The 57,176-nt window shown below is 68.4% G+C and carries 49 protein-coding genes and 1 pseudogene (2 of these 50 only partly in view); 35 read left to right on the top strand and 15 right to left on the bottom strand.

Translation table 11 applies throughout. The features are described from left to right. The 3 genes in view from AC07NG_RS03515 to AC07NG_RS03505 are tightly spaced (at most 52 nt apart) and all read right to left on the bottom strand, a layout consistent with a single transcriptional unit that may run on beyond the window. A protein-coding gene (locus AC07NG_RS03515; RefSeq protein ID WP_494592219.1) for a GDP-L-fucose synthase family protein crosses the window boundary here: on the bottom strand, positions 1-109 show its 5' portion. It extends 842 nt beyond the left edge of the window; 109 of the gene's 951 nt are visible here — the first part of the coding sequence; it begins with the start codon at positions 107-109; the stop codon falls past the left edge of the window. Between the two features lie 23 nt (positions 110-132). Then, positions 133-1,206, bottom strand: coding sequence for a GDP-mannose 4,6-dehydratase (gene gmd, locus AC07NG_RS03510; RefSeq protein ID WP_492854215.1), 1,074 nt, complete (start codon positions 1,204-1,206; stop codon positions 133-135). A 52-nt stretch (positions 1,207-1,258) separates the two neighbouring features. Beyond that, positions 1,259-2,884, bottom strand: a complete 1,626-nt coding sequence (locus tag AC07NG_RS03505) for a glycosyltransferase family protein (protein ID WP_494592217.1) — start codon at positions 2,882-2,884, stop codon at positions 1,259-1,261. On the opposite strand from AC07NG_RS03505, the gene AC07NG_RS03500 reads away from it, so the two are divergent. From AC07NG_RS03500 to AC07NG_RS03460, 9 genes are all read left to right on the top strand, one after another. Continuing rightward, positions 2,876-3,331, top strand: coding sequence for a hypothetical protein (locus AC07NG_RS03500; protein ID WP_494592215.1), 456 nt, complete (start codon positions 2,876-2,878; stop codon positions 3,329-3,331). The two genes, AC07NG_RS03505 and AC07NG_RS03500, sit on opposite strands and share 9 nt — an antisense overlap. Positions 3,332-3,495: 164 nt before the next feature. Then, positions 3,496-4,266, top strand: a complete 771-nt coding sequence (gene rfbF / locus AC07NG_RS03495) for a glucose-1-phosphate cytidylyltransferase (protein WP_492854212.1) — start codon at positions 3,496-3,498, stop codon at positions 4,264-4,266. Beyond that, positions 4,251-5,348, top strand: a complete 1,098-nt coding sequence (gene rfbG / locus AC07NG_RS03490) for a CDP-glucose 4,6-dehydratase (RefSeq protein WP_492854211.1) — start codon at positions 4,251-4,253, stop codon at positions 5,346-5,348. Before rfbF ends, rfbG begins: the two co-directional genes overlap by 16 nt. 11 nt (positions 5,349-5,359) lie before the next feature. Continuing rightward, entirely contained in the window at positions 5,360-6,691 is a 1,332-nt protein-coding gene (rfbH, locus tag AC07NG_RS03485; protein ID WP_492854210.1) for a lipopolysaccharide biosynthesis protein RfbH, read from the top strand. A 5-nt stretch (positions 6,692-6,696) separates the two neighbouring features. Further along, positions 6,697-7,635: an NAD-dependent epimerase/dehydratase family protein gene (locus tag AC07NG_RS03480; protein ID WP_494592213.1), complete on the top strand. Its 939-nt coding sequence runs from the start codon at positions 6,697-6,699 to the stop codon at positions 7,633-7,635. After that, positions 7,632-8,660, top strand: a complete 1,029-nt coding sequence (locus AC07NG_RS03475; protein WP_492854208.1) for a GDP-mannose 4,6-dehydratase — start codon at positions 7,632-7,634, stop codon at positions 8,658-8,660. Before AC07NG_RS03480 ends, AC07NG_RS03475 begins: the two co-directional genes overlap by 4 nt. Before the next feature lie 12 nt (positions 8,661-8,672). Next, positions 8,673-9,404, top strand: a complete 732-nt coding sequence (locus AC07NG_RS03470; RefSeq protein WP_492854207.1) for a hypothetical protein — start codon at positions 8,673-8,675, stop codon at positions 9,402-9,404. After that, on the top strand, positions 9,401-10,504 hold the full coding sequence (locus AC07NG_RS03465; RefSeq protein WP_494592212.1) for a hypothetical protein: 1,104 nt from the start codon (positions 9,401-9,403) through the stop codon (positions 10,502-10,504). The genes AC07NG_RS03470 and AC07NG_RS03465 overlap by 4 nt, the downstream gene beginning before the upstream one ends. A 1-nt stretch (position 10,505) precedes the next feature. Continuing rightward, the gene (locus tag AC07NG_RS03460) at positions 10,506-12,470 is read left to right on the top strand and encodes a glycosyltransferase family 61 protein (RefSeq protein WP_494592210.1); all 1,965 of its coding nucleotides are present in this window, start codon (positions 10,506-10,508) and stop codon (positions 12,468-12,470) included. A gap of 80 nt (positions 12,471-12,550) precedes the next feature. Here the strand turns inward: AC07NG_RS03460 and AC07NG_RS03455 are convergent, their stop codons facing one another. Together AC07NG_RS03455 and AC07NG_RS03450 are read right to left on the bottom strand one after the other, a co-directional pair. After that, positions 12,551-13,297: an ABC transporter ATP-binding protein gene (locus AC07NG_RS03455; RefSeq protein ID WP_492854204.1), complete on the bottom strand. Its 747-nt coding sequence runs from the start codon at positions 13,295-13,297 to the stop codon at positions 12,551-12,553. A 17-nt stretch (positions 13,298-13,314) separates the two neighbouring features. Then, positions 13,315-14,124, bottom strand: coding sequence for an ABC transporter permease (locus tag AC07NG_RS03450; protein ID WP_492854203.1), 810 nt, complete (start codon positions 14,122-14,124; stop codon positions 13,315-13,317). Between the two features lie 275 nt (positions 14,125-14,399). Between AC07NG_RS03450 and AC07NG_RS03445 the strand changes: the two genes are divergently transcribed. Beyond that, a complete protein-coding gene (locus AC07NG_RS03445; RefSeq protein ID WP_494592208.1) occupies positions 14,400-17,207 on the top strand; it encodes a glycosyltransferase in 2,808 nt (935 codons plus the stop codon). Between the two features lie 37 nt (positions 17,208-17,244). On the opposite strand, the gene tkt is transcribed toward AC07NG_RS03445, so the two are convergent. Further along, positions 17,245-19,203 carry a transketolase gene (gene tkt, locus AC07NG_RS03440; protein WP_494592206.1) on the bottom strand — a complete coding sequence of 653 codons (1,959 nt, stop codon included), beginning with the start codon at positions 19,201-19,203 and terminating at the stop codon, positions 17,245-17,247. A gap of 203 nt (positions 19,204-19,406) precedes the next feature. On the opposite strand from tkt, the gene AC07NG_RS03435 reads away from it, so the two are divergent. Next, on the top strand, positions 19,407-21,443 hold the full coding sequence (locus AC07NG_RS03435; RefSeq protein ID WP_494592204.1) for an NAD(+) synthase: 2,037 nt from the start codon (positions 19,407-19,409) through the stop codon (positions 21,441-21,443). A gap of 105 nt (positions 21,444-21,548) precedes the next feature. Next, entirely contained in the window at positions 21,549-22,868 is a 1,320-nt protein-coding gene (locus tag AC07NG_RS03430) for a mannose-1-phosphate guanylyltransferase/mannose-6-phosphate isomerase (RefSeq protein ID WP_492854199.1), read from the top strand. Here the strand turns inward: AC07NG_RS03430 and AC07NG_RS03425 are convergent. Further along, the gene (locus AC07NG_RS03425; protein ID WP_494592201.1) at positions 22,852-24,006 is read right to left on the bottom strand and encodes an AGE family epimerase/isomerase; all 1,155 of its coding nucleotides are present in this window, start codon (positions 24,004-24,006) and stop codon (positions 22,852-22,854) included. The two genes, AC07NG_RS03430 and AC07NG_RS03425, sit on opposite strands and share 17 nt — an antisense overlap. Before the next feature lie 99 nt (positions 24,007-24,105). Between AC07NG_RS03425 and AC07NG_RS03420 the strand changes: the two genes are divergently transcribed. The 7 genes from AC07NG_RS03420 (at position 24,106) to AC07NG_RS03390 (ending at position 30,114) form a co-directional block, all read left to right on the top strand. Beyond that, positions 24,106-24,654, top strand: a complete 549-nt coding sequence (locus AC07NG_RS03420) for a D-glycero-alpha-D-manno-heptose-1,7-bisphosphate 7-phosphatase (protein ID WP_494592199.1) — start codon at positions 24,106-24,108, stop codon at positions 24,652-24,654. Next, positions 24,651-25,700 (top strand): dTDP-glucose 4,6-dehydratase, encoded by a 1,050-nt coding sequence (rfbB, locus tag AC07NG_RS03415; RefSeq protein WP_494592197.1) that lies wholly within the window; start codon positions 24,651-24,653, stop codon positions 25,698-25,700. Before AC07NG_RS03420 ends, rfbB begins: the two co-directional genes overlap by 4 nt. Continuing rightward, positions 25,697-26,581: a dTDP-4-dehydrorhamnose reductase gene (rfbD, locus tag AC07NG_RS03410; protein ID WP_494592195.1), complete on the top strand. Its 885-nt coding sequence runs from the start codon at positions 25,697-25,699 to the stop codon at positions 26,579-26,581. The genes rfbB and rfbD overlap by 4 nt, the downstream gene beginning before the upstream one ends. Then, complete coding sequence (rfbA, locus tag AC07NG_RS03405; RefSeq protein WP_492854194.1) at positions 26,578-27,453, top strand: glucose-1-phosphate thymidylyltransferase RfbA; 876 nt, start codon at positions 26,578-26,580, stop codon at positions 27,451-27,453. The genes rfbD and rfbA overlap by 4 nt, the downstream gene beginning before the upstream one ends. A gap of 72 nt (positions 27,454-27,525) precedes the next feature. Then, on the top strand, positions 27,526-28,179 hold the full coding sequence (gene fsa, locus AC07NG_RS03400; RefSeq protein ID WP_110118941.1) for a fructose-6-phosphate aldolase: 654 nt from the start codon (positions 27,526-27,528) through the stop codon (positions 28,177-28,179). 183 nt (positions 28,180-28,362) lie between these two features. Then, positions 28,363-28,596: a hypothetical protein gene (locus tag AC07NG_RS03395; protein WP_492854193.1), complete on the top strand. Its 234-nt coding sequence runs from the start codon at positions 28,363-28,365 to the stop codon at positions 28,594-28,596. Positions 28,597-28,713: 117 nt separating this feature from the next. Further along, on the top strand, positions 28,714-30,114 hold the full coding sequence (locus tag AC07NG_RS03390) for a pyridoxal-phosphate dependent enzyme (RefSeq protein ID WP_494592192.1): 1,401 nt from the start codon (positions 28,714-28,716) through the stop codon (positions 30,112-30,114). An 18-nt stretch (positions 30,115-30,132) separates the two neighbouring features. On the opposite strand, the gene AC07NG_RS03385 is transcribed toward AC07NG_RS03390, so the two are convergent. Next, complete coding sequence (locus AC07NG_RS03385; RefSeq protein WP_494592190.1) at positions 30,133-31,227, bottom strand: glycosyltransferase; 1,095 nt, start codon at positions 31,225-31,227, stop codon at positions 30,133-30,135. Between AC07NG_RS03385 and AC07NG_RS03380 the strand changes: the two genes are divergently transcribed. Continuing rightward, positions 31,220-32,596: a polysaccharide pyruvyl transferase family protein gene (locus tag AC07NG_RS03380; RefSeq protein WP_494592188.1), complete on the top strand. Its 1,377-nt coding sequence runs from the start codon at positions 31,220-31,222 to the stop codon at positions 32,594-32,596. The genes AC07NG_RS03385 and AC07NG_RS03380 overlap by 8 nt on opposite strands. Continuing rightward, a complete protein-coding gene (locus tag AC07NG_RS03375; protein WP_492854189.1) occupies positions 32,505-33,815 on the top strand; it encodes a Rieske 2Fe-2S domain-containing protein in 1,311 nt (436 codons plus the stop codon). Before AC07NG_RS03380 ends, AC07NG_RS03375 begins: the two co-directional genes overlap by 92 nt. A 185-nt stretch (positions 33,816-34,000) precedes the next feature. Here the strand turns inward: AC07NG_RS03375 and AC07NG_RS03370 are convergent. After that, positions 34,001-34,609 (bottom strand): annotated as a pseudogene (locus AC07NG_RS03370) (sulfotransferase family protein); the annotation flags it as partial. 200 nt (positions 34,610-34,809) lie between these two features. Here AC07NG_RS03370 and AC07NG_RS03365 point away from each other — a divergent pair. Next, the gene (locus AC07NG_RS03365) at positions 34,810-35,751 is read left to right on the top strand and encodes a right-handed parallel beta-helix repeat-containing protein (RefSeq protein ID WP_492854188.1); all 942 of its coding nucleotides are present in this window, start codon (positions 34,810-34,812) and stop codon (positions 35,749-35,751) included. Between the two features lie 161 nt (positions 35,752-35,912). Continuing rightward, a complete protein-coding gene (locus AC07NG_RS03360; RefSeq protein WP_492854187.1) occupies positions 35,913-37,088 on the top strand; it encodes a trans-sulfuration enzyme family protein in 1,176 nt (391 codons plus the stop codon). Here AC07NG_RS03360 and AC07NG_RS03355 read toward each other — a convergent pair. Then, the gene (locus AC07NG_RS03355; protein ID WP_487288893.1) at positions 37,015-37,998 is read right to left on the bottom strand and encodes a mechanosensitive ion channel family protein; all 984 of its coding nucleotides are present in this window, start codon (positions 37,996-37,998) and stop codon (positions 37,015-37,017) included. The genes AC07NG_RS03360 and AC07NG_RS03355 overlap by 74 nt on opposite strands. Before the next feature lie 313 nt (positions 37,999-38,311). On the opposite strand from AC07NG_RS03355, the gene AC07NG_RS03350 reads away from it, so the two are divergent. From AC07NG_RS03350 to AC07NG_RS03330, 5 genes are all read left to right on the top strand, one after another. Further along, entirely contained in the window at positions 38,312-39,472 is a 1,161-nt protein-coding gene (locus AC07NG_RS03350; RefSeq protein WP_494592185.1) for a DegT/DnrJ/EryC1/StrS family aminotransferase, read from the top strand. A gap of 195 nt (positions 39,473-39,667) precedes the next feature. After that, positions 39,668-41,353, top strand: a complete 1,686-nt coding sequence (locus AC07NG_RS03345; protein WP_492854185.1) for a hypothetical protein — start codon at positions 39,668-39,670, stop codon at positions 41,351-41,353. 99 nt (positions 41,354-41,452) lie between these two features. After that, positions 41,453-42,232: a hypothetical protein gene (locus tag AC07NG_RS03340; RefSeq protein WP_494592183.1), complete on the top strand. Its 780-nt coding sequence runs from the start codon at positions 41,453-41,455 to the stop codon at positions 42,230-42,232. Then, on the top strand, positions 42,232-43,116 hold the full coding sequence (locus AC07NG_RS03335; protein ID WP_494592181.1) for a hypothetical protein: 885 nt from the start codon (positions 42,232-42,234) through the stop codon (positions 43,114-43,116). Before AC07NG_RS03340 ends, AC07NG_RS03335 begins: the two co-directional genes overlap by 1 nt. A gap of 167 nt (positions 43,117-43,283) precedes the next feature. Continuing rightward, the gene (locus AC07NG_RS03330) at positions 43,284-44,501 is read left to right on the top strand and encodes a multidrug effflux MFS transporter (RefSeq protein ID WP_494592335.1); all 1,218 of its coding nucleotides are present in this window, start codon (positions 43,284-43,286) and stop codon (positions 44,499-44,501) included. Positions 44,502-44,514: 13 nt separating this feature from the next. On the opposite strand, the gene AC07NG_RS03325 is transcribed toward AC07NG_RS03330, so the two are convergent. After that, positions 44,515-46,260 carry an ATP-binding protein gene (locus AC07NG_RS03325; RefSeq protein ID WP_494592179.1) on the bottom strand — a complete coding sequence of 582 codons (1,746 nt, stop codon included), beginning with the start codon at positions 46,258-46,260 and terminating at the stop codon, positions 44,515-44,517. A 50-nt stretch (positions 46,261-46,310) separates the two neighbouring features. Further along, the gene (locus AC07NG_RS03320) at positions 46,311-47,915 is read right to left on the bottom strand and encodes a cisplatin damage response ATP-dependent DNA ligase (RefSeq protein ID WP_494592177.1); all 1,605 of its coding nucleotides are present in this window, start codon (positions 47,913-47,915) and stop codon (positions 46,311-46,313) included. Positions 47,916-48,021: 106 nt separating this feature from the next. On the opposite strand from AC07NG_RS03320, the gene AC07NG_RS03315 reads away from it, so the two are divergent. Next, positions 48,022-48,438: a PaaI family thioesterase gene (locus tag AC07NG_RS03315; RefSeq protein WP_110118963.1), complete on the top strand. Its 417-nt coding sequence runs from the start codon at positions 48,022-48,024 to the stop codon at positions 48,436-48,438. Between the two features lie 3 nt (positions 48,439-48,441). Here AC07NG_RS03315 and AC07NG_RS03310 read toward each other — a convergent pair whose 3' ends face one another. After that, a complete protein-coding gene (locus AC07NG_RS03310) occupies positions 48,442-49,155 on the bottom strand; it encodes a hypothetical protein (RefSeq protein ID WP_487288886.1) in 714 nt (237 codons plus the stop codon). A gap of 74 nt (positions 49,156-49,229) precedes the next feature. Here AC07NG_RS03310 and AC07NG_RS03305 point away from each other — a divergent pair, with 74 nt between their 5' ends. Then, positions 49,230-50,207 (top strand): DUF2167 domain-containing protein, encoded by a 978-nt coding sequence (locus AC07NG_RS03305; RefSeq protein ID WP_494592174.1) that lies wholly within the window; start codon positions 49,230-49,232, stop codon positions 50,205-50,207. Between the two features lie 10 nt (positions 50,208-50,217). Here the strand turns inward: AC07NG_RS03305 and AC07NG_RS03300 are convergent, their stop codons facing one another. Further along, on the bottom strand, positions 50,218-51,249 hold the full coding sequence (locus tag AC07NG_RS03300) for a ligase-associated DNA damage response exonuclease (RefSeq protein ID WP_494592172.1): 1,032 nt from the start codon (positions 51,247-51,249) through the stop codon (positions 50,218-50,220). A gap of 43 nt (positions 51,250-51,292) precedes the next feature. Between AC07NG_RS03300 and AC07NG_RS03295 the strand changes: the two genes are divergently transcribed. From AC07NG_RS03295 to AC07NG_RS03280, 4 genes are all read left to right on the top strand, one after another. Further along, entirely contained in the window at positions 51,293-51,808 is a 516-nt protein-coding gene (locus AC07NG_RS03295; protein WP_492854176.1) for a PaaI family thioesterase, read from the top strand. Next, positions 51,805-52,224: a PaaI family thioesterase gene (locus AC07NG_RS03290; RefSeq protein ID WP_110118957.1), complete on the top strand. Its 420-nt coding sequence runs from the start codon at positions 51,805-51,807 to the stop codon at positions 52,222-52,224. Before AC07NG_RS03295 ends, AC07NG_RS03290 begins: the two co-directional genes overlap by 4 nt. 248 nt (positions 52,225-52,472) lie before the next feature. After that, positions 52,473-52,571 (top strand): hypothetical protein, encoded by a 99-nt coding sequence (locus AC07NG_RS03285; protein WP_233245198.1) that lies wholly within the window; start codon positions 52,473-52,475, stop codon positions 52,569-52,571. A gap of 279 nt (positions 52,572-52,850) precedes the next feature. After that, positions 52,851-55,331 (top strand): TonB-dependent receptor, encoded by a 2,481-nt coding sequence (locus AC07NG_RS03280; RefSeq protein WP_494592169.1) that lies wholly within the window; start codon positions 52,851-52,853, stop codon positions 55,329-55,331. A gap of 12 nt (positions 55,332-55,343) precedes the next feature. Here the strand turns inward: AC07NG_RS03280 and AC07NG_RS03275 are convergent, their stop codons facing one another. Then, positions 55,344-56,297, bottom strand: a complete 954-nt coding sequence (locus AC07NG_RS03275) for a histone deacetylase family protein (RefSeq protein ID WP_494592167.1) — start codon at positions 56,295-56,297, stop codon at positions 55,344-55,346. Between the two features lie 92 nt (positions 56,298-56,389). Here AC07NG_RS03275 and AC07NG_RS03270 point away from each other — a divergent pair, with 92 nt between their 5' ends. Next, on the top strand, positions 56,390-57,176 hold the 5' portion of the coding sequence (locus AC07NG_RS03270) for an acyl-CoA thioesterase (protein ID WP_487288878.1). It continues 68 nt past the right edge of the window; the window shows 787 of its 855 coding nt (coding positions 1-787); its start codon is at positions 56,390-56,392; its stop codon lies beyond the right edge, outside the window.

Below are 57,176 nucleotides of genomic sequence, written 5' to 3'. Positions count from 1 at the left end.
GCGCGCCGACCCGGCCGTCCAGGGCGGACAGGAGCGCCGTTCCCAGCACTCCGCCCGCGCCCGTCACCAGTACGCGCTCAGCGCTCAAATCAATCTGCTGATCGCTCATGACTTACACGTATCCGCTGGTCGTTAGCCGACGATGCCTTGGTGGTTCCAGTGCAGCGAGCCGTCACGATAGCGGGCGCGATCGGCCTCGACCATCTCGGTGACCAGTTCCTGCAGGCTGGTGGTGGCCGTCCAGCCGAGCTTTTCCTTGGCCTTGGTCGCGTCGCCGATCAGCAGCTCGACCTCGGCCGGGCGGAACAGCTTGGTCGAGACCTGGGTCAGCAGCTTGCCGGTCTTGGCGCAGCGGCCGATCTCGTCGACGCCCTCGCCTTCCCAGACCACGTCGATGCCCGCCGCCTGGAAGGCCAGGGTGACGAAGTGACGGACCGAGTGGGTTTCGCCGGTGGCCAGGACGAAGTCGTCGGCCTCGTTGTGCTGCAGGATGCGCCACATGCCCTCGACGAAGTCGCGGGCGTGGCCCCAGTCACGGCGAGCGTCGAGGTTGCCCAGGGTCAGGACGGTGTCGACGCCTTCGGCGATCAGGGCCACCGAGCGGGTGATCTTGCGGGTGACGAAGGTCTCGCCGCGCACCGGGCTCTCGTGGTTGAACAGGATGCCGTTCGACCCGAAAATGTTGAAGCCCTCGCGGTAGTTCACCGTCAGCCAGTAGGCGTAGAGCTTGGCCACGGCGTAGGGGCTGCGCGGATAGAACGGGGTCTTTTCCGTCTGCGGCACCTGCTGGACCAGACCGTACAGCTCCGAGGTCGAGGCCTGGTAGAAGCGGGTCTTGTTCTCCAGCTTCATGGTGCGGATGGCTTCGAGGAAGCGCAGGGCGCCGACGCCGTCGGCGTTGGCGGTGTATTCCGGGGTCTCGAAGCTGACCGACACGTGGCTCTGGGCGGCCAGGTTATAGATCTCGTCGGGCTGCACATCGGCCACCAGACGCATGATCGACGAGGAGTCGGTCAGGTCGCCGTAGTGCAGGATGAAGCGGTCGTTGTACTCGGGATTGTTGCGCAGCTTCTCGATGCGGAACTCGTTGTACCACGAGCTGCGACGACGGAAGCCGTGAACCGTGTACCCCTTTTGCAGCAGAAGTTCGGCCAGGAACGTACCGTCTTGGCCGGTCACGCCGGAAATGATCGCTGAACGAGCCATGTATATGCCTGATTAGAGATTGGGTCGAATAGGTCGGCTTTCAGGGCCGGGCTTAACGCTTGGGTCGACGGATGCCCATGACCAAACGGATGATCTTGCCGCCGCCTCTGATGATCCAAGGCGGGAGCGGCAACGTCTTGAGCAGGCTGACGATGATGTCGCGACGCTCCTGCTCCGGAAGCGCGGCGATCGCCGCCGCGGTGATCGGCATGCCGGCCGGCGCCGCCTCGGCCAGGGCCTTGACGGTCGGCGTGGTGTAGCGGCCCAGCACGGCCACGGCCTTGCCGGCCTCGTAGGGCTGCTGGCCGATCGAACGCAGACGCTCGTAAAGCTTGAGATCCGCCGAGCACAGCGGGGCGTCAACGACGGCCGGCTTGGCGAACTTTTCTTGCAGGTAGGCCTGCATGCCCGACCAGGCCATGAACTGGAACGCGCCGCTGGCCTTGATCAGGGCCTTACGCCGGAACATGAAGTTGGCCAGGGTGAGCAGCGGAACCGGCCGCTTGCCCACGGGGCGGGCATAGTCGGCGTATTCGGAGCCCTCGAACAGGCGCTGGGCCGGGTCGTAGTGGCGAATGACCACGCCCGTGCGGACCGCGTCCGCGTCGCCTTCAGCCAGGGCTTGCGTGAGCCGCAGGCCATAGTCGGCGAACACCCGCTCGTGGCCCAGGAAGACGCTCACATAGTCGCCCTCGAGGCCTTCGAGGACCTCGGCGAGCACGAAGCCGATGGCGTTGGGGCTGTCGCCGATAGCCATCGGCGCCGACACCAGTTCGATCGCGCCTTCAGGTAGGAAATCGAAGGCGCGGGGGCCAGCCGGCGAGGCGCGCGTGACCAGGGTGACCTTGGTGCGCACGCCCTTCAGCGCGACCAGATCCGTCAGCAGGTCCTGCGGCAGCGGCGCGTTTTCGTCGAGCGCCAGCACGACGGCGTCGAGCGTCGGCGTCGTCTCGACGCTGAGCGCGGCGATCTTCTCGGCCTTGGCGTCGCGAGCCGTCTTGTAGGCGGCGAAGGCGCCAAGCAGCTGCCGATGCAGCGCGTAGAACTCGACGAACTTGTTCTGCAGCGCCGAGGCCTTGGCGAAGGCCGCCTCGGGATTGGCGTTGAAGTCGGCCAGCGCGGACGCCAGGAAGCCCGCGTCCAGCTGGCCGTCGGCGCCGAGCGGAACCTCGACCACCTCGTCCTTGAAGTAGCGCGACACGAACGGGTTCTGGTCGGCGAACACCAGGGCGCCGGCGGCGGCGCCTTCGAACAGGCGGTTGGACATGATGCCCGAGCGGATGTGCGCCTGAGACGAGAAGGCCAGCACCGCGCCGCTGCGGCTCAGTTCCTCGATCAGGGTCTTGCCGTCGAAGGGCACGGAATACTTGTAGCCCTTGAAGCCTTCCCAGACCCGCACGCCGCGGACTTCCTCGGGGCCGAAGATGTCGAGCACGCCGCGCTCGTCGAGCCGGGTGAGGAGCGCGTCGAACCGTCCCTTCGACTTGGAAAGCCGTTCCCAGTTGATGCCGCAGTAGGCGAACCGGCGATCGTCGCGCAGCCGCGCCGGCACGATCGGCCCCGACAGCGTGTGATTGACCTGCACGAAGGGCGTGCCCTCGTAGCTGTCGCCCAGCTCGCCCCGCATCATCCGCTCGACAGCCGGCGATCCGCACACGAAGTAGCCGTCGTGGCTCAACTGATTGTCGAGATAGGGACTCAGCCCCCACTCGACGTAGAAATCGACAGGATTCCACAGCGCGCCCCACGAGAAGCAATCGTAGGTCTTCGCTGTTTCATAATGAAGAGAGATGACGAAATCGACGTCATCTTGTGCAATCTTCCTGCGCGGACCATTCAGTATAAAGCCCAAGCGGTCAACTTCGACGACATCGACGCCGATAAGGCTACAGGCTGCGCGAAATCTCTCTATGCTTTCGTGTTCAGCGGCAGCTTGATCAGGCCACAACCTGATGATCGCGACCTTCTTCTTGAATTGACCAATGCGATCAAGCTCTTCGGCCATAGAAACGGGCCAATGGGCCGCGCCTCGAACATCCGAATACCCTTGAACAGCCATCCCGAGATCTCCACCGAACTTCCGTCCGCCGCCTCTCCGGTCGCGACGGAGGCTTTCGTCCGCTAACATAGCGGCGCATTCGCGCAAACACCTATCGACGCCAAAGTCGCAAAGATTGGTCGAGAACGTGAAAGTGGCGTGAAACCTCGGAAACGACGCTTGATTGCGCTATCGACGGTCTGGTAGGACCCGGCCTGATTTGCCAACCGGTCCGATAGGGGCGTGCGCTTATGAAGGCTATCATTCTGGCAGGTGGCTTGGGGTCTCGCCTCGGCGAGGAGACCGACACCAAGCCAAAGCCAATGGTGAGCGTGGGTGAGCGCCCTATTCTTTGGCACATCATGAAGATCTATAGCCAACACGGCATCAACGACTTTATCGTCTGCCTCGGCTACAAGGGTTATGTAATCAAAGAGTTCTTCGCGAACTACTTTCTGCATACCTCGGACGTGACCTTCGACGTCGCCAAGAACAGCATGGAAGTGCACCGCAACGCGGCCGAGCCGTGGCGGGTGACCCTGATCGAAACCGGCGCAGAGTCGATGACCGGCGGCCGCCTGAAGCGCGTCCGCGAACACGTCGCCGACGAAGAGGCCTTCTGCCTCACCTACGGCGACGGCGTGGCCGACATCGACGTCACCGCCCTGGTCGACTTCCACCGCAAGCACGGCAAGCTGGCCACCCTGACGGGCGTGCGCCCGCCCGGCCGCTTCGGCGCCCTGACGCTCGACGGCACGACGGTCGAGTCCTTCGAGGAAAAGCCGGTCGGCGACGGCGCCTGGATCAATGGCGGCTTCTTCGTGCTGTCGCCCAAGGTCATCGACTACGTCGACGGCGACGACACCGTCTGGGAACAGGGCCCGATGCGCGGCCTGGCCGCGGAGCGCCAGCTGGAGACCTTCTTCCACGACGGCTTCTGGCAGTGCATGGACACCCTGCGCGACCGCCGCACCCTCGAAGACCTGTGGGCGTCCGGAAAGGCGCCGTGGAAATCGTGGTAGAAACCTACGAGAACGCGTCGTTCTGGCAGGGTAAACGCGTCTTCCTGACGGGCCACACCGGCTTCAAGGGTTCCTGGCTCAGCCTGATGCTGCAGCGCCGCGGCGCCCTGGTGCATGGCTTCGCCCTGCCGCCGCTGGAAGGCTCCCAGCTGTTCGCGGCGGTCGAGAACGCCGGCGCCCTGCAGTCGTCGACCATCGGCGACATCCGCGACCAGGCCGCCCTCGAGGCCGCGCTCAAGCGCAGCGAGGCTGACGTGGTGCTGCACCTGGCCGCCCAGCCGCTGGTGCGCCTGTCCTACGCCGACCCGGTCGGCACCTACGCCACCAACGTCATGGGCACCGTCCACCTGCTCGACGCGACCCGTCGCCAGGAGACGGTCCAGGCCACCGTCGTGGTCACCAGCGACAAGTGCTACGAGAACCGCGAATGGTTCTGGGGCTATCGCGAAGACGAGGCGATGGGGGGCTACGACCCCTACAGCAACAGCAAGGGCTGCTCGGAGCTGGTCGCCAGCGCCTTCCGCCGCTCGTACTTCGGGCCCAAGTCGCGCAACAACGTCGGCTCGGGCCGGGCTGGCAACGTGATCGGCGGCGGCGACTGGTCGGCCGACCGCCTGCTGCCGGACCTGATCCGCAACTGCCTCGACGGCGCCCCGACACCGATCCGCAACCCGGTGGCCGTGCGTCCCTGGCAGCACGTCCTCGAACCGCTGTCGGGCTATCTGCGCCTGGCCGAGGAACTGGCCGGCGACAAGGGCGAGACCTTCGCCAACGGCTGGAACTTCGGTCCCGACGCCAGCTCCGAGCGGACGGTCAAGGACGTGGTGGAAGCCACCTGCCTGGCCTGGGGCGACGGCGCCCGCTGGGCGGTCGACGCCGGCGAGCATCCGCACGAGGCTGGGTACCTGAAGCTCGACTCGTCCAAGGCCCGCCGCCTGCTGAACTGGGCGCCGACCTGGGACTTCGACCAGACGATCGCCAAGACCGTCGAGTGGTACAAGGCCGAAGCCCGCGGAGACGACCTCGTCGCGGTGTCGCAACGCCAGATTTCGGAATATTTCGCCGCCATCGCGGCGCGCTAGGAACTTACTTGATGGCCGACGCCCCCAAATCCGCCGAAGAGCTCCGCAAGCAGATCCTCGAGCTGACCGCCGAGTACGCGCGCGTCGCGCATGCGCCCAAGCCCTTCGTGGCCGGCGAGTCGGCCGTGGCCGTGGCCGGCAAGGTCTACGACCACACCGACATGGTCTCGCTGGTCGATTCCTCGCTGGACTTCTGGCTGACCACCGGCCGCTTCAACACCGCCTTCGAGGCCAAGCTCAGCAAGTTCCTGGGCATCCGCCGCGGCGTGCAGACGGTGAACTCGGGCTCGTCGGCCAACCTGGTGGCCCTGACGGGCCTGACCTCGCACATGCACGGCGAGCGGGCGCTGAAGCCGGGCGACGAGGTCATCACCTGCGCCACCGGCTTCCCGACCACGGTCAATCCCAGCCTGCAGAACGGCCTGGTGCCGGTGTTCCTCGACATCGACATCCCGACCTACAACATGGACATGAGCAAGCTCGAGGAAGCGATCTCGCCCAAGACCAAGGCCATCATGCTGGCCCACACCCTGGGCAATCCCTTCGACCTCGACGCGGTCATGAAGGTGGCCGAGAAGCACAACCTGTGGGTCGTCGAGGATTGCTGCGACGCCCTGGGCGCCACCTACAACGGCAAGCTCGTCGGCACCTTCGGCGACGTCGGCACCGTCAGCTTCTACCCCGCCCACCACATCACCATGGGTGAAGGCGGCGCGGTGTTCACCTCGGATCCGGCCGTGCGCCGGGCGATGGAAGCCGTCCGCGACTGGGGCCGCGACTGCTGGTGCGAACCGGGCATGGACAACACCTGCAAGCGCCGCTTCGACTGGCAGCTGGGCGACCTGCCCTACGGCTACGACCACAAGTACACCTACTCGCACCTGGGCTATAACCTGAAGATCACCGACATGCAGGCGGCGGTCGGTCTGGCCCAGATGGATCACCTCGAAGACTTCATCAAGGCGCGCCGCGACAACTTCGACTACCTGAAGGCCGGCCTGAAGCAGTTCGAGGAATTCCTCATCCTGCCGGAAGCCACCCCCAACAGCGACCCGTCGTGGTTCGGCTTCCTGCTGACCGTGCGCAAGGGCGCGCCGTTCACCCGCGACGAGCTGGTCAAGCACCTCAACAGCGTCAAGGTGGCCACCCGCCTGCTGTTCGGCGGCAACCTGATCCGCCAGCCCTACATGAAGGACCGCGAGTACCGCGTGGTCGGCGACCTGACCAACGCCAACATCATCGTCGACGACACCTTCTGGATCGGCGTCTATCCGGGCCTGACCACCGGCCACCTCGACTACATGATCGATCAGATCGGCAGCCTCATCCGGCAGAAGGCCTAAGGCCGATGGGCCGCGGCGTTCTCGTCACCGGGACCTCCGGCTTCCTAGGCGCGCACGTCTGCGGCGCCCTGGCCGCCGCCGGGTGGCGAGTTCACGCCGCAGCACGCTCGACCAGCGTGCTGGACCGTCTGCAGGCGCTCTGCCCGAGCGCCTCGCCGATCGACCTCGATTTCGGCAGCGACCGCGACGCCCTCCGGAAGGTGATCGGCGATCTGGACGTTCAGGCGGTCATCCACTGCGCCGCCTACGGCGTGGACTATCGCCAGAACGACACCGCCGAGGCCCTGGCCTTCAACGTCGGCTTCACCGCCCGGCTGGTGGAGGCTTCGGCCGCCGCCGCGCTGGGACAGTTCGTTCATATCGGCACCAGCAACGAATACGGTCTGGCCGACGGCCCGATCGACGAGAAGACGCCGCTCAATCCGGTCGGCGCCTATGGTTCGAGCAAGGCGGCCGGCATGATCGTGGCGCGCGAGCGCGCCAAGGCCCTGGGCCAACGATTCGTCGCCGCGCGGGTCTTCGGCATGTATGGTCCGCTCGAGGGCAGCCATAAGTTCGTGCCGCAGGTGATGGCGGCGGCGCGCGACGGCGTGGCGCTCGACCTGACCGCCGGCGAACAGATCCGCGACTACACCTATGTCGGCGACGTCGCCGAGGCCTGCGTGGCCATGGCCGACGGCGCAGGCGAGGACGGCCTCGTCGTCAACCTCGCCTCGGGCCGGCCCGTGACGCTGCGGGCGCTGGGCGATGCCGCAGCCAACGCCATGGGCGGCCATGGCGTGCTGAACTGGGGCGCCAAGCCCTATCGTCCGGGCGAACCGATGTCCGTCGTGGGCGTGGCGGACCTCGCGCGCAAGACTCTCGGCTGGAGCGCCAAAACGTCCCTGGCGGACGGCATGGCGCTCACCGCACAGTACGAACCCTCTCGGAGTGCACGTCTATGAAGATTCTGGTCAACGGCGGGTGCGGCTTCCTGGGAAGCAACCTCGCGTCCAAGGCCATTCAGGACGGCCATCAGGTCTGGGTGTTCGACAACCTCTCGCGCACGGGTTCGACCGAGAACCTGCAGTGGCTCAAGCAATTTGGCCCCTTCGAGTTCGTGCACGGCGACACCCGCAGCGCCGAGGACCTCGTGAACGTCGTCTCGCGCGTGCGCCCCGACGCCGTCTTCCACCTGGCCGGCCAAGTGGCCATGACGACGTCGATCGATCGTCCCCGCAAGGACTTCGAGATCAACACCGTCGGCACCTTCAACCTGCTTGAAGCCGTCCGCCAGCACGCGCCCGAAGCGATCGTGATCTACTCCTCGACCAACAAGGTCTACGGCGATCTCGAATGGACGCCCTACGAGGAGCGGGCCACCCGCTATCACCCGACCGAGCTGCCGCTGGGCTTCGACGAGACCGCGCCCCTCGAGTTCCACTCGCCCTACGGCGCCTCGAAGGGGGCCGCCGACCAGTACATGCTCGACTACCACCGGATCTTCGGGATCCGCACGGTCGTCTTCCGCCACTCGTCGATGTACGGCGGCCGCCAGTTCGCCACGACCGACCAGGGCTGGGTCGGCTGGTTCTGCCAGAAGGCCGTCGAGCAGGCCGGATCGTCGAACGTCCCGCCGTTCACCATCGCCGGCAACGGCAAGCAGGTCCGCGACGTGCTCCACGCCGAGGACATGAAGACCCTGTACTTCGCGGCGATCGCCAACATCGACAAGGCGCAGGGTCAGGCCTTCAACATCGGCGGCGGCATGGACAACAGCCTTTCGCTGCTCGAACTGTTCGCGCTGCTGGAGGAATATGTCGGCGTGCCGCTGCGCTACGAGCAGACGCCGTCCCGTCCGAGCGACCAGCGCGTGTTCGTCGCCAACATCGCCAAGGCGCAGGCCCTCCTGGGATGGAAGCCGGCCGTCAGCGCGCGTGACGGCATCGGGCGCATGGTGGAGTGGACCCGCACCTTCGCCCTCGGCTGAGGCGGTCCCGCCATGATCGCCATGGACCTGAAGCGGCGCGCGAACACGGCGGTAAGCAGCCTCCGCTCGATCCGGCTGAGCGATCTGCGTCGCCTCTACGGCGATCGCCGACCGCCGCTGGAAGCGCTCGCGGCCGCGCTCAACGAGCCTCGGCCCGACCGGGAGCTCGTCGAGTCCCTGAAGGCGAGTTCGATGGACGGCCAGGCCGCCCAAGCCCTTGCCGCGGCGATCATGGAGAGCGGCGCGCCGACGCGGGCGGGTCTTGAGGTTCTGCTGCACGCGGTCGTCGAGGCCAACCCCGGGCACCCCGCCAGGACGGTTTCGGCGGCGGCCTCCAAGGCCGTGTTCCTGGCCAACGACATCCATCCGATCGGCGATCTCCACCGCGTGAACGTCCGGCTGGCCGCGAACGCGGTGGAACGGGGCGATCATGTCCTGCTGATCGACCGCCGCCTGCCGATCCACGTCTGGATCCTGGCGCGCGTCGAAAGCTGGCGGCCGGAACACGGCGACCTGAAGCTGGCGATCGAGGCCTCCAGACACGGTTCCGAGCAGGCCCGGTTTCTCGTCCGCCCCTCGCTGGCCGTCGTCGTCTCTCCGCTCGAGGCCGACGCCCTGCGCAAGGCCGCCCTCAAGAGCGCGCTCCTCGGCGCGGCCGCCGCGCTCATCAATACGCCCGTCAACAAACTCAAGCGCGCTCACAGTAGACGCGCCGCGCCGCGCGAAGGCCAGAAACCCGCATGACAGCTCGAAACCCGTCCAAGCCGGCCACGATATTCTCCAGAAGCCTGCGTCGCCCCACGACCCTGGCGGATCTGCGTCGCGTCGTCGGCGAGGCGGCGAAGGACTTGCCGCTGCTGACTGCTCACTATTCCGAAACGCTCGACGGCGACATGGCGCGCGCCATCATCGACGGCGTGGGCGACAACGGCCGCGCCTGGTTCGGCGAACGGATCGGACAGCTGAGACCTAAGGCCGCGGCCACGCTGCTCTCCCTGTACGCTCGCAAGCATGACCTGCGCCATCCGTTCCGCTGGGACGCCAAGACGACTTTCGCCGTCACCCTGGCCAATGACATGCGCCAGACCGAAGACGGCCGCCTGCGCCTGGCCACCTCCCCCGGCCACGGCTTCGCCGCCGGCATGACCGTCGCCCTGGTGTCTCTCGACGCGCCCCTGGACATCTGGCGGCTGTGCGTCGTGGAGACAGCCGGACCGCGACTGGTGACCTTCAAGATCCTGGTCGAACACAAGCAGCCGCCGTCCGACCGGCATCTGGAGCCGTCCGCCCTGGCGGTGGCCTGGAAGGGCGATCCCGAACGCCAGATCAAGAACCTGAAGCTGTCGGTGGACGACAAACCCGAAAGCCTGCTGAAGGAGACCGCCTTCGACAAGGGCTTCGACCGCAAGAGCGTCTGGAAGACCCATACCGATCCCGCCAACGCCGCGATCGAGGCCAAGCCCGGTGAGGTGCTGCGGGTCTCGACCAAGATCGAGCGCCCCTTCGTCGCGGCCTTCCATCAGGTCGTCGACCGCTACCGCGCCATCGGCGGCTTCCAGTACGGCGCGCAGTTCCGCAGCCTGCACGCCACGGCCAACGTCGCCGTGCGGCTCGTGGCGCTCACGCCCCAGGGCGAGGTCGTGCTGGACGCCTACAACTTCAATCTGCCGCCGTCCGATGCCTGGCTGCCCATCCGCCGCACGCTGCATCACGACTACGCCGGCAAGGTCCGTTTCGAAATGGGCATCCTCAACCTGCAGGCGGGCGGGGTGGTCGAGATCACCGCGCCCTTCCTCGAAACACGCGCGGCCGCGACGCGCAGAAACCCTGCACAGGGGGAGTGACGTGGATATTTCTGAGATCATTTCGGGCTTCCGCGGCCTGGACGCCCCCGAGGCCGACGCCCTGTTCCAGCAGAAGCTGTCGTCGTTCGAACTGGCCTACAAGCTGGCCAAGCCGGCCGACAAGTCGCTCGACCAGTTCCTGGCCGGCGTGCCGACCGGCCTGCTCAGCGGCTACGTCGTCAACGACAGCCTGGACGGCTACTTCAACGTACTGTTCGCCAGCGCCCTGAACGGCCGCCGCGACGCGGACACGTTCCTGGCCGCCGTCGTGCACGCGACCGTCCTTCAACTGACCTATCAGGGCCGCCATCGTCCGTTCCCCGAAGCCTACGTCCTGGGCGCGGGCGGCGACGTCGAGATCGGCGAAATCGGCCTGCTGAACACCAAGAACGTACCGGCCTACCGCCTGGACGGCGACACCGGCGCCATGGCCGACGATCGCCAGGCGCTGGCGCTGAACACCTCGGAATTCATCACCGCCCCGGCGGTCGAGGTGCCCGGACGCCTGAGCCACAGCGGGCAGCCCGTGGGCTGCGTCGCCTTCCTCGACGTCGGCGCCCGCACCGAAGCCGACGAGGCGATGGCCCGCGACCTCCTGGCCCTGTCGCCGGCGACGACGGCCGAGACCTTCTATCTCTTCGCGGGCCAGGCTGGCGCCGTCGCCCGCCTTCACGAGCGGCTCGGCGAGATCAATCCCGACGCCCGTCGCATGACGCGCTTCTACTGGCACGGCGACGGTCCGGCCGCAGAGTTCCGCGGCGTCGTGGTCGCGACCGGCTACGCCGGCGGGCTCGAGCTCGGCGACTGGCACGACGACCGCCAGGTGCAGCATCGCATCCGCGCGCTCGCCGAGATCACCGGCGAGGCCGGGCGCGACGACGTGAAGGAAATCCTGGTGCGGGCCCACGACCGGGTGGACCTGCGTCCGCCGACGGTGATCAGCTCCAGCGCTGCTCTGCCCGAAGAGCAGGCGTCGAAGATCTCGGACATGATCGATGTCCGCCACGTGATCCTGAGCGCCAAGGGCGGGCGCGTCATCCGCAGCCGCGACAGCTTCCACTCGACCTACGTCATCGCCACCGGCGAGGACGAGATCGTCAAGGAATACCAGGAGCCGGGCGGCTTCGAGGCCTCGCCCTACTTCGACCGGAGCGCGCCGGGCGTCTCGCCGCCGCGTCCGCGCCGGCCGACACGGGAGGTCCAGGGCAAGGCCCTGCTCCTGACCTTCCACCCCATCGTCCACACCTTCCACTCGCACTTCCTGCTGCAGTGCTTCCCGCGCATCCAGCTGATGAAGCACCTGGGCGTCACGGACTACTGCGTGCTCGCGCCCCACGATCTGAAGAAATACCAGATCGAGATGCTCAACATCTGCGGCGTCGACAGCTCGCGCATCGTGCTGATGCATCCGGACTACGACTACGTCGCCGAGGAACTGCTGGTCCCCAAGCTGTTCCCGGCGGTGTTCACGCCGCTGTACGCCGAAGTCTATGCGGAGATGATCGCGAAGGTCTGCCCCGAGCCGATCACGCCGTTCCGCCGCATCATCATCTCGCGCGAGGCCCGTACGACCTGGCGCAACATGCTGAACTTCGACGTCATCGCCCAGGTGCTGATCGACGAGCACGATTTCGAGCTGGTCTCGCCCGACAAGCTTTCGATCGAGGATGAGATCCGCCTCTTCCGCGAGTCCAAGATCGTGCTGGGGGCCGAAGGCGCGGGCCTCTACAACTGCTGCTTCATGAGCCCCGACAGCCATGTCGTCTGCCTGGCCGACCAGGACTACGTCATGTACATCGTGGCCAGCATGGCCCAGATCCGCGGCTTCGACGTCTCGTACGTCTTCGGCGAAAGCTTCATGGCCGACAGCGACCGCAGCCGCCGCGCCGGCCACGCCAACTTCATCGTCGATCCACGACGCGTCAGCGCCGCCGTGCAGGAGATCATCGACGGCATCGGCGGCTGATCCCCGCCGGTCCGGAAACGAAAACGCCGCCGACATCCAGGATGTCGGCGGCGTCCTCGTTTTCAGACCCCGGAGGGTGCTCAGAGCTTGCTGAAATATTCCTTGGGGTCGCCGAAGTAGACCACCCGACCGGCGTGCAGCACGCAGAGCTTGTTGCAGACGCGGGTCAGCAGGTCGTGGCTGTGCGAAGCCAGCACCAGCATCCGCGAGCGCGACACGAAGTTCTCCATGCGCTGCTGGGCCTTCTCCATGAAGGAGGCGTCGCCCGCGCCCAGCCACTCGTCCAGGATCAGGATGTCCGGGTCGAAGCAGGTGCCGGTGGCGAACAGCAGGCGCATCGTCATGCCGGCCGAATAGGTGCGGACCGGCAGGTTGATGAACGGGCCGAGGTCGGCGAATTCGGCGATCTCGTCGATCTTGGCCTTGATCTCGCGACCGTTGAAGCCGCGATAGCGGCCCATGATCTTGATGTTCTCGACGCCGGTCGCGTCGGGATCCATGCCGTGGCCCATCTCGATCATCGACGAGACCCGGCCGTGGGCGACGACCTCGCCGTGGGTCGGCTCGTAGATGCCGGCCAGGACCTTCAGCAGCGTCGTCTTGCCCGAACCGTTGTGGCCATAAAGGCCGAGGCGGTCGCCCTCGAAGAGGTCGAAGCTGACGCCGTCCAGGGCCTGGATGTGGACCACGTTGCCGGCGTCGCGCAGCACGCGGCCGCCGGTGGCGAGGTTCAGCACGGTGTTCCGCAGCGAACTCGCCTGGATCGTGTAGACGGGATAGGTCAGCCGAACGCCGCGGGCGCTGAGAAGAACCTTGGGAGCGACCATGGTCGAAGTGTCTCGCATTATACCCAGAGCGCGATGCGTTTGCGGAACATGGCCAGCGACACGACGGCCGCCACCACGGCGAGTAGGTCGATAAGCAGGGCGACCGTGAAAATGTTCCAGGGCACGTAGATGCCGAGGAGCGGATTGCGCACGGTCTCCAGCAGATAATAGAAGGGGTTGTACTTGTAGATGAAGCTGCGGGCGTCGTGGATCGACTTGGTCGTCCAGATCACCGGCGTCAGATAGAAGACGATGGTCCACACATAGGGGACCAGCAGCCGGACGTCCTTGAAGCGGGCGCCGATCACGCCGAGCACCACGCTGCTCGCGGCCACGAACACCGAGACCAGGAACAGGCCCAGGATCACCTGCGGATTGACCAGCAGGTTGTGGCTGAAGATCAGCTTCACCGCCGCGAAGACCAGCAGGTTGTGCCCAAACACGATCAGGCTGCGGGCCGCCAGGCGGAAGATGTGGAAGCTGAACGGAAGCGGGTAGGCCTTGATGGTGCTCGCCGCCTGCAAGTAGACGTCGCCGCCCTCGGTGAAGGGCACGCCGATGAACGTGAAGACGACCAGACCGGCCACCACGAACGGCAAGAACTCGGTCAGCGGCACATGGAAGATGGTCGAAAAGACCAATGCCAGCGCAGCGGCAGTCGTCAACATGCCTGCCGAGATCCAAAGCGGGCCAAATAGAGATCTACGGTACCTGGAAACTACATCCTGATACGCCAAGAACCCCCAGGTCTTATATAATTTCAGACCTTTTTGGATATCGCTGCCGGCATCACTAAACCCGCGAATAAGGGAATTGCTTTGGCTCATCAGTTCACCGGCCGTAACTTTGCGGTTGTATAGGTGACGCGCAGAGCCCGCGCAATGGCTTTCACCCCCTGCGAGGCGAGGTGACAACACCTGCACCGCCCGCTATGTCGCCTCGCCGCTGTAACTTCGGAAGGCCAGCCATGCCGAACTCCATGAGGGTCCTCTTCTACGAAGACCCGGTTACCGATCAGGCGGCATTTCTGTGGCGTTCTCCGCATATTCACAAAGATTCTTCGTGGTTGCTCGCCCTGCGCGAAGCCGGATGCGACGCGCGCATGCTGGTGCACGATCGCTTTGCGCAGATCGCGCTCGACTGCGCCGTCCCTGAGCAGGCCCTGTTCACCGTCGCCGAGGACGCTCTCCTCGATCGGCTCCGCGACCCGCAGTTGGACATCAACACTCTGTTCCAACGCCGCTTCGACGCCCTCGCCGCCGCGGAGACCACGGCGGGAGACGACCCCGAACTGGCCCTGGCCCTGGAGACCCGCGACGCGCTGGCCGACGCCCTGCGCCCTTGCCTGGCGGACTTCACCCCGGACGTCATCGTCACCTGGGCGCCCGCCCCGCACCTGCGTCTGCTGTTTCCCGGCGCCCTGATCCTGCACAAGGAGACCTCGGTCTTCTCGCGGGCGCCCTTCCCGCTCACCTACTATCTCGATCCGCGAGGCTTCCATCGCTGGTCGGCCATGGCCCAGGCGGCCGAGCCGGCCCGCACCACGGCCCCGGAGACGCTCGCCGCGCTGCATCGGCTGCGCGGAGGCCTGGCCAGCGCCTTCGACGCCCTGGACAACACCGTCGAGACCGCCGCGCGCCTGAAGGCCGACGGCCGCCCCGTGTTGCTGGTCGCCGGGCACACGAACGGGGTCTTTTTCTACGACGCCGCCTGCCGCTTCCGCTCCCAGGCGCACGCCCTGCTCGAGGTGCTGGAGAACGCGCCCGCGGACTTCACGATCACCACCACCGAACATCCCGACTGCCGCAAGTTCACCCTCGCGGAACGGGACTTCTTCGAACGCCGCCACGCCAACTTCGTCTCGGCGCCCGGCCTGTCGACCCTTCCCGGCGCCGGCCAGAACATCATCCGCCATGTCGACCGCGTGGCGACCGTCAGCTCCAGCGTGGGCCTGCAGGCCCTGTTCTGGGGCAAGCCGCTGCATGCGCTGGGCGCCAGCCACCTCAATCGCTTCGCGGCGGCCCAGGGCGTGCGCGATCCCGCCGCCTTCGAGGGCCAGAACGCCTTCGACGACGGCAACGCCGCCTGGCTGGCCTTCCACTACAGCTATCCCGACAAGCTGGCCGCCTCGCCCGGCTGGCTGGCGCAGGTCCTGAGGCGCAAGCTCGATCACTGGCTAGCCCATGGCCTGGCCGGATATTTCGACGCGCCGCTCGCCGCGCCGGACGCCCTGACCGACGCCATGCTGCAGGAAACCGCCGCCGCCCTGGCGACGCACTGGGGACCGGCCGTCGGCACGCCTGGCCGCACCGCGCTCGACATCGACCGTATCGCCTATTTCGGCGACGGCTGGAGCGGCGCGGCCCCCAGCCAGTTCGGGGCCTATCGCTGGACGACCTCGGAGACGGCGCAACTGCGCATTCCGCTCTCGCCCGGCCAGGACCACGAGATCAGCATCGAGGTCGGCACCCACGCCGGCTGCGAGGGCCAGGGCGCGCGACTGCGCCTGGGCGACCGCGTGATAGCCGAGGCCGAGGTGACCACCGCCGGCCCCAGCACGCTGACAGCGACGATCCCCGCCGCGGACGCCGCCCCGATCACGACGCTGCACCTGGACTCGCGCCTGCTCGACGCTCCCGCGCCAGGCGGGCCGCGCCTTGGCCTGATCACGGCGAAGATCAAGGTTGTCGCCCGCCGGCGCCCGCGCGCGCCGCAAAGCGCGCCGCGTCACTCCATCGTCATCCCGACGCTGAACGGCGAAGAGCCGCTGCGGACGACGCTTCCCTACATGCTCGAGGTCTGCGGCGACGATGTCGAGATCATCGTCAGCGACAACCACTCCGACGACGGAACCTGGGCGTTTCTGCAGAGCCTCGACGCGCCGAACCTCAAGCTGGTGCGGCCGCCGGCCCGCCTGGACTACGGGCGCAACGCCGAGTTCGGCTACCAGCACGCCCGGGGCGAATGGCTCAGCCACTTCGGCGACGACGACCAGACCACGATCTCGCGTTTCGAGACGATCGAGGCCGTCGCCGACAACAGTCGCGCCGAGATGATCATCGGCAGCCGGCTGCGCTACTACTGGCCGTCGTTCCCGAGCGAGGCCCTGGCCAATTCGATCGACCCGACCAGTTTCGGCGACACCGTCCTACTGGCGGACGGCCCGACGATCGGACGCCGGATGATCCACTCGGCCAACGTGCGCCACACCCCGGCCATCGTCATCAAGCGCGACCTGGTCGAGCGCGTCCGGCGAGAAATGTCCGGCGTGTTCATGGTCCAGCGCCTGGGCGAATACGTGACCTATCGCGTCGCCGCCGGCCTCGCCCGCGAGGTCGCCTGCGTCAACCGCCCGATCGCCGTCATCGGTCGCCACACCAAGAGCATCGGCACCTCGATGCACCATGACTCCAACGCCGGCGCGAGCTACGGCACCGATCCCGAGCGCGAGATCGGCTCGTCGCACGGTCCGGCCGGCTTCGACTTCCTGGGCCAGCAGCCGTTCTCGCTGGAGGCGACGCTGATCGCCGCGGAGGTCCTGGCGCCGCACATCGGGCCGATCGAGATCGACTACGTCGTCTGGCGCCAGCGGATGCTGGCCGAGCTGAATTCCAAGGTCGCCCGAGGCGTGATCCCGCAGGCCGTGGCCGCGGAGATCGCCGCGCGCGGCGAACAGGCGCTGGCCGGGGCGATCGCCCGCCAGGACGGAACCCGCCAGCCGTTCGGCGCGCCCCAGGCCCTGGGTCCGCGCTGGGGGTGGGAGACTTCGCTACGGGGAGAGGCCGCCGGCTTCGCCTCGATCAACGAGGTCGCGACATGGCTCGAGAACCACCACTTCGCGGCCCAGTCCCTGGCCGCCCTGCGCTACGCCAGGCTCGAGGACGCGCAGGTCGAATGGATCGACGGGTGAGCGCCGGAAACGACGCTCACCCGACCATCTAGAGGCTTCAGGCCGCGGCGGCGGCCACGGCTTCGGCGGTGATGCCGAACTCCTTGTAGAGGCGCTCGAACGGGGCCGAGGCGCCGAAGCCCGTCATGCCGACGAACTTGCCGTCCTCGCCGATGAAGCGTTCCCAGCCCTGGCGGATGCCGGCCTCGACGGCCACGCGCACCGGAGCGTCGCCGATCGTCGCCTTGCGATAGGCCGCCGGCTGCTGGTCGAACAGCTCCCAGCAGGGAACCGAGACCACCCGGGTCGGCTTGCCCTGGCCTTGCAGGATCTCGCGGGCGGCGACGGCCAGGCCGACCTCGGTGCCGGTGGCGAAGATCGTCACGGCCGCTTCGCCGTCGGCGGCCAGCAGCTCGTAGGCGCCCTTGGCGACCTGGTTCTCACCAGCCGACGTGCGCACGTGCGGGGTCTTCTGGCGCGACAGGCACATCACCGACGGGGTGGTGTTCTGCTGCAAGGCCACCTGCCAGGCCTCGGCGGCTTCCACGGCGTCGGCCGGACGGAAGACCAGGAGGTTGGGGATGGCGCGCAAGCTGGCCACCTGCTCGACCGGCTGGTGGGTCGGGCCGTCTTCGCCCAGGCCGATGGAGTCGTGGGTCATCACGTGGATGACCTTGGCCTGCATCAGGGCGCCCAGGCGGATCGCCGCGCGGCTGTAATCGGCGAAGGCCAGGAAGGTGCCCGAATAGGGGATCACGCCGCCGTGCAGCGCCATGCCGTTCATCGCCGCGGCCATGCCGAACTCGCGCACGCCGTAGTGGACGTAGCGGCCGGCGTAGTCGGGCGTGTCATAGGCGCCCATGCCCTTGACCAGGGTGTTGTTCGAGCCGGTCAGGTCGGCCGAGCCGCCGATCATTTCCGGGATGGCCGGGATCAACTGGTCCAGGGCCGAGCCCGAGTGGACGCGGGTGGCGTTGACCGGCTTGTTCTCGACGGCGGCGGCGATGTGGGCCTCGAGCTTCTCGAAGGCGTTCGCCAGCAGCTGGCCCTTCACGGCGCGGGTCAGTTCCGCGCCCTTGTCCGAGGCGGCGACGGCGGCTTCCCAGGCCTTGCGGACGCGGGCGCCGCGGCGGCCGACGCTCTTCCAGGCCTTGGCGATGTCGTCCGGCACGGTGAACGGCGCGGCGTCCCAGCCCATGGCGGCGCGGGCGGCGACGATCTCGCTGTCGAACAGGGTGTAGCCGTGGCTGTGGGGGTCGCCTTCCTTCGGACCGGCGCCCTTCGAGATCAGCGTCTTGCACGCGATCATGGTCGGGCGGTCCTGCTTGGTCGCCCAGCGCAGAGCGGCGGCGATCTTGCCGTGGTCGTGGCCGTCGACGACCTTCACGGCCCAGCCGGCGGCCTTGAAGCGGGCGACCTGGTCGCCGGTCTCGGAGATGGTGGCCACGCCATCGATGGTGGTGTTGTTGTCGTCGAACAGCACGGTCAGCTTCGACAGCTTCAGGCGGCCGGCCAGGCTGATGGCCTCATGGCTGACGCCCTCCATCAGGCAACCGTCGCCGGCGATCACCCAGGTGCGGTGATCGACGAGGTCAGCGCCGAAGCGAGCGGCCAGGTGGGCTTCGGCCATCGCCATGCCGACCGAGGTGGCCAGACCCTGGCCCAGCGGGCCGGTGGTGGTCTCGACGCCCGGGGTGTGGTGCACCTCGGGGTGGCCCGGGGTCAGCGAGCCCCACTGACGGAAGTTCTCGATCTCCTTCATCGTCACGGCCTTGTAGCCGGTCAGGTGAAGCAAGGAGTAGAGCAGCATCGAGCCGTGGCCGGCCGACAGCACGAAGCGATCGCGGTCGGCCCAGTCGGGCTTGCTCGCGTCGAACTTCAGGAACTTGCTGAACAGCACGGTGGCCACGTCGGCCATGCCCATCGGCATGCCCTGGTGACCCGACTTGGCCTTGTGCACGGCCTCCATCGAAAGGACGCGGATGGCGTCGGCCATCTTGATCGGCGAGACGGGCATGGGGCTCTGGCTCTTCGGCTTTATATGTCTGTGGACGGCGGGGGGCGCCTGCGCGGCCCGCACGTGACATGCGAGGCCGCCAGGGTCAAGCAACCCGGGCGCAACGCCCGAAAGCTGCGGCCGCTATGCAACGGCCGGCGGAACGGCTATAGCAGGGTCCAGACTTATGCTCATTTTCAGCATAACCTCGAAAGGTCGGCCTCTTGGGTAGCCCGTCGTTCTTCTCGCCCTATCGCCACGGCTTCGTTCGCGTGGCCGCGGCCGTCCCCAAGGTGAAGCTGGCCGACCCGGCCGTGAACGCGCAAAGCGTGCTCGACCTCGTGCGCCAGGCGCACGACCAGGGCGTGGCCGCCATCGCCTTCCCAGAACTGGGCCTCAGCGGCTATTCCATCGACGACCTGCTGCAGCAGGACGTGCTGCTGGACGCCGTCGAGGCGGCGATCGCCACCCTGGCCGAAGAGAGCAAGAGCCTCGCCCCGCTGTTCGTGGTCGGCGCGCCGCTGCGCGACGCCGGCCGGCTCTACAACACCGCCGTCGCCATCCAGGGCGGGCGGGTGCTGGGCGTCGTTCCCAAGAGCTTCCTGCCCAACTACCGCGAGTTCTACGAGCGCCGCTGGTTCACGCCGGGCGCCGGGGTGACCGGCAGGAGCCTGCGTCTGGCCGGCCAGGACGTTCCGTTCGGCGCCGACGTCCTGCTTCGTTCGGGCGGCGAGAGCCCGTTCACGGTCGGGATCGAGATCTGCGAGGACGTCTGGACGCCCAATCCGCCCAGCACCGCCCAGGCCCTGGCCGGGGCCGAGATCCTGCTGAACCTGTCGGCCAGCAACATCACCATCGGCAAGTCGGAGGCCCGCCGCCTGCTGTGCGCCAGCCAGTCGGCCCGGGCGATCGCGGCCTATGTCTATTCTGCGGCCGGGGCGGGCGAGAGCTCGACCGACGTCGCCTGGGACGGCCACCTCGACATCCACGAGATGGGCGCCCTGCTGGCCGAAACCGAACGCTTCGCCACCGGCTCGACCTGGACCTTCGCCGACGTCGACGTCGAGCGTATCCGCCAGGAGCGCATGCGGGTGGGCAGCTTCGGCGACGCCATGGCCCTGGCCCCGCCCAAGGTTCCGTTCCGGGTGATCCCGTTCGACTTCGCGCCGCCGGCCGGAGACCTGGCCCTGGCGCGGGCGATCGAGCGCTTCCCGTTCACGCCGTCGGATCCCGCCAAGCTGCGCGAGAACTGCTACGAGGCCTACAACATCCAGGTCCAGGGCCTGGCCCGCCGCATCGAGGCGACGGGGTCGAAGAGCCTGGTGATCGGCATCTCGGGCGGCCTCGACTCCACCCACGCCCTGATCGTCGCCGCCAAGGCCATGGACCAGCTGGGCCGGCCGCGCTCGGACATCCGCGCCTACACCCTGCCCGGCTTCGCCACCTCCGACCGCACCAAGAGCAACGCTTGGGCGCTGATGCGGGCCATGGGCGTCACCGCCGAGGAGATCGACATCCGCCCGGCGGCCCGGCAGATGCTGGCCGACATGGACCACCCCTTCGCGAAAGGGGAAGCTGTCTACGACGTGACCTTCGAGAACGTGCAGGCGGGCCTGCGCACCGACTACCTGTTCCGCCTGGCCAACCACCACAAGGGCATGGTGGTGGGCACCGGCGACCTGTCGGAGCTGGCCCTGGGCTGGTGCACCTACGGCGTCGGCGACCAGATGAGCCACTACAACCCCAACAGCGGGGTGCCCAAGACGCTGATCCAGCATCTGATCCGCTTTGTCTCGCACTCCGGCGACGTTGATGCGGCGACCACCGCCCTGCTCGACGACATCCTGGCCACCGAGATCTCGCCGGAGCTGGTGCCGGGCGAGGCGGTGCAGGCCACCGAGAGCTTCGTCGGCCCCTACGCCCTGCAGGACTTCAATCTCTACTACATGACCCGCTACGGCATGGCCCCGTCCAAGATCGCCTTCCTGGCCTGGAGCGCCTGGCATGACGCCGACAAGGGCGCCTGGCCGGTCGGCCTGCCGGAAGCCGCGCGGCGCGCCTACGATCTGGAGGAAATCAAGAAATGGCTGGAGCTCTTCCTGCGCCGGTTCTTCAACAACCAGTTCAAGCGCTCGGCCCTGCCCAACGGCCCGAAGATCTCGTCGGGCGGCGCGCTTTCGCCCAGGGGCGACTGGCGGATGCCGTCAGACGCTTCGGCTGACGCCTGGCTGACCGAATTGCGCGCTAAAACGCCTGTATAGAGTTTCTCGCGCCGCCCCTGGTTAACGACCGGCAAACGCGGTGGACCGACTGAGGATTGTCATATAGTCCGCGCAATGTATCCGCGTGGAAGTTCGGGGGAATCCTTGGTCGACGCCATCTATCCGGTAATTCTCTGCGGCGGATCGGGCACGCGGCTTTGGCCCTCTTCACGCGCGGACCGGCCCAAGCAGTTCCTGAAACTGATCGGTGAACGCTCCAGCTTCCAGGAAACCATCCTGCGGGTGATCAACCTGCCGGGCGCGCGCGAGATCGTCGTCGTCACCGGTCGTCACATGGCCGAACTGGTCGAGCGCCAGGGCCGCGAGGTCGGGGCCGACCTGGTGGTGATCATCGAGCCGGAAGCCCGGGACTCCGCGCCGGCCATCGCGGCGGCGGCGGCCTATGTCCGGGCCCAGTCGCCCGACGGCGTCGTGCTGATGCTGGCCGCCGACCACCACATCGCCGAGGTCGAGGTGTTCCGCGACGCGGCCATGACCGCCATCTCGGCGGCCAAGACCGGCCTGATCGTCACCTTCGGCGTGCAACCGACCGGCCCGGCGACCGGCTTCGGCTACATCAAGCCCGGCGCGGCCCTGCCCAGCGGCGTCAAGGCCATCGACGCCTTCGTCGAGAAGCCCGACCTGGCGACGGCCAAGCGCTATGTCGAAGAAGGCTACTACTGGAACAGCGGCAACTTCGCCTTCTCCGCCAAGACCCTGCTGGAAGAACTCGACGCCTACGAGCCGACCATCAGCAGCGGCGCGATCGGCGCCGTCGAAAAGGGCGCGCGCGAGGGCATCACCCTCTATCTCGACCCCGAAGCCTTCGCCACCACCACCAAGAAGTCGCTCGACTACGCGGTGATGGAGCGCACGACCAAGGCCGCGGTCGCCCCGGCCGCCTTCACCTGGTCGGACCTCGGGGCCTGGGACGCGATCTGGGAGGCCTCGATCCGCGACGCCTCGGGCAACACCGCCACGGGCGACGTGCACCTGATCGACACCAAGGGCGTGTTCGTCCGCTCGAACGGCCCGTTCGTGGGCGCCATCGGCGTTCAGGACCTGCTGATCGTCGCCGAGAGCGACGCGGTGCTGGTCTGCCGGCGCGACGACGCCCAGGCGGTCAAGACCCTGGTCGATGTGCTGAAGGCCAGCGGACGCGACATCGCCCACCGCCACGCCGTCGCCTTCTCGGGCGGCGTCGAGCGCCAGCCGGTCACCCGCTCGCCCAAGGCCGAGGTCGTGCTGTGGCGCTTCGAGGCCGGGGTCACGGCCAGCCTGCCGGCCAGTTCGATCCAGGTGCTGGGCGGCGTGCTTCAGGCCGAGAACGACAGCTTCGCCGTCGGCGCCCGCGCCGACCTGCACTCGCCGACCCTGGTCAAGGCCGGCGAGGCCGCCACCGTGCTCGTCACGACATGGCTGTGACCACGCGGTCCAGCTCCAGGATCGCGCAGACGATGTGATAGAACGAGCTGGCCGGCGCCGGCTCGTCCACGAAGGTCCCGTCGGCCTGCAGCTTGTCGCGCCACAGCCCCGGCACGGCGACGTCGAAATACTTCAGCAGCGCCTCGGCGCCGTCGGCGGCGGTCTCCAGATAGGCGACGTCGCCGGTCGTCTGGGCGGCCAGCACCCCGGCCTTGATCCACTCGGTCTGGGCCCACAGGCGCGCGACGGCGTCGTGCACGCTCATGTCGTCCAGCAGGGCGAAGATCGCCACGCCGCGGGCCGGATCGACGCCCGGACCCTTGCCGATCTCGATCAACCGGAAGGCCGCGGCCTTGGCGTCCTCGCGGCCCGCCAGCGCGCCCCAGCGCAGCAGCAACCAGGCCCACTCGAACTGGTGGCCGGGCTCGACGATGCGGCCGGCCACGCCGTCGGCGGGGTTCCAGTCGCCGTCATAATATTCGCGCAGGCCGCCGCTCTTGGGGTCGATGAACTTCGAGAGCGCCAGTTCGGCGATCTCGTCGGCCAGGGCCCGCCACCCCGCGTCACCGCCCGCCTCGACCCAGGCCAGGCAGGCCTCGAACATGTGCATGTGCGGGTTGGACAGCAGCGGCAGGGTGCGCGGAACGCTTTCCTCGAAGCCGGCGATCGGGTGCTTCAGCGTCGCGCGCAGCGCTTCGCGCAGTTCGACGGCGATGCGCGGCAGATCCTCGCGCTCGGGCAGGGCCTGGCTGGCCATGGCCAGGCCGAACAGGCCGAAGGCCTGATCATAGAGGTCGACCTTGTCGTCCAGCGGCGCGCCGTCCGAAGCCACCAGGGTGCGGAAGAAGCCGTCGGGGCGGCGATAGCGCGCCAGGTAGAACTCCAGGCCGTGCGCCAGGGCCTCGCGCCACGGGCCGTCCCAGCCCAGCACGCCGGCGGCGGCGTAGGAATAGATCTGGCGGGGCTGCACGCGGGCGCGGCGCGGGGCCTCGACCGGCGTCCCGTCCAGAGCGATCTTCTCGAAGAACCCGCCCTTCTCATGGTCCGCCCCGACGCTCCACCACAGAGGAAAGGCGTCGTTCAGCGCCCAGGCCTTGAGCTGATCGCGAAGGCGGACGATGCGGGCCGGAACGGTCATGCGGTTCTCCAATGGGGTCGAGGGTTTTCTAGCGGTCGGCCGCCGCCGCGCAACCCTCGGCTTGTGACAGGCGGGGCCGTCGCGTAATTGCGTGAGGCGATGCTTGATCCGAAACCACTGAAGGCCGTCTTCTTCGATCGCGACGGCGTCCTCAACGTCGACCGGGGCTATGTCCACGATCCGGCCGATCTGGAGTGGATCCCCGGCGCCCGCGAGGCGATCGCGGCCCTGACCGCCGCCGACGTCCGCTGCATCGTCGTCACCAACCAGTCCGGCGTGGCTCGAGGCTATTACGGCGAAGACGCGGTCCACGCTCTGCACGCCCACATGCAGGCCGAACTGGCGCGCCTGGGCGGAGAGATCGCCGCCTTCTACCACTGCCCGTTCCACAAGGACGCCGTCGTCGAGGCCTATCGCCGCGACGACCACCCCGACCGCAAGCCCAATCCCGGCATGATCCTGCGCGGCCTGGCCGAAAACGGCCTCTCGGCCGAGGACTGCGTGCTGGTGGGCGACAACGACAGCGACGTCGAGGCCGCGCGGCGAGCCGGCATGGAAGGCTTCCTGTTCACCGGCGGCGACCTGCTGGCCTTCCTGCGCGAACGGCTGGGCGCCCGCTTCCCGACGGCTTCCGGAGACCCGGCGTGAAACTCCTGATCACCGGCGGCGCCGGCTTCATCGGTTCGACCCTGGTGCGCAAGGCGCTGGAGGCCGGCCACGCGGTCGTCAATCTCGACGCCCTGACCTATGCCGGCGACCTCGCCAACCTGGCCGAGGTGGCGGACGCCCCGGGCTATGCCTTCGAGCGGGCCGACATCGCCGACCCGCAGGCCGTCGCCGCGATCTTCGCCCGCCACGACCCGGACGCGGTGCTGCACCTGGCCGCCGAGTCCCACGTCGACCGCTCGATCGACGGCCCGCTGGCCTTCGTGCGCACCAATATCGTCGGCACGGCCGTGCTGCTGGAGGCCGCCCGCGCGCACCTGGCCCGCCTGCCCGCCGACCGCGCCGCCCGCTTCCGCTTCGTCCACGTCTCCACCGACGAGGTCTACGGCGCTCTGGGCCCCGAGGACCCGCCCTTCGACGAGCGCTCGCCGGTCGATCCCACCTCGCCCTATTCGTCGAGCAAGGCCTCGTCCGACCTGCTGGCTCGGGCCTGGGGCCGCACCTACGGCCTGCCGGTGATCGTCACCTCGTGCTCGAACAACTACGGCCCGCGCCAGCATCCGGAAAAGCTGATCCCGACGGTGATCTTCAACGCCCTGGCCGGCCGGCCCATCCCGGTCTACGGCGACGGGCGACAGGTGCGCGACTGGCTGCATGTCGAGGACCACGCCGGCGCCCTGCTGCGGGTGCTGGAAGCCGGCGCGCCGGGCGAGACCTACCTGATCGGCGGCGACGCCGAGCGCGCCAACATCGACCTGGTGCGCACCATCTGCGCCGTGCTCGACGCCGTCCGTCCCGGCAACACGCCGCGCGAGAGCCTGATCACCCACGTCACCGACCGCCCCGCCCACGACCGCCGCTACGCCATCGACGCGGGCAAGCTACAGCGCGAGCTGGGCTGGTCTCCGGCCATGACCGTCGAAGAAGGCCTGGAGCGCACCGTGCGCTGGTATCTCGACAACGACGCCTGGTGGGAGACCATCCAGGCCAAGGGCTTCGCCGGCCAGCGGCTGGGCGTTAACCCGTGATCCGCATCCTGCAGTTCGGCGCCACCGGCCAGGTCTCGCGGGCGATGATCGACCAGGCGGCGGGCCGCGCCGCCCTGACGCCCCTGTCGCGCCAGGACGTCGACCTTTCCGACCTCGCCGCGATCGAGGCGGCCATCGCCGGGGCCGACTGCGACCTCGTGCTCAACTGCGCCGGCTTCACCCTGGTCGACAAGGCCGAGGCCGAACCGGAAGCCGCCCGCGCCGCCAACGCCCTGGCGCCGGCCGCCATGGCCCGGGCCTGCGCGGCGCGCGACCTGCCGCTGGTGCATCTGTCGACCGACTGCGTGTTCGACGGAACCCTCGACCGCCCCTATCGCGAGGACGACGCGCCCAACCCGCTGTCGGTCTACGGCGTCACCAAGCGCGACGGCGAGACCGCCGTCCTGGCCTGGAACAAGGGCGTGGTGGTGCGGATCTCGTGGGTGTTCTCGCGCTTTGGCCGCAACTTCGTGCGCACCATGCTGCAGCTGGGCCGCACGCGCGACGAGCTGCGGGTGGTCGCCGACCAGTACGGCTGCCCGACCGACGCGCTCGCCCTGGCTGAGTTCCTGCTCGCCGCCGCGCCTCGCTGGACCTCGTCGCCGGCCGGCGACGACGCCTTCGGCCTGTTCCATTTCACCAACGCCGGCGCGACCTCGCGCCACGGCCTGGCCGCCGCCGCCCTGGCCCGTGACCCGCAAACCCGGGCGCGGCTGTCGCCGATCGCCAAGCGGGATTTTCCCGAACCCGCCGCTCGCCCTTTGAACGGCGCGCTCGACAGCGGCAAGGTGGCGGCGGTGTTCGGCTGGCGGGCCGAGCCCTGGGAGCCGGCCGTGCAACGCGCGGCCGACCAGATCATCGCGGAGGGACTGAACGCATGAGACGCGGCATCATCCTCGCCGGAGGCTCGGGCAGCCGCCTGGCGCCCCTGACCCTGGCCGTCAGCAAGCAGCTGCTGCCGGTCTACGACAAGCCGATGATCTACTACTCGCTGACCACCCTGATGCTGTCGGGGGTGCGCGAGGTGCTGATCGTCACTAACCCGCACGACGAGGAGTCCTTCCGCCGCCTGCTGGGCGACGGCTCGCGGCTGGGCCTTCGCATCGAGTACAAGCCCCAGCCCGCGCCCGAAGGCATCGCCCAGGCCCTGATCCTGGGCGAAGAGTTCCTCGACGGCGCCGACAGCGCCGTGGTGCTGGGCGACAACATCTTCTTCGGCGCCGGCTTCGCCGACCTGTTGCAGACGGCGGCCCAACGGCCCTCCGGCGCGACCGTCTTCGGCTACACGGTCGTCGATCCCCAGCGCTACGGCGTCGTCGAGATCAGCCCCGAAGGCAAGGCGCTGAGCATCGAGGAAAAGCCGGCCAAGCCGCGCTCGCGCCACGCCGTCACCGGCCTCTATTTCTATGACGGCCTGGCTCCAGCCATCGCCCGGTCGCTGAAGCCCTCGGCCCGCGGCGAGCTGGAGATCACCGACGTCAACCGCGCCTATCTCGACGCCGGAACCCTGACGGTCGAGCGCCTGGGCCGCGGCTACGCCTGGTTCGACACCGGCACCCACGACTCCCTGATGGAAGCCTCCGAGTACGTGCGCGCCATCGAGCTGCGCCAGGGCTTCCGGATCGGCTGCGTCGAGGAGGTGGCCTTCCAGATGGGCTTCATCGACGCCGACCAGTTGCGGGCCCTGGCCGGCCCGTCGCCCAAGACCGGCTACCACCGCTATCTGCGCCAGCTGGCCGACGGCGAGATCTGAAATCCTGGCGCCTCGGTTCCCGAGGGGCTAAACCGACCGCAAATCCCTTCAAGAAAAGGCCCGCGCAGAGCCATGCAGATCTTCCTCGACAGCACCGACACCAAGGTCATCGCCGACGCCGCCGCCACGGGCCTCGTCGATGGCGTCACCACCAACCCGACCCTGATCGCCAAGGCCGGCCGCCCGATGCTCGAGGTGATCGCCGAGATCTGCGACCTCGTCCCCGGCCCGATCAGCGCCGAAGTCGCCGCCACCACCGCCGACGCCATGATCGCCGAAGGCACGAAGCTGGCCGGCATCGCGCCGAACGTGGTCATCAAGTTGCCGCTGACCCGCGACGGCCTGATCGCCTGCAATCACTTCGCCAACGAAGGCGTCAACACCAACGTCACCCTGTGCTTCTCGCCGACCCAGGCCCTGCTGGCCGCCAAGGCCGGCGCGACCTACGTCTCGCCGTTCATCGGCCGCCTGGACGACTACGGCTTCGACGGCATGGACCTGATCCGCGACATCCGCACGATCTACGACAACTACGGCTACGAGACCGAGATCCTGGCCGCCTCGGTGCGCAACGTCGCCCACGTCAAGGAAGCCGCGATCGTCGGCGCCGACGTCGTCACCATTCCGCCGGCGGTGTTCGCCGACCTCTTCAAGCACCCGCTGACCGACAAGGGCCTGGAACAGTTCCTGAAAGACTGGGCCGGCACCGGCCAATCCATCCTGTAGTTCGGGCCATCCTGTAGTTCGGGCCATCCTGTAGTCCGGCGATTTTGTAAGGGCCAAAAACCCTTATTTCACAAGGCGCGGCCCCGGATTCGTCCGGGGCCGTTCTTTTTTGCAACTGCGAAGGTGGTTCGCAAACGCGAACTCGTGCGTTAGGGTCGGGAAACCTCGTCGAGGAGCGCGCCCATGAAAGCCGCCGATATCGCCGTCGACATCTGCCTGGCCTCCGCCGAGGAAGCCGTGCGGTTCTCCCGCTTCGTGCAGAACTTCCTGGCCAGCAACGGCTTTCCGTTCGTGATGATCCACAACGCGCCCGAGCTCGAGGGCGAGCGCCGCAAGGTGGTGTTCGAGGACGCCGGCGTCGGCCGCAAGTTCGCCCTCGAATGGCGCATGGACCGGCTGGCCGCCAGTGGGGCTTGAAGCTGGAGCCTGAAGCTGGGGCCTGAGCCCCGCGGCCAAGCTTGAAGAACGACGTTTCCCGTTTCTGATTTTGCGCGTTAGACAGGATATCCTTTCTTCCTGTCGCGGAGTCGCGCCATGAACGACCCCAAATTCGCCCCCCCGCCGGTCGCCGGTTCCGCGCTCGACCTGATCGGCCGCACCCCGATGCTGGAGGTGCGCAACCTCGACACCGGCCCCTGCCGTCTGTTCCTGAAGCTGGAAAGCCAGAACCCCGGCGGCTCGATCAAGGACCGCGTCGCCCGCTCGATGATCGAGGCGGCCGAGGCCGACGGCTCGCTGAAGCCCGGCGGGACGATCATCGAGGCCACGGCCGGAAACACCGGCCTGGGCCTTGCCCAGGTGGCGGCGCTGAAGGGCTACAAGCTGATCCTGATCGTTCCCGACAAGATGGCGCGCGAGAAGATCCTGCATCTTCGGGCCATGGGCGTGGACGTGCGCCTGACCCGCAGCGACGTCGGCAAGGGCCACCCCGAATACTACCAGGACATGGCCCAGGCCCTGGCCCAGTCGATCGCCGGGGCGATCTACGCCAACCAGTTCGAGAACCCGGCCAATCCGCGCGCCCACTACCTCGGCACCGGTCCGGAGATCCTCGCCCAGATGGAAGGCGACGTCGACGCCGTGGTCGTCGGGGTCGGCTCGGGCGGCACCCTGACGGGCGTGGGCCGCTACATGGCCGAGCAGTCGCCGAAGACGAAGATGGTGCTGGCCGATCCGGTCGGCTCGATCCTCTGCGACTACGTGGCCACCGGAACCTACGGCGAGGCCGGCTCGTGGATCGTCGAGGGCATCGGCGAGGACTTCATCCCCGACAACGCCCAGATGGACCTGGTCTCCAAGGCCTATTCCATCAGCGACCGCGAAAGCGTCGACACCGCCCGCCTGCTGCTGCGCAAGGAAGGCGTGCTGGCCGGCTCGTCGTCGGGCACCCTGCTGGCGGCGGCCCTGCGCTATTGCCGCGAGCAGACCGAGCCGAAGCGGGTGGTCACCCTGGTCTGCGACACCGGCGCCAAATACCTGACCAAGATGTTCAACGACATGTGGCTGGCCGCTCACGGCTTCGACCAGCGCGAACTGCACGGCGACCTGCGCGACCTGATCGCCAAGCGCTACGCCGACGGCGGCGTGATCGCCATCGGGCCGGACGACACCCTGCTGACCGCCTACAACCGCATGCGTTCGAGCGACATCAGCCAGTTGCCGGTGGTCGATCACGGCAAGCTGGTGGGCATTCTCGACGAGAGCGATATCCTGGCGGCCGTCGAAGGCGGCGACGACCATCGCGGCGCCCGCTTCAAGACCCCGGTGGCCGACGCCATGACCCGCCGGATCAACACCCTGCAGGCCCATCAAGGCGTCGAGGCCCTGCCGGACGTCTTCGAGCGCGACGAGGTGGCGCTGGTGGTCGATGGCGAGGAGTTCCTTGGCGTCATCACCCGGGTGGACCTGCTGAACCACCTGCGGCTGGAGGCCTGAGGCCTCCACCGCCGCCCGTCACACCACGTGCAACGGGCTGTAGACCGGCGGCCGGGGCTGGCTTTCGGCGAACCAGACCTCGCCCTCGCTGACCATGTCCCACTCCAGCAGATAGTCGCCGGGCATTTCCGGGGCGGTGAAGACGTGGACGAAGGTCGCTTCCGCGCCCGGCGGGGTCACGGTCAGGGTCAGGGCGCGCTCCTGCTCCCAGGCCAGCAGTTTCCCCTGCGGATCACGCAGGTGGTAGGTCAGGTAGATCGACGCCGAACGGATGCCCCAGGCCGGCCACCAGGCCAGGGTTCCGGTATTGCGCACCCGCACGATGGCGACGACGGCGTGGCGGCGGTGGGTCGCGGCGACCATGTCGACGTCGAGCACCTCGACGCCCCAGCCGGGCTGGGCGGCGACGGCTTGAAGCACCTCCGGCACGATCCGCTCGGCCGGGTCTCCCGGCTTCTCCACCGGCGCCGGCGGCTCGGCGGGAGCCGGGAACACACGGGTCGGCAGGCCTTCCGGGATCACGTAGTGACTCTCCCAGGCGCCGCGCGGATGCGAGGCGCGGTAGCGCTCCATCTTGGCCTGACGTTCTTCGGGCGAACACCACACCGGCTCGTAGTGCAGCAGGGCGGCCCGCTGCTCGTAGAGGCCCGGCCCCATCACGTGATAGCCGCTGTGCGGACGGTTCGGCTTCCAGACCAGGCTGCGGTCGTTGCGGAACAGCCGCAACTGCCAGTCGGGATACCAGGGCGGAACGAACAGGAAGGCCGCCTCCTGCTCGTCCACGACCCATTTGCGGGCGAACCAGAAATGGGTGGCGGCCGGATCGGCCATCAGCTCGGGCAGCAGGGCCGCCAGGCCGTCCTCCAGCCGCTCGTCATCGTCGATGACCAGGATCCAGTCGCCGGTCGCATAGTCGAAGATCATCATCCGGGCCGCCGAGATCTGCCCGTCATGCCGGAACCGGAACACGACATCAGCGAAGCGCGAGGCCGTCTCCAGGGACCCGTCGGTTGAATCGACATCGACCCCGACGACGATCTGATCGGCGAAAAGCGCAACCTCGGCGAGAAGCCTTTCGAGACGCGGTGCGGAGTTCTTGGCGAGGATGCTCACCGTAAGCCTTATATGCGTCAAACACAGGTCTCCATGCACGTGGAACCTTCACTGTATCGATTGCGTTTCCTATCGACGCCGATCAATCGTTCGACGCCATCGGCGCATATTGTCGTTCCGCCCCCTTACCGGCAGAATAACCGAGATCAGACGCCTATACCGCCCGCCGGATTTTCATAATCTCAAAAGGCAGATCGCGCGTATGACAACTCTTTTTTGCATTCGCCCGGCAACGCCGAATATCGGCAACGATCTCATCAATCGCGCGACCCTCGACCTCCTTTTCGACGTGTTCGGAACCGACCTGTCGGTGGTCAACCTCCCCGCGATCGCGTCCGGCGGGCGCGGCGGCCTGACGGCCAGCCAAGTCTACGACATCAACCGCTTCGCCGACGGCGTCATCGTCGGCGGCGGCAACCTGTTCGAGAACGGCCAGATCACCGTCGACCCCCGCGCCCTGGAGGCTCTGCGCAAGCCGCTGATGCTGATCGGCCTCTCGCACGGCCGGATCTACGACGAATCCGGGGACCGGACCGAGCGCAGCGATTCCCTGGCCCCGGCCGTGATCCGCCAGCTCGCCGCCAAGGCCGAGGTGGCCATGGTCCGCGATACCGCTTCGGCTCGGCTGCTGGCCGAGCTGGGCGCCGCGGGCGTCGAAATGGCCGGCTGCCCGACCACCTTCATGGAGCAGAACGCGGCGCCCGAGCCCCAGAACGACCAGGTCCTGCTGTCCATCCGCCATCCCCAGCGCATGAGCGTGCCGCCGTCGCTGCAATGGCGGACGGCCAACGACGTGCGGCGGCTGATCGACGCCCTGCTCGCCGAATACGGCAACGTCGTGCGCCTGGTTTGCCACGACTATCTCGACCTGGAGTTCGCGGCGGGCTTCCCCGACACGCCGCACGTCTATTTCGACACCGTGGACCGCTACATCGCCGCGCTTCGCCGCTGCCGCCTGAACGTCACCTATCGTCTGCACGCCTTCTTGCCGTGCCTGGCCTTCGGGACCCACTCGATCCACCTGTCCTACGACGAACGCGGCAAGGCGATGGTCGCCACGGCCGGCATGGGCGACTGGGACATCGACCTGATGCGCGAGGCCGACCCGATCGCCGCCGTCATCACCCGCGCCCGCGCGCCCGAGGCCTTCGCCACGGCTCGCCAGGAAGCCCGTCCCGACATCAACCGGATGAGAGCCGTCACCCTTGGCGGGGTAAGGCGTTTCTTCCAGGTCGTAGAACAACAAAAAAGCGCCGCGAAGCGCCAAGGACATCCCCATGACGCCACCCTCATCGACCGGGCTCCATCGGATCTGCAACGAGACGGACCTGACCGGTCTGCGCTCCCTGCACGCCCGGGTCGTCGATGAGCTCATCGCCGCGGTAGGCGATCTTCGGGGCGCGACCGCCGGCGAGCGACTACGCAAGCGAGGGCTGGGCGTTCTGCACGAGGAAATCGAGGTCGGGGACATCGGCGCGATCCGCGACCGGGTGCTCGAAGCCCTGCGGCCCGACCTCCTGCGCATGGCCGTGCGGGTCGGCCGGTCGGTGCTCGGCTGGGACCAGGACTTCTATGTCGACGACTATCTGATCCTGCGCATCAACCTGCCCTACGAAGTGGCCCGCCGCACGGCCGCCGGGGCCGAGAACCCCGGCATCGGCCGGGTCAGTCCGGCGATGCGTCCGATCGCCCAGGCGCGCCGGACCAAGGATCCGCTCTACGACCCGGCCGGCTATCACCGCCACCATCCGCCGGCGGCGTGGGCCCACGGCCCGCATATCGACAGCTGGACGGGCCACTCCCGCGACGGGATCAACATCTGGTGGGCCATGGTCGATGTGCCGGCCGAGGCGGGCATGGTGCTCTATCCCGAGGTCGAGACCGCGGGCCTGGTCTGCGACCGCCGGACGCTCTACCTCCAGGCCGGCCAGCCGCTGCCGCCGCCGACCTTCGTCCCCCTCGCCGCCGGCGAGATGCTGGTCTTCGATCCGGAGATCCTGCACGGGACCCATCTGAACGTCACCGACCGCACCCGCGTGGCGGTGTCGCTGCGGCTCAATGCAGGTCGCCCGACCTTCGCCCCGGAGGCCTTCTACGCCCGCGAGTTCTGGCGCTCGTCGAAGGCGATCGAGGCCGGCGACCTGGAGTCGGTCGAGCACGTCAGACGCGAGGACAACCTTGGTCCCGCCACGCCGCAGCCGCCCGCCCCCTCCCCCGCGCGCGCGGTCGTGCGTTCGCCAGCGCCGGCCTCCGGGCCGGTGGCGGTCGCCGCCTCGGCCGACCTGCCCGAAGGCGGCCGCCTCGTGGTCGAGCTGGAAGGGCGTCGGCTCATGGTGACCCGCCAGGACGGCCGGCTGGCGGCGCTGGACTCCCGTTGCCCGCACTACGGCGTCGATCTGATGGACGGCGGCGCGCGGGCCGGCCGGCTTCACTGCCCGGCCTGCGCCGTGGCTTTCGACCTCTCGACCGGTCGATCGGCCTGCGGAAGCCTGACGCTCGCCCTGATCCCGATCTGGGAGGCCGACGGCTCGATCCTCCTGGACGCGACCGCGGGTGCGGCCAGCGCTCCGGAGCCCGTCACGGCGTAGCCTCGCCGACGCAGGGCCGGCCCCATCAGTCGGACCAGTTCGGCGACCTCCTGCGGCGGCGAAGCGGCCAGCCGATCGCGACGCACGGGCCGCACCGGCTTCAGCGCCTCGCCCTTCCAGGCCAGGGACCGTTGCAGCACCACGCCCGAGGGCGTCTCGGCCCGGAGCTGGCGCGGATCGAAGGACAGGCCAAGGAAGGCCATCACGGTCGACAGCACGCGGTCGGGCGCCGTCACCAGCTCCTCGTAGACCACGCTCATGAAGCGGTCGGGATAGGTCGCTTCCAGGTCGCCGCACTGCTCCTCGGCCTCCAGCCACAGGCGCGCGCCGCCGACGGCGCCGCCGCCCCACCAAGGCATGTCGCGCAAGGAACAGGCGACATCGCGCCCGTCCCGCATCATGCAGACGACCCGGGCGGCCGGAAAATCGACCAGGATCCGGGGGACATGCCGTAGGTGCTGCGGCGTCTTCTCGCCGACCAGCGGCTTGCCGCTGGCCTGGCGTCGAGCTTCCAGCACGGCCCCGAACACCGCCGCCCCGTCGGGCGGCCGGGCGACGGCGTCCGGCAGCGCCGCCATCACCGCCTCGGGCTCCAGGCCCAGTTCGGCCAATCGCCGCCAGCCGCCCAGCAGCCGCCTCAGCGCCTTTGGGGCGATCAAAGGCAGATGCGGCGCGATCTCGTCATAGAAGGCCGTCTCCGGCGTGATGATCAGATCGGGATGCCGATCGAGCAGGACGCTGAGCAAGGTCGTTCCCGAACGAGGGCAACCGACGATGAAACAAGGATCCGCCATCTTGCGCCCCTCGCGCACCTGAATGGCAGGTCGCGCTCACGCAACGCGTAACAGTGTTATTGGATCCATTTAAAATTGAATCGATACAAATGCTTAAGCTTATCAACGCTGCTGCGCGCGCGCTTTCCCCGTGCTAGCTTCGGTTGAGTTAGTGCGTGGCGCCCGCCGTTTACTGGCGCCTTCAGGAGCTAGGAACGCAAATGAAAAACTTCGCCTTGTTCTTGGCCGCGATCACGCTGGGGATCGCCGCGGCGCCGCAGATCGCGAGCGCTCAAGCCACCCGCACCTGGGTCTCGGGGGTCGGCGACGACGTCAATCCCTGTAGTCGAACCGCCCCCTGCAAGACCTTCGCGGGCGCAATCTCCAAGACCGCCGCCGGCGGCGAGATCAACTGCATCGACCCCGGCGGCTTCGGCGGCGTCACGATCACCAAGTCGATCTCGATCATCTGCGACGGCCTGGAGGCCGGCGTGCTCGTCTCGGGCACCAGCGGCATCAACGTCAACGCCGCGGCGACCGACATCGTCCTGCTGAGCGGCCTCGAGATCGAGGGCGTCGGCACCGGCGTCAATGGCGTCAACATCCTGTCGGCCGCCAATGTGACGATCCGCAACAGCCTGATCCACGACTTCCGCGCGGGCGCCAACGGCGGCGTCGGCGTCTACGCCGCGCCCGGCACGAACTCGCTGCAGCTGGCGATCGTCAACACGCAGATCTCGGGCAACGGCGGCGCGACCACCGGTACCGGCGTGCTGATCGTCCCCACCGGCGCGACCTCGGTGGCGGTGTCGGTCGATCACAGCCAGATCACCGGCAACGGCGCCGGCTTCCGGGCCGACAGCAGCGGCACCAGCGGCAAGGTCCAGGCGGTGCTCCGCAACAGCAACCTGTCGCACAACACCCGGGCGGCGGTGCGCATCGTCGGCGCCAACACCACCCTCGAGGTGGCCGGCTCCACGATCGGCTTCAACGCCACCGGCGTCCATTCGGACGGCGGCCTGGTGACGCTGGCCGGCAGCCAGGTGTTCGGCAACGCCACCGGCCTGTTCGTCGGCACCGGGACGATCACCTCGTACGGCAACAACCAGCTCGACTACAACGCCGCCAACGGACCGAACCCGACGCCCATCGCGCCGCGTTGACGATGCGCCGGGCCGCCCCCTCCCCGGGGGTGCGCCCGGCCGCACGCGTGTTCGCCTGAAGGGGGCGCCGGAACGGGGTTCATGTTCTGGCGTAACGACGATAGACCTTGCGCGACGTCGCGGCAGACGCCGCCAGTTTCATCGTCCGACAACGAGCGCGCATGACCGACATTCCCGGCAAGAACCGCCTGGCCTTCGCCACCCGCACGATCCATGGCGGCCAGTTCCCCGATCCCAGCACGGGCGCCGTCATGGTGCCGATCTACGCCACCTCGACCTACGTCCAGTCGAGCCCGGGCGAGCACAAGGGCTTCGAGTACAGCCGCAGCCAGAACCCCACCCGCTTCGCCTTCGAGCGGTCGATCGCCGACCTGGAGAGCGGGAGCGCCGGCTTCGCCTTCGCCTCGGGCCTGGCGGCGGCCTCGACGATCCTGGAGATCCTCGACAGCGGCGCCCACGTGATCGCCAGCGACGACCTCTACGGCGGCTCGTTCCGGCTGTTCGAACGGGTCCGCAAGCGCTCGGCCGGCCTGTCGTTCAGCTTCGTCGACATGGCCGACGTCTCGGCCATAGAGGCGGCGATCCGGCCCGAGACGAAGATGATCTGGGTCGAGACGCCCACCAACCCGATGCTGCGCCTGGCCGACCTGGAGGCCATCGCGGCCCTGGCCAAGCGCCGCGGCCTGATCACCGTGGCCGACAACACTTTCGCGTCGCCCTACGTCCAGCGGCCGCTGGAGCTGGGTTTCGACATCGTCATGCACTCGGCCACCAAGTACCTGAACGGCCACTCCGACGTGGTCGCGGGCGTGGCCGTGGTCGGCGACAACCCCGAACTGATCGACAAGCTGAAGTTCCTGCAGAACGCCGTCGGCGCGGTGCTGGGGCCGTTCGACAGCTTCCTGGCCTTGCGCGGGGTCAAGACCCTGGCTTTGCGCATGCAGCGCGCCTGCGACAGCGCCCTGGAGATCGCCCAGTGGCTTTCCACCCGCAAGGACATCGAGCGGGTGATCTATCCGGGCCTGGAGAGCCATCCCCAGCACGCCCTGGCCCGCCGCCAGATGCATGGCGGCTATGGCGGGATCATCTCGGTGGAGCTCAAAGGCGACGAGGCGACGGCGCGCCGGATGCTGGAGCGTACGCGCCTCTTCACGCTCGCCGAGAGCCTGGGCGGGGTCGAGAGCCTGATCGAGCATCCGGCGATCATGACCCACGCCTCGATCCCGGCCGATCAGCGCAAGGCGCTGGGGATCAGCGACACCCTCATCCGGCTTTCGGTGGGGATCGAGGACTGCTCGGATCTGATTTCCGACCTCTCCTCGGCGCTTTCAGCTTGAACAGGTGATGGTCCTTGTCGCCGGGCATGGCCGGCGACGGGTCCGGGGCCTTGGACGGGCGCGGGGGCGGCAGCACCCGCGTCGGATCCTCGGCCCACAGGTGGGCGGCCAGCATCAGGTCGGTCTTGACCGGTCCGAAGTCCTCCTTGGCCGTCCAGACGCGGATGGCGGCCTGGGCGAACACTTCGGAAAGGTCGACGACCTCGATCATCGGCGCGGGGTCCTTGCGCACCCTGGGATCGCTCTCGGCCCGCTCGCGCATCTTCTGCAGCACGACCACCAGGTCGGTCTTCAGCGGCACCTTGAACAGCACGTCGGCGCGGCGGTTGCGGTGGGTCGAGTAGTTGAGGATGACGTCGCCGAACACCTTGCTGTTGGGGATCATCACCTTGACGTTGTCGGGCGTGGCGATCTCGGTGAACAGCAGGTCGAGCGACTTGACCGTGCCCTGGCGGGTCGCCGTCTCGATGACGTCGCCGACGCGATACGGACGGAACAGCAGGATCATCACCCCGGCCGCCACGTTCGACAGCGCGCCCTGCAAGGCCAGGCCGATGGCCAGCGAGGCCGCGCCCAGCACAGCGATGATCGAGGTCGCCTGCACGCCCAGCTGCTGCAGCACCGCTACCAGGCCGATGGCGACCACCGCGTAGCGCACCAGCGACGAGACGAAGCTCTCCAGCGTCGGGTCGGGATTGGTGCGATGCACCCGGCTCAAAGCCCGCTTCGCCATCCCGGCCAGCCAGCCGGCCGCCCAGAAGGTGACGAACAGGATGAGGGCGGCCACGACCAGATTGACGGCCACCTTGCCCAGCCAGTCGAGGAAATGCCCGAACATGGTCTCGTCGGCCTTGATGTTGGCGATGGACGGAAGGTTGAGGTCGGCGGGTACGGTACTGGGCTTGCTCATAGGTCTCTCGATGGCGCCCCCGCGCCGGCCGGTCAACGAAGCGCGGTGAAGGTTCGTTCCAATAGCCCCTCTCCCCTTGCGGGAGAGGGTGGCCTCGCGCAGCGAGGTCGGGTGAGGGGTCTCTCGGAGCCTTCCGCCGCAAAGACGGTGAGGCCGGGTGAAGCGTCCGATGTCTGAGAGACCCCTCATCCGTCGACCTTCGGCCGCCACCTTCTCCCGCAAGGGGAGAAGGATCCCAGGACAGACAGCCGAGAAACAGTCGGTTACATCAATTGGCTCGAAACCGAGCCGCCCCGCCTCTAAGAGCCCGCCCATGAGCATGCCCTTCATCGACCTCGCCGCGCAGCAGCGCCGGATCCGCGACAAGATCGATGTCGCCATCGCCAAGGTGCTGGACAGCGGCGCCTATGTCATGGGCCCGCAGGTGCGCGAGTTCGAAGCCCAGCTGGCCGCTTTCGGCCAGGCAAAGCTGGCCCTGTCATGCGGCAACGGCACCGACGCCATCGCACTGCCGCTGATGGCCTGGGGCGTGGGCGCGGGCGACGCCGTGTTCTGCCCGTCCTTCACCTTCGCCGCGACGCCGGAAGTCGTGCCGTGGGTCGGCGCCACGCCGGTGTTCGTCGACGTGCTCCCGGACACCTTCAACCTCGATCCCGCCAAGCTGGAAGCCGCCATCGCCGGCGTGAAGGCCAAGGGCGAGCTGACCCCCAAGGTGGTCATCGCCGTCGACCTGTTCGGCCAGCCGGCCGACTATCCGGCCATCAAGGCGATCTGCGACCGGGAAGGTCTCAAATTGATCTCCGACAGCGCCCAGGGCTTCGGCTGCACCCTGGACGGCAAGCATCCGCTGCACTGGGCCGATGTGGCCACCACCAGCTTCTTCCCGGCCAAGCCCCTGGGCTGCTACGGCGACGGCGGGGCGGTGCTGACCAACGATCCGGTGCTGTGGGACCTGATGGACAGCTACCGCGTGCACGGCAAGGCGGTCGGTCCGGACCTCGAAGGCAAGACCTTCGACCACGACCCGAAGTACCTCAACACCCGCATCGGCATGAACTCGCGCCTGGACACCATCCAGGCGGCGATCCTGATCGAGAAACTGGCCATCTTCCAGGAAGAGATCGACCTGCGTCAGGTCGTGGCCGAGCGCTACGCCGAGGGCCTGAAGGGCTCGGTGCTGGCGACGCCGGCCGTCATCGACGGCGGCGTCTCGGTCTGGGCCCAGTACGTCATCGAGCACGAGAACCGCGACGGCCTGGCCGCCCACCTGAAGACCAAGGGCGTGCCGACCGCCGTCTACTATCCGGTGCCGATGCACGTGCAGGCCCCGTACGCCGCCTTCCCGCGCGGCGAGGGCGGCCTGCCGGTGACCGAGGCCAAGGCGCAGACGGTTCTGGCCCTGCCGATGCATCCGTATCTGGCCGAGGCCGACCAGGCCGTGATCATCGAGGCGATCCGCGGTTTCAACGGCTAGGAGAGCCACTCGCGTCGCACCCACTTTTTGAAGTCAAGGTTGCGCGCACCTACACGCAGATTTAAGCTCCAGTTTGACGCCGGCGCTATAGCAAAGCTCCGGTAGAGTAAACGGAGCGTATGAGCGTTGTCGGTAGTCCTTCCGAATTCAGTTTTCTTCCACATCGGCCGGACGGGCGGCCATTGGGTTTCGCACGTGCTTTGGCGTGCGGGCCTGATCCAGGATCGCCTCTACCCTCTTCACCTGACGCCCGCCCAAGCCAACGCCGGCGGCGCGCTCTCGCCCAGGCCCGCGTCGTTCTGCTTCGTACGCCATCCGGTCAGCTGGCTGGCGTCGCTCTGGCTGCATGAAATGGAATTCGGATGGGGTCAGTCGGGCGTCGGCGCCGCCGCTTCCGACCACTTCCCCACCTTCGTCGAGCGCATGCTGGCGACCTTCCCCAAGGGCCCCTGCAGCCACGCCATGGCGCCCTATGTGGACCACTGCTCGTTCGTGGGCCGCACCGAAAGCCTGTCGAGCGATCTGGGCCAGGCGCTGAACCATGCCGGCGAGGCCTTCGACCCCGCCCTGCTCGCCACGCCGCCGATCAACGAGTCGGCCATTCCCAAGCTGCGCGTGGCCGCCAAGGCGCCGGCGGCCCTGCTCGAACAGGTGATGGCGGCCGAAAGCGCGTTCTGCGAGCGCTTCGACTACCAGGGCGTGCCCGAGAAGTTCGTCGCCGACAGCGTCGAACCCGTCTGGCCGCTGATCCGCGCCCGCGCCGACGACGGCGCCTGCGACAAGGCCCTGCAGTTCGACCTGGTCCAGCCGCGCTTCGACTATCACCTGGACGACGGCGGCGTCATCGCCAGCAAGGGGCACGAACGCGCCACCCAGTGGGCTCTCACCCAGGCTGTCGAAGGCCTGGCGCCGGGCGCGACCTGCGCCGTGGTCAGCGAAAGCGATCCCTATTTCGCCTATCTCGCGGTCGATCACGGCTGCTCGCCGGTGACCTTCGTCAACAGCGCCGACGCGGCGACCTCGACGCCGCTGCTGGGCCGCCTGGCCGGCGAGGTGGTCGCCCAGCCGCTGGAAACCTTCCTGAAGTCGAGCGAGCCGACGCTGGACGCCCTGGTGTTCTGCGACTCGCTGGAAATCAGCATCGCGGCCGAGATGGAGCTGATCCACGCGGCCCTGGTGCTCAAGCCGGGCGGGCAGCTGGTCTTCACCGCCCCCATCCTGCACGCGCCGGTGTCGGTTAGGACGCTGTGGGGCCTCAACACCAGCGGCCGCAAGCTCTCCTATTACAGCCTGCCCTATATCGACACCCTGCTGGCCAACCTCGGCTTCTCCGAGGTCGAGATCGTCCGGACGATCTTCGAGGTGACCTCCGAAGAGCACGCCGACGAGGCCCACGCCTTGGCCGACGCCCTGGGCACCGACCGCGACCGCCTGCTGGGCAAGGCGATCATCCGCGCCAAGCGACAAGACGCCGGTCCCAGCGCCATTTCGCGCGAGGACCTGGTCAAGCTCTGGCTGCTGCGCCGCCCGGTCGACTTCATGCACACGCCGACCGACGGCCTGCCGATCGCCGCCCAGGCGACGATCGCCATGCTGAAGGCCCAGCTCGCGGAAGAACGCCAGAAGCGCATCCAGGTGCAGCAGGGCATGGCCGACCGCGAGCAGGAGCTGATCAAGACCCGGGTCAACCTGGCCGCCCTGGCCAACGACGCCGACTACAGCCGCCAGCAGATCGGCATCGCCCGGGGCGAGACCGCCGCGGCGCTGCAGCAGTTGCACGCCCTGAGGAACCAGATCGAGCACATGGGAGTTGAAGCCCTCCAGGCGCCCCGCCCGGCGCCCGAAGACGGCCCGGCGCAGCCCGTTCCACCAAAGGCTTGAGGCCACCAGAGGCCTGAGGCCCGCCGTCACCGTCGAGCTGCGCCGCATTGGCGCCGCACCGCCGTACTACCCGCGGCTTCCGATTGCGCGAGAGAGCAGATGCACGATCCCGTCACGAGCTTCGTCGTCTCGGTCTTCAGCGCGCCCAGCGCCGCCCTGATCATGGCCGGGGCGATCCTGGCGCTGGCGATCGGCCTGATCTTCCAGTCGGGCCATTTCGAATACGCGCCGCTGAAGGACGACCTGCGACGCCGCAGCGACCTGCTGTCGGAGCTGCGCGGGGCGGACCTCCAGAAGGCCTTCGCCGACGCCTTCCCGGCGATCGACAAGCGCCTGAGCGCCTCGGCCCACCCGACGCTGGAACTCGGCTGGGCGTCCTATCGCGGCCAGTTGGCGGAAACGGGCGACGGGCGGCTGGCCGCGCCGATCCACGCCATCGACGCCTTCGAGCATGCCGACGGCCCGGCCCGCACCCTCGAATGGTGGGCCAATCTGCTGGTCGCCATCGGCCTGGTCATCACCTTCATGGGCATCGTCGCGGCCCTGACCGAGGCGGTCGACGCCATGCAGCGCCAGGGCGGCGCCGGCATGCAGACGGCGCTGATGAACCTGCTGGCCGTGGCGGCGACCAAGTTCTGGACCTCGATCGCCGGCGTCCTGGGCTCGATCGTCCTGCGTCTGGCCGCGCGCCGCCGGCGCAAGGCGATCGAGGCGCTGGAAGCCCATTTCTTCGCCCAGCTGGACGGCTGCGTCCGCTTCGCCCCGCCCGAGAAGGTCATGCTGGAGCAACTGGCCGTGCTGTCGCGGATCGAGGCCGCCCTGACCGCCGGCGCCGCGACGCGCCCCGCCGCCGTTCCCGCTGAATCGAGCCTGGCCTGATGGCGGGCCTGGCCCGCGCCCGCCGGCGCCGCACGCCCGACCTCGAAGAGGGCGAAAGCTACTACGTCTCGATGACCGACATGATGGTGGGGGTGATCTTCATCTTCATCATCATGCTCAGCTACTTCGCTCTGCAGTATCGGCAGTCGACCAAGGCGCTGACCGAGGCCAAGCATCCGCAGACCGCCGCGCTGCTGCAGACCGCCACGGCCCTGACCCCGCATGAGGCCACCGTCGAGGTCGACGACAAGGCCCGTGTGCTGTGCGTACCCGAAAGCCTGATCGGCGGGACCGGAAGCGACCGTCGCTGCTTCTCCTACGCCCCGCCGGCCCAGGGCGCGGCGAACACCGTGGCCGCCGACGACGCCCAGCGCACGCTGATGGGGTTCCTCGACGCCGACCTGCGCGACGCCGGCGCGCCCCTGGCGGGCGACACCAGCGGCGGCGCCCTGTCGTTCTCGGCCGACGCGCTGTTCGAGCCGGGCACGGCCAACCTGTCGGCCGGCGGACGCAAGATCGCCGGCGAGGTCGCCGCCTCGCTCGCCAGGCGCCTGCCCTGCCTGGCCTATGGCGGCGCCAGTTCGACCGCCTGCCCCGAGGGCGAGGCCAAGCTGGCCCTCGTCAACGTGGTCAGCCAAACCAATCTCGACGCCTTCACCGCCGAGGGCCAGCAGGCCGCGGCCCTGGCCCTGGCGCGTTCGGCCGCCTTCCACCAGGCCCTGACCGGCGCCCAGCCGGTGCTCGCCGCCCTGCGTAACGGACCTCCGGGCCAGGCCGCGTCGCAGCCCCTGCTGCGCGTCGCCAGCCTCGGCCAGTCGCAGGAGGGCGCCTCGCGGGTCGGCGAGGGCCAGACGGTGAGCATCCAGTTCCAGATGGCGCGCTAGCGCTCTCTCCATTGGCGCGCATCGCCAGGCGGCCTATATGCCGGGCGTTGCGTTTCGCGCCGGCCGGCGCCTCGCGCGTTCACGGCCGAAGAGATCGCGTCATGCCCCGGGACACCACCGCCGCCACCGCCCCCCGAACTTCGGGCCAAACCTCGCCACATCCGGGCATGGGCTTCATCCAGTTCGTCGCCCTGATCGCGGCGATGATGGCCACCAACGCCCTGGCCATCGACTCCATGCTGCCGGCCCTGCCGCAGATCAGCGCCAGCCTGGGCCTGACCGGCGAAAACGAGCGCCAGTGGGTGATCACCGCCTACCTGCTGGGCTTCGGCGTCGCCCAGATCGCCTACGGTTCGCTGGCCGACCGCTACGGCCGCAAGCCCGTGCTGCTGGCCGGCCTGACGCTCTACGTGCTGTTCAGCCTGGCCTGCGCCCTGACCACCTCGTTCGAGATGCTGCTGGTCGCCCGGGCCCTGACCGGCGTCGGCGCCGCCGCCACCCGGGTGCTGGCCGTCTCCATCGTCCGCGACTGCTATTCGGGCCGCCGCATGGCCCAGGTCATGTCGCTGTCGTTCATCGTCTTCCTGGCCGTGCCGATCCTGGCCCCCTCGATCGGCCAGGCCATCGTGCTGGTCGCGCCCTGGCGCTGGATCTTCGGCGTCATGGCGCTGTTCGGCGGCGCGGTGATCGCCTGGACGGCCCTGAAGCTGCCCGAGACCCTGCACCCGGAGGACCGCACGCCGATCTCGGCCAAGGCCATTCTCTCGGCCTTCCGCCAGGCCCTGACCGAGCGGACGGCCATCGGCTACACGATCGCCGCCACCCTGGTGCTGGCCGGCCTGTTCGGCTTCATCAACTCGGCCCAGCAGGTGTTCGTCGACGCCCTGAGGGCGGGCGAGTGGTTCACCCTGATCTTCGCCGGGATCGCCGGCGGCATCGCCGTGGCCTCGCTGGTCAACGCCCGCATCGTCGAGCGGCTGGGCATGCGCAAGGTCTCGCACGGCGCGCTGCTGGGCTTCATCGCCTTCGCCGGGATCCACGCGATCGTCGCCCACACCGGCCACGAGACGGTCTGGACCTTCGCCCTGCTGCAGGGATCGATGATGTTCTGCTTCGGCCTGGTGATGTCGAACTTCGGCGCGGTGGCCATGGAGCCGCTGGGCCACATCGCCGGCGCAGCGGCCTCGATCCAGGGCTTCATCACCACCATCGGCGGGGCGCTGGGCGGCTTCATGATCGGCCAGCTTTTCGACGGCACGGTCGGGCCGCTGACCCTGGGCTTCTTCGGCTTCGGCCTGGCCGGCCTGCTGGTCGTGCTGGTCACCGAGAAGGGCAAGCTGTTCCAGACCGGTCCCGGCGGCGGCGCGCCGGACATGGCCCACTAGCCAGACCGCCCCTCTAGCCCCTGGCGCGCTCCAGCGCCTCGTACAGCCGGCCGATGTCGAGCGGCTTGGCCAGCCAGTCGGTCATGCCCGCGGCGCGGCAGGCCTGAACCTCCTCGTCGGCGACGCCGGCGCTGAAGCCGATCACCGGCACGTCGCGGTTGGCGCTGTCGCCGGCCCGCAGGCGGCGCGTGGCCTCACGGCCGTCGAGGCCGGGCATGTTGACGTCCATCAGCACCACGTCGAAGGGCTCGGCCTCCAGCCGCTTCAGCGCCTCCAGCCCGTCCGGCGCCGTGGTCAGCACCACGCCCAGCGGCTCCAGCACCAGGGCCAGAGTGCGGCGGTTCACCTCGTGGTCGTCGACCGCCAGCACCCGCAGGGCCGTGACCTCCGGCGGGGCCGCGCCCTGGTCGTTGGCGGCGGCGACCTTGGTCTCCTCGGCGCCCTGAGGCAGGGCCAGGGTCAGGCGGAAGATCGCGCCCTTCGGCTCGCCCGGACGCGCGTCGAGCTCGCCGCCCATCAGCCGCGCCAGCTGCCGGCTGACGGTCAGCCCAAGGCCGGTGCCGCCATAGGTGCGGGCCGTTTCCAGCGAGGCCTGGGTGTAGGGCGTGAACAGCCGCTCCATGGCGTCCGGAGCGATGCCTGCGCCGTTGTCCTGCACCTCGATCTCGACCTTCACCCAGCCCTCGTCGGCCGGAGCCGCCAGCAGGCGCAGGGTGATGGCCCCCTCCTCGGTGAACTTCACGGCGTTGGAAAGCAGGTTGTTGAGGATCTGGCGCAGGCGGAACGGGTCGCCCCGCACCCAGACAGCCGGCTGCTCGGCGGGCGGCTCGCGCAGGGTCAGGCCCTTGGCCTTGGCGCCGGCGGTCCAGAAGCGGGTGGCGTCGCGGATCGCCGCCAGCAGGTCGAAGTCGCGCGCCTCCAGGCTCATGGCCCGGGCCTCGATCTTGGCCTGGTCGAGCATGTCGGTCAGCAGGCCGGTCATCAGCTGGCCGGCGTCGACGATCAGGTCGGCGGTGACGCCGGTCTGGGCCGGATTGACCCCGGCGCGGATCAGGTGGGCCCCGGCCAGGATCGCCGACAGCGGCGTGCGCAGCTCGTGGCTGACGATGGCGGCCATGGCGGCGCGGTCGGCTACCGCGTCCTCGGCCTGGATGCGGCGGCGGTCGGCCTCCTCGCGGGCGGCCATCACGGCGCGGCGAGCCTGGTGCACGCGGCTCCAGATGGCGTGGACGACCAGCAGGAAGAACACCGCCGTCACCGCCAGGATCAGGATCATGCCGTGCGGCTGGCCGCCCCAGAACCAGAACGGCATGGCCGCCAGGCTGACGGCGTAGGGGATGGCGCCGGTATAGAACATCGGCCGGCAGTCGACGCCCGAGGCGACGTTGTTGAGCATGTCGCCCGCCAGCACCAGCAGGCTGATCACCACCAGCGGCATGGCCCCGTTGGTCCAGATCAGCGTCACCACCGCGGCGTGGGCGAGCGCCATCACCGCCATGGCGACCATGGCCAGGGCCGCGTGGAAGCGGACGTTGCGGGTCGGGAAGCGACCCTTGGCGAAGGGCCGGACGGCGACGAACTCCAGCCCTTGGACCAGGGCGCTGACGCCCAGCCAAGCGGGGATCAGGTCTCCATGCCCGGCCAGATGCAGGGCCCAGCTGAGCAGGCCCGTCAGGCCCAGGCGGATGACGATCTGCCTGTAGCGCTCGTCGGCGTTGGCCGGCAGGTGGGGCAGAAGCGAGTCTAGAAACTTCACCATGCCCCCTCGCCTATCCCCGATAGGCGAAGGATCGGTGAATCCTGGACCCGTCAGTCCAACATCCGCTCCAGAGTGGTCAATTCGTCCGCTTCCCTGGCTGGCTTGTCCCAGCGGATGCGGTTGATGCGGGGAAAACGCATGGCCACCCCCGACTTGTGCCGGGTCGAGCGCTGCAACCCTTCGAACGCCACCTCGAACACCAGGCCGAACTCGAGGTCGGCGCGCACCGAGCGCACCGGCCCGAACCGTTCGATCGTGTGATCGCGGACGAACTTGTCGATCAGTTTCAGCTCCTCGTCGGTGAAGCCGAAATAGGCCTTGCCCACCGGGGTCAGCTTGCGCTCGCCGGTCTCGTCCTCGCGCCAGACGCCGAAGGTGTAGTCGGAATAGAAGCTCGACCGCTTGCCGTGGCCGCGCTGGGCGTACATCAGCACCGCGTCGACCAGGTGCGGGTCGCGCTTCCACTTGAACCACGGCCCCTTGGGGCGGCCGGGCTCGTAGGAACTGTCCCTGCGCTTGAGCATCAGGCCCTCGGCGATGGCCGGATCACCGGCCGGTGGATCGGCGCGCAGGGCGGCCAGCTCCTCCCAGGTCTCGAAGGGCTGGAGCGGAGAGAGATCGATCCGCGACGTCTTCAGCCCGCCGACGAAGGCCTCCAGGCGCTGGCGGCGCTCGACGAACGGCAGGGCCCGAAGATCCTCCTCGCCGTCGAGCAGCAGGTCGTAGGCGCGGATCCCGGCCGGATAGGCGGCCATCAGCTTCGCATCCACCGTCTTGCGGTTCAGCCGCTGCTGCAGGTCGCCGAAGCTGGCGATCGCGTCGTCCCGCATGACCAGCAGCTCGCCGTCCAGCGCGCCCTCGAAGTCCAGCGCGTCGAGCACGTCGGGGAAGGTCGCCGAGATGTCGTCGCCGGTGCGGGTGTAGAGCCGCCGCTCGCCGCGCTCGCTGACCGCCTGCACGCGGATGCCGTCCCACTTCCACTCTGCGGCGTAGTCGGCGGCCTTGAGCTTCTCGAAATCCACCGCCTCGTCGATGGCCTGGGCCAGCATCACCGGCCTGAAACGTCCCGGGGCGTTGGGTGAAGGCCGTTCAGAGCGTCCCTCCAGCCAGGCGAAGAGGTCGCCATAGGGCGGCTCGATCGCGTGCCAGACCTCCTCGATCTCGCCGATCGGCACCCCGCCGAGATTGGCGCAGGCCTGCTTGGCCAGGCGCGACGACACCCCCACCCGCAGCCCGCCGGTCATCAGCTTGAGCAGCGCCCAGCGACCGTCGGCGTCCAGCGCGTCGAGCCAGCCCTCGATCAACGCTTGCGCCTGGGCGCGCGAGGTCGTCTTCAGCGCCTCGACCACCTCCGACAGCTCAGGCTCGCGATTGGCGCCGGGCCGCGCGGGCCAGACCAGGGCGACGGTCTCGGCCAGGTCGCCGACATAGTCGTAGGACCAGGCGAACAGCTGGGCGTCCATCCGCGCCTCGACGGCCTTGCGGATGAAGGCCGGCTTGGCGGCGTCGAACGACAGCGCCCCGGTCAGGGCCGCCAGGGCGTAGCCGCGGTCGGGATCGGCGGTCCCGCGCAGGAAGTCCTCGATCAGGGTCAGCTTGGCGTTGCGCGAGGCCGTCAGCGACAGGCGGTCGAGAAGATGGGCGAAGGCGCGCATGGAAAGAGAATGTCGCGCCCGGACGCAGGTTCAAGCCATGGCGCGGCTTGCATGCAATTCAAACGTTCGTTTAACTTCAATGGAGAGCCTGGCCTCGGAGACGACCATGACGTTCCAGCCGCCCGAACCCTTCGTCCCGCACACCCGCGCCAGCCCCCTGACCGCGCCCTGGGAGCCGATCTATGCCGACGTTCGCGACGACCGCTGGGTGCTGGGACTGGAGGCGCGCGAGGTCCACGCCAATTCGCGCGGCGGGCCGCACGGGGGTCTGATCGCCGCCCTCGCCGACAACGCCATGGGCCTGTCGTGCGGCGTTCGGATGCGCCGCGAGGGCCTGGCCTTCAACGGCTTCGTCACCGTCTCGCTGGGGGTCGACTATCTGGCCGCGCCGAGCCTTGGCCAATGGCTGGCGTTTGACACCGACTTCATCAAGCCCGGCAAGAGCCTCTGCTACGCCGAGGCCACGGTCCTCGCCGACGGCAAGCCGGTGGCGAGGGCGCGGGGCACGTTCAAGGTGGTGTGAGCCTCAGGCCTTCGCCTCATCGAGCTGACCAAGGATCATGATCTTCTGCCAGATCTTGCGGCCGAGGTCGGAGGTCAGGGTCTCGATGTCGTTGACGGCCGCCAGGATCGCCGGGTCGTCGTTCTCGCCGGCGTAGAGGGCGGCCAGCTTGGCGGTCAGGGCCAGCATCTCGGCGCAGTAGTCGAGATAGCGGGCCAGCTCGAAGCGGCTCATCTCGCGGGCCGGCGAGGAGGCCGTGCGCGGACCCATCACCAGGGTCGGGTCCTTGGTCAGTTGGTGCATGTCGACCACGTGGGCGAAGGAGCGCAGCTCGTGCAGCGCCTTGTGCACGCGGGCGCGCTTCCAGCGGGCCTCCAGCGACAGCAGGAACCACACCGCGCCGGCCGACAGCAGGGCCAGGTTCACCGCCGGCTCCAGGCCCTCGGCGGCGTGCAGCACGTCAGTCCCGCGAAGACCGGCCAGCCAGTCCGTCCGGACGATCAGCCAGGTCGGCAGGGCCAGGGCCGCCAGGACGATCGCCGCCACCGGCAGACGCAGGGCCAGATAGGGTCGCGACAGCCGCCGCGCGCGCCTGGCCGTCTCCCGCGCCGTCGCCGTCAGCCGCGCGCACACCCGCGACAGGCCGGAGGCCGGAAACCGCTCGGAGATCCGCGCGTGCAGGTGATCCAGCGTCGTGACCACCTCGCCGGCTTCCAGCCGCATCATGCCCTTCGCCATGGTCCCCCTCGCCCTCTTGCCGACGCCCGCGGCCCAGCTATAGCTAAGCGCTAGTACGTTCGGGGGAACAATTCATGCGTCATTTCACGACCACCGCCGCGGCCGTCGCCTCGGTCGCCCTGCCCGCCGCCCTGCTGCCGGCGATCGTCCTGCCCACGACCGCCCTGGCCGCCGACCCCGAGGTCGTCGCAGGCAAGCCGGACATCAGCTGGCAGGACAGCCTGCCGCGTCGCACCGGCAAGGTGGCGCTGAGCGAAGGCAAGGCCTCGCTGGACCTGGGTCCGGACTTCTACTTCCTCGACGCCGCCGCCGCCCGCCGCGTGCTGACCGAGGGCTGGGGCAACCCGCCGGACGTGGCCGACGGCGTGCTGGGCATGATCCTGCCGGCCCGTTTCAAGCCGCTGGACGACGAGTCCTGGGGCGTCATCGTCACCTATCAGGACGTCGGCTATGTCGCGGACGAGGACGCCAAGACCACCGACTACGACAAGCTGCTGGTCGATCTGCGCCAGGGCGAAGACGAGGAGAACGCCTCGCGCGAGAAGGCCGGCTACAAGACCATCCACCTGAACGGCTGGGCCGAGCGACCGAGCTACGACGCCGGCAAGCACGTGCTGATCTGGGCCCGCGACCTGGAGATCGGTGGCGGCGAGGCCCACTCTCTGAACTACGACATCCGCGTGCTGGGCCGGAAGGGCGTCATCAGCCTCAACGCCGTGGCCGCGCCCGAGGCCCTGCCCGAGCTGCACGCCATGGCCGGCCGCATCGCCGCCACCGCCCAGTTCGACCAGGGCTCGCGCTATGTCGACTTCAAGCAGGGCGAGGACAAGGTCGCCGAGTTCGGCGTCGCCGGCCTGATCGCCGCCGGCGCGGGCGTGGCCGCGGCCAAGAAGTTCGGCCTGCTGGCCCTGCTGATCGCCTTCGGCAAGAAGGGGATCGTGCTGATCATCGCCGCTTTCGGCGGCCTCGTGACCTGGTTCCGCAACAAGTTCGGCGGCGGCAAGAAGGCCAAGAGCGACGCCACGCCGCCGGGTCCCGACCTGATCTCCTGATCCCGGCGCCCTATTCCCCGTCGTCCTCGTCGTAGCCGACGAGGCGCAGGGCGCGGGCGGGGATGCCCTCCAGGGCGCACCAGCGCTCCAGGGCCTCCTCGCGGCCGTGGGTGATCCACACCTCGCCGGGCCGCAGCTCGGCCAGGGTGTCGGTCAGCTCGTCCCAGTCGGCGTGGTCGGAGATGATCAGCGGCAGCTCCACGCCCCGTTGCCGGGCGCGGGCCCGCACCCGCATCCAGCCGCTGGCGAAGCAGTCGACCGGATCGGGAAAGCGCCGGCTCCAGCGGTCCGCCAGGGCCGAGGGCGGAGCGACGATGATGCTTCCCGCGAAGTCGCCCGTCTTGCCGCGCTCGGTAGTCGCCGGCGCCAGCGGGCCCAGATCGACGCCGTGGGCCTCGTAGAGCCGGTTCAGCCGCTCCATGGCGCCGTGCACATGGATCGTCCGGTCCCAGCCGGCCTCGCGCAGCAGGCTGATCACCCGCTGGGCCTTGCCCAGGGCGTAGGCGCCGACGATGTGGGCGCGCTCGGGAAACTGCTCGACCGATTTCAGCAGGGCGGCGATCTCGCCCCTGTCTTCGGGGTGGCGAAAGACCGGCAGGCCGAAGGTGGCCTCGGTGACGAAGACGTCGCACGGCACAGGCTCGAACCGCGCGCAGGTGGGATCGCGGCGGCGCTTGTAATCGCCCGAGACGACGATGGTCAGGCCCTTCCAGCGCACCACCGCCTGGGCCGAGCCCAGCACGTGGCCGGCGGGGACCAGGGTCACCTCAACGCCGTTGTGGGTGAAGCTTTCGCCGTAGGGAACCGCCTGACGCTGGCCGGTGAAGTCCTCGCCATAGCGTTCGGCCATGATCGCCAGGGTCTCCGGCGTCGCCGCCACCATCCCGTGGCCCGCGCGGGCGTGATCCGAATGCCCATGGGTGATCACCGCCCGGTCCACGGGGCGGACCGGGTCGATATAGAAGTCGCCGGGCGGGCAGTAGAGCCCGGCGGGCTTCGGACAGAGAAGATCCTGCGGCTTGATCACGGCTGGATAAGACAACGCGCGATCCTGTAAGCCTATCCCTCCAAGACCAGAGAGCGGCATGAGCGAGACGGATCTGAACGAGCAGCACCGCCTCATCGCCAAGGCGATGAACGAAGGCAGTCCCCAGGCCAAGGCCCTGGGCTTCACCACCCTCGACATCGGCGACGGCGTCGCCGTGCTGAAGGTCCCCTATCGCACCGAGCTGGTCGGCGACCCGGAGACCGGGGTGATCGCCGGCGGGGTGGTGACCACCCTGCTCGACCACGCTTCGGGGCAAGCGGTGCACGCGGCGATGAGCACCTGGACCTCGATCGCCACCCTGGACCTGCGCATCGACTACATGCGACCGGCCGAGCCGGGGAAGGACATCCTGGCCCGCGCCCACTGCTACAAGCTGACCCGCTCGGTCGCCTTCGTCCGGGCCGTGGCCTACGAGACCGATCCGGAGGATCCGATCGCCGCCGCCCAGGCCGCCTTCATGCTCGACTCCAGCGCCGGCAAGAAGGCGGGCGCCAACCTCAAGCCGCCCGGTTCGAGCAAGCAGGGCTCCAGCAAGAAGGAGGACGGCCAATGAGCGAAGCTCAAAGCCGCCTGGTCGCCGTTCTCGGCGCCATCCCCTACGCCAAGTTCATCGGCATGACCGCCGAACTGGCCGGCGACGAGATGACCGCCATCCTGCCGTTCTCCCCCGACATCGTCGGCAACCCGATGCTGCCGGCCATCCACGGCGGGGTGCTGGGGGCGTTCATGGAGATGACCGCCCTGGCCCAGCTGTCGATCGCCGAGACCCTGAAACGCCAGCCGCGCACCATCGACGTCTCGATCGAGTACCTGCGCTCGGGCCGGCCGCTGACGACCTACGCCCGCGCCCAGATCAAGAAGGTCGGCCGGCGGATCGCCAACGTCCATGTCGAGGCCTGGCAGGAACAGCGCGCCGCCCCGATCGCGGCCCTGCGCGGCCACTTCCTGCTGACCGGGGCCGAGGACTGATCCGCCCTCCAGGCGGCGGCGCGGCGCAAGACGGCGCCACGTCGCCGCCGGCCAAGATAGCAATAATCATCCAAGTAATTGCCAATTAGCGCCGACATTAATCCCGTGTAATGCACATTACACGCGAGATAGTTTCTTAAAACGGCGTCATGACGCATAGGTAACGGGTGTTCATCCCTCGCCCGGCCTATACCCCTTTTCACCGGACGCGGACGTCGCGCCGGGAAACAAACTCAGGGATCAGAACAATGACCTTCTCGAACAACGCCTTCGCTTCGCTGGCCAGCCTGGTGCTCGCCGTCCTGCCGCTCGTCATCGTCGCCGGCTCGCTGTCGCCGAGCTTCTGAATGAACGCCGCGTAGCTCCGCCGGCACAAACCCGGCGGGGCATGGCGCGATATTAAGCGCCATAGAATAGATTAGAAATAAACTGATACTTACCTATTTCTGCAAATATCGAACCGTTTCTTTTGCATCATCTATGCAGCAATATCGCCGGTTTTCGACCCCATATTCGCTCGAATATCGTCATCAAACATTGAATTACGGTCTCTAAAAGTCTCGATCCCGCAAGGACTTACTTTGCACTTCGCAAAAGTTGCCGCGGGCAAGGGGATAATCTTAGAGATGAACAAGACCAAGCTGGCCTGTCTGGCCACGACGGCGCTGTTCAGCGGCCTGCTTTCGGCCGCCGGCGCCTACGCCCAATCCACCGCCACCACGGAACTCGACGCCGTCGTCGTCACCGCCTCCAACGGCCCCAAGACCATCGACGGCGCCATGGTCGCCGAGACGGCGCCGAAGGCGAAGTACACGATCACCAACGAGTTCCTGTCGCGTCAGGCCGACGGCCAGACCATCCTGCAGTCGCTGAACCTGGTGCCCGGCGTCGTGTTCTCGAACAGCGACCCGTACGGCTCGTCGGGCGGCACGATCCGCCTGCACGGCCAGGACGGCGCCCACATCGGCTTCCTGCTCGACGGCGTGCCGCTGAACGACGGCGGCAACTACGCGATCTATTCGAACCAGCAGATGGACCCCGAGGTCATCTCGCAGGCCAACGTCAACACCGGCTCGACCGACGCCGACTCCGTGACGGCCTCGTCGACCGCCGGCGTCATCAACTACACCACCCTGAAGGCGACCAAGGACGCCGGCGTGGTGATGAAGGCGGGCGTCGGCACCGACAACTACCGCCGCGTCTTCGGCCTGGTGCAGACCGGCGAGTTCGGCCCGCTGGGCACCCGCGCCTGGGCTTCGCTGAGCTACCAGAAGTACGACAAGTTCAGGGGCGCCGGCGACCTCGAGAAGAAGCAGTTCAACGCCCGCATCGAGCAGGACCTGGTCAAGCCGGGCGACTTCGTGGCCCTGTCGGTGAACTACAACGAGAACCGCAACAACAGCTACTACGGCGACTATCTGTCCAATCTGGGCGGCACGACCTCGACCACCTCGCTGCCCGCCGACGTCGCCGTCTATGGCGCGGACTACGACTATCCGACGGCCTACACCGCCGTCTCGTCGACCGCCGGGACCAAGGACACCGCCGCCACCGCCAACACCAGCTACTACGGGATCAAGATCAACCCGTCGAACACGGGCACGATCCGCGGCCAGTCGCGCTTCACCCTGCTCGACAACCTGAAACTGACGATCGACCCGTCGTTCAACTACACCCTCGCCAACGGCGGCGGCGCGACCAACCTCTCCGAGACCAACGTCGTCCTGAAGAGCAACGCCTCCAGCGGCGTCGACCTGAACGGCGACGGCGACACGCTGGACACGGTCACGGTCTATTCGCCCAGCAACACCAATACCCGCCGCTATGACGTCAACAGCTCGCTGGTGTGGGACGTCGCCGATCACCACCGCGTCCGCTTCTCCTACGCCTGGGACGAGGCCCACACCCGCCAGACCGGCGAGTACAGCCTGCTCGACAGCAGCGGCAATCCCGACGACGTGTTCGGCGGCAAGGACGGCTACGGCACGGCCATCCTGAACGGCGACGGCGAAGTGGTGCAGAAGCGCAACCGCGCCTCGGTGGCCACCTTCAAGCAGTTCAGCGTCGAATACCGCGGCGAATTCCTCGACGAGCGCCTGATCGCCAACATCGGCGTGCGCGCCCCGACCCTCGAGCGCGAACTGAACCAGTTCTGCTACTCGCTGGCCGGCTCGTCCTCGACCGCCTACTGCACCACGCTGAGCCCGACCTCGACCTCGACCAAGGCCGACGGCGCGGTGGCCTCCAAGGTGGTGGTCAACGGCACGACCTACTTCTCGCCGTTCTCGGCCTCGAAGAGCTATGACGCGGTGCTGCCGAACATCGGCCTGTCGTACAGGCTGGCCGACGCCCACACCGTCTACGCCAGCTATTCGGAGCAGATGTCGGCGCCGAAGGTCGACAACCTGTACGCCCTGACCACGACGGGCGCCCTGGGCAGCGCCGATCCGGAAACCGGCCAGACGATCGAGCTGGGCTACCGCTTCCGCATCCCGGCGGTGATGGCCAGCGCCAGCATCTACCACACCGCGATCCAGAACCGGATCGTCACCACCATCGACCCGAACGACACCTCGACCTACATCGACCGCAACGTCGGCGACGTCGAGATCAACGGCTTCGACGGCCAGGTGGAGTGGAAGGTCGACGACAAGATGACGGCCTACGCCTCGGTCGCCTACACGGACGCCCAGCTGCAGGACAACCTCTATGTCAGCAGCACCCTGGGCTATGCCCAGACGGCCGGCAAGCAGGTGGTCGAGACCCCGAAGTGGACCTTCGGCGGCCGCCTGACCTACGACTTCGGCAAGTTCCAGGTCGGCTTCCAGGGCAAGTTCGTCGGCGATCGCTACATGACCGACGTCAACGACCAGAAGGTCAGCAGCTACACGGTGTTCGACGCCGACATCCGCTACGACCTGGGCGGCGACGGCTGGAAGAAGTCGTACATCCAGCTGAACGTGAACAACATCTTCGACGAGTTCTACTACGGCAACCTGGCCGGCACGCAGACCAGCGCCACCTACGGCGCGGCCGGCTACGGGCGCACCTACGCCTATATCGGCGCCCCGCGCTCGGCCATCCTCAGCCTCAAGACGGCCTTCTAAGCCTTCTGAAGCTCAGTACGCGTAAGGGAGGGGCGGCTCGGCGACGGGCCGCCCTTTCTCTTTTGTGGAAGCCAGAACCGCGGCCGTGCGGTGCAGGATGGCGTGGCGGTCGGCCAGGCGGTCGAGGTCGGGGTCGTAGCCGCCGCCGATCACCCCGACTACCGGGATCTCGCGCGACAGGCAGGCCCCCAGCACCCGCGCCTCGCGGGCGGCGATGCCCGCGTTGGTCAGCGACAGCCGGCCCAGCTTGTCGTCCGCATGCGGATCGACCCCGGCGTTGAAGAAGACGAGATCGGGATCCACCCGCGCCAGCAGGTCCGGCAGGATCGCGTCCAGCCTCGCCAGATAGGCGCCATCGTCCGTCCCGTCGGGCAGCTCGACGTCGAGATCGCTCGTCGCCTTGCGGTGGGGAAAGTTCTTCTCGGCGTGCATCGAGAAGGTGAAGACGCTGGGATCGCCCTCGAAGATCCGCGCCGTGCCGTCGCCCTGGTGGACGTCGAGATCGACGACCAGCACCTGGCTCACCCGCCCCTCGGCCTGCAGCAGCCGCGCGGCCACCGCCACGTCGTTGAACACGCAGAACCCCGCGCCGGAGCCGGCCTCGGCGTGATGGCTGCCGCCGGCGGTGTTGCAGGCGATCCCATGCTCCAGCGCCAGGCGCGCGGCCAGGATGGTGCCGCCGGTGGCGGCGCGGGCCCGGGTCGCCACGCTGTCGCTGTTGGGCATGCCGATGCGGCGCACGATGTCGGGCGGCAGGGAAAGCTCGACCACGCCGCGCACATAGTCCTCCGTATGCGCCAGGCGCAGGACCTCGAGCGGCGCGAACTCCGGCTTGTGGAAACCGTCCGGTCCCGCCAGCCCCTCGGCCTCCAGCAGGCTGGCCAGCTTCGAGAACTTGTCCATCGGAAAGCGGTGCCCGGGCGGCATTTCGGCCCGGAAGGCGGGGTGATGGACGATAGGCGGCATGGGCAAAGCATGGGCGCCGCGACCATGCGGCGCAAGGCTGACGCTATGGGCAGCCTTGCCCTATCGATCCGTGAAGCTTATCGCAGCGCACCATGCAGACGCCCGAGAACCTCGCCGAAATCCTCAGCCTCGAAGCCATCGAGGTGAACCTGTTCCGCGGGATCAGCCCCAATGACGGCTTTCCGCGCATCTTCGGCGGCCTGGTCATCGCCCAGGCCCTGACCGCGGCCTACAAGACCGTGCCCGACCGCGTCTGCCACTCGCTGCACGCCTACTTCATCCGCCCGGGCGACGTGAACGCTCCCGTCCTCTACGAGGTCGAGCGGGCCCGCGACGGCGGCACCTTCACCACTCGCCGGGTGGCCGCCATCCAGCACGGCGAGCAGATCTTCAACCTGGCCGCCTCGTTCCAGACGCCGGAAGTCGGACTGGAGCACCAGTTCGAGGCCCCGGATGTGCCCGCGCCGGAAACCCTGCCCACCGAGGCCGAGTACCTGCGCAGCCTGGGCGATCAGATCCATCCCAAGATGCTGGCCTTCATGGAGCGCCCGCGCCCCGTGGACCTGCGCTGGATCGATCCGCAGAACCCGGTGAAGCCCGAAAAGAAGTCGGGCGAAAAGCAGGTCTGGATGCGCGCCGTCGCCCCGCTGGGCGAGGACATCCGCATGCAGCAGGCCGCGCTCGCCTACGCTTCCGACATGGCCTTCATGGAAAGCGCCCTGCGCCCGCACGGCCTGGTCTGGACGACGCCGGGCCTGCAGGCCGCCAGCCTCGACCACGCCATGTGGTTCCACCACCCCTTCGACTTCAACGACTGGACCCTGTTCGCCCAGGACAGCCCCAGCGCCTCGCAGGGCCGCGGCCTGGTGCGCGGCCAGA

It is taken from the genome of Caulobacter sp. GW821-FHT10C03 (genome assembly GCF_059415485.1).
The sequence above is the reverse complement of the archived record's forward strand: the minus strand, read 5'-3'. Positions and strand labels throughout refer to the sequence as shown.

Excerpts from the sequence above, each read along its gene's own strand:
- AC07NG_RS03350 (WP_494592185.1), top strand. The coding sequence starts at position 38,312 with ATGAGCATGCCCTTCATCGACCTCGCCGCGCAGCAGCGCCGGATCCGC.
- AC07NG_RS03470 (WP_492854207.1), top strand. The coding sequence starts at position 8,673 with ATGATCGCCATGGACCTGAAGCGGCGCGCGAACACGGCGGTAAGCAGC.
- fsa (WP_110118941.1), top strand. The coding sequence starts at position 27,526 with ATGCAGATCTTCCTCGACAGCACCGACACCAAGGTCATCGCCGACGCC.
- AC07NG_RS03325 (WP_494592179.1), bottom strand. The coding sequence starts at position 46,260 with ATGGTGAAGTTTCTAGACTCGCTTCTGCCCCACCTGCCGGCCAACGCC.
- AC07NG_RS03295 (WP_492854176.1), top strand. The coding sequence starts at position 51,293 with ATGAGCGAGACGGATCTGAACGAGCAGCACCGCCTCATCGCCAAGGCG.
- AC07NG_RS03360 (WP_492854187.1), top strand. The coding sequence starts at position 35,913 with ATGACCGACATTCCCGGCAAGAACCGCCTGGCCTTCGCCACCCGCACG.
- AC07NG_RS03280 (WP_494592169.1), top strand. The coding sequence starts at position 52,851 with ATGAACAAGACCAAGCTGGCCTGTCTGGCCACGACGGCGCTGTTCAGC.
- AC07NG_RS03310 (WP_487288886.1), bottom strand. The coding sequence starts at position 49,155 with ATGGCGAAGGGCATGATGCGGCTGGAAGCCGGCGAGGTGGTCACGACG.
- AC07NG_RS03375 (WP_492854189.1), top strand. The coding sequence starts at position 32,505 with ATGACGCCACCCTCATCGACCGGGCTCCATCGGATCTGCAACGAGACG.
- AC07NG_RS03445 (WP_494592208.1), top strand. The coding sequence starts at position 14,400 with ATGCTGGTGCACGATCGCTTTGCGCAGATCGCGCTCGACTGCGCCGTC.
- AC07NG_RS03395 (WP_492854193.1), top strand. The coding sequence starts at position 28,363 with ATGAAAGCCGCCGATATCGCCGTCGACATCTGCCTGGCCTCCGCCGAG.
- AC07NG_RS03320 (WP_494592177.1), bottom strand. The coding sequence starts at position 47,915 with ATGCGCGCCTTCGCCCATCTTCTCGACCGCCTGTCGCTGACGGCCTCG.
- AC07NG_RS03340 (WP_494592183.1), top strand. The coding sequence starts at position 41,453 with ATGCACGATCCCGTCACGAGCTTCGTCGTCTCGGTCTTCAGCGCGCCC.
- AC07NG_RS03315 (WP_110118963.1), top strand. The coding sequence starts at position 48,022 with ATGACGTTCCAGCCGCCCGAACCCTTCGTCCCGCACACCCGCGCCAGC.
- AC07NG_RS03380 (WP_494592188.1), top strand. The coding sequence starts at position 31,220 with ATGCTCACCGTAAGCCTTATATGCGTCAAACACAGGTCTCCATGCACG.
- AC07NG_RS03425 (WP_494592201.1), bottom strand. The coding sequence starts at position 24,006 with ATGACCGTTCCGGCCCGCATCGTCCGCCTTCGCGATCAGCTCAAGGCC.
- tkt (WP_494592206.1), bottom strand. The coding sequence starts at position 19,203 with ATGCCCGTCTCGCCGATCAAGATGGCCGACGCCATCCGCGTCCTTTCG.
- rfbF (WP_492854212.1), top strand. The coding sequence starts at position 3,496 with ATGAAGGCTATCATTCTGGCAGGTGGCTTGGGGTCTCGCCTCGGCGAG.
- AC07NG_RS03390 (WP_494592192.1), top strand. The coding sequence starts at position 28,714 with ATGAACGACCCCAAATTCGCCCCCCCGCCGGTCGCCGGTTCCGCGCTC.
- AC07NG_RS03455 (WP_492854204.1), bottom strand. The coding sequence starts at position 13,297 with ATGGTCGCTCCCAAGGTTCTTCTCAGCGCCCGCGGCGTTCGGCTGACC.
- AC07NG_RS03335 (WP_494592181.1), top strand. The coding sequence starts at position 42,232 with ATGGCGGGCCTGGCCCGCGCCCGCCGGCGCCGCACGCCCGACCTCGAA.
- rfbH (WP_492854210.1), top strand. The coding sequence starts at position 5,360 with ATGGCCGACGCCCCCAAATCCGCCGAAGAGCTCCGCAAGCAGATCCTC.
- AC07NG_RS03355 (WP_487288893.1), bottom strand. The coding sequence starts at position 37,998 with ATGAGCAAGCCCAGTACCGTACCCGCCGACCTCAACCTTCCGTCCATC.
- AC07NG_RS03305 (WP_494592174.1), top strand. The coding sequence starts at position 49,230 with ATGCGTCATTTCACGACCACCGCCGCGGCCGTCGCCTCGGTCGCCCTG.
- gmd (WP_492854215.1), bottom strand. The coding sequence starts at position 1,206 with ATGGCTCGTTCAGCGATCATTTCCGGCGTGACCGGCCAAGACGGTACG.
- AC07NG_RS03420 (WP_494592199.1), top strand. The coding sequence starts at position 24,106 with ATGCTTGATCCGAAACCACTGAAGGCCGTCTTCTTCGATCGCGACGGC.
- AC07NG_RS03480 (WP_494592213.1), top strand. The coding sequence starts at position 6,697 with ATGGGCCGCGGCGTTCTCGTCACCGGGACCTCCGGCTTCCTAGGCGCG.
- AC07NG_RS03330 (WP_494592335.1), top strand. The coding sequence starts at position 43,284 with ATGGGCTTCATCCAGTTCGTCGCCCTGATCGCGGCGATGATGGCCACC.
- AC07NG_RS03465 (WP_494592212.1), top strand. The coding sequence starts at position 9,401 with ATGACAGCTCGAAACCCGTCCAAGCCGGCCACGATATTCTCCAGAAGC.
- AC07NG_RS03275 (WP_494592167.1), bottom strand. The coding sequence starts at position 56,297 with ATGCCGCCTATCGTCCATCACCCCGCCTTCCGGGCCGAAATGCCGCCC.
- AC07NG_RS03475 (WP_492854208.1), top strand. The coding sequence starts at position 7,632 with ATGAAGATTCTGGTCAACGGCGGGTGCGGCTTCCTGGGAAGCAACCTC.
- AC07NG_RS03365 (WP_492854188.1), top strand. The coding sequence starts at position 34,810 with ATGAAAAACTTCGCCTTGTTCTTGGCCGCGATCACGCTGGGGATCGCC.
- rfbA (WP_492854194.1), top strand. The coding sequence starts at position 26,578 with ATGAGACGCGGCATCATCCTCGCCGGAGGCTCGGGCAGCCGCCTGGCG.
- AC07NG_RS03285 (WP_233245198.1), top strand. The coding sequence starts at position 52,473 with ATGACCTTCTCGAACAACGCCTTCGCTTCGCTGGCCAGCCTGGTGCTC.
- AC07NG_RS03290 (WP_110118957.1), top strand. The coding sequence starts at position 51,805 with ATGAGCGAAGCTCAAAGCCGCCTGGTCGCCGTTCTCGGCGCCATCCCC.
- AC07NG_RS03450 (WP_492854203.1), bottom strand. The coding sequence starts at position 14,124 with ATGAGCCAAAGCAATTCCCTTATTCGCGGGTTTAGTGATGCCGGCAGC.